The organism is Klebsiella sp. KE9456 (assembly GCF_043832615.1).
In the GTDB taxonomy this organism is placed as follows: Bacteria; Pseudomonadota; Gammaproteobacteria; order Enterobacterales; family Enterobacteriaceae; genus Klebsiella; species Klebsiella indica.
In genome coordinates this window covers 173,014-230,684 of record NZ_JBDYQK010000005.1, presented here as the reverse complement: position 1 = coordinate 230,684, position 57,671 = coordinate 173,014, and the positions used below count along the sequence as shown (strand labels likewise).

At 52.6% G+C, this 57,671-nt stretch carries 53 protein-coding genes, 7 tRNA genes and 1 pseudogene (2 of these 61 only partly in view); 14 read left to right on the top strand and 47 right to left on the bottom strand.

What is annotated here, in order from left to right; translation table 11 throughout:
- A protein-coding gene (locus ABK821_RS07435) for an NAD(P)-dependent alcohol dehydrogenase (RefSeq protein WP_138360727.1) crosses the window boundary here: on the top strand, nt 1-749 show its 3' portion. It extends 301 nt beyond the left edge of the window; only the last 749 of its 1,050 coding nucleotides appear in the window; its start codon lies off the left edge, out of view; the stop codon is at nt 747-749.
- Nucleotides 750-1,022: 273 nt separating this feature from the next.
- Nucleotides 1,023-1,634 (top strand): methylthioribulose 1-phosphate dehydratase, encoded by a 612-nt coding sequence (locus ABK821_RS07430; protein WP_138360726.1) that lies wholly within the window; start codon nt 1,023-1,025, stop codon nt 1,632-1,634.
- Nucleotides 1,635-1,685: 51 nt separating this feature from the next.
- Here ABK821_RS07430 and ABK821_RS07425 read toward each other — a convergent pair whose 3' ends face one another.
- Together ABK821_RS07425 and mtnC are read right to left on the bottom strand one after the other, a co-directional pair.
- Nucleotides 1,686-2,228, bottom strand: coding sequence for an acireductone dioxygenase (locus ABK821_RS07425; RefSeq protein ID WP_343177915.1), 543 nt, complete (start codon nt 2,226-2,228; stop codon nt 1,686-1,688).
- Nucleotides 2,225-2,914: an acireductone synthase gene (mtnC, locus tag ABK821_RS07420; RefSeq protein WP_138360724.1), complete on the bottom strand. Its 690-nt coding sequence runs from the start codon at nt 2,912-2,914 to the stop codon at nt 2,225-2,227. The genes ABK821_RS07425 and mtnC overlap by 4 nt, the downstream gene beginning before the upstream one ends.
- 192 nt (nt 2,915-3,106) lie before the next feature.
- Here mtnC and ABK821_RS07415 point away from each other — a divergent pair, with 192 nt between their 5' ends.
- Nucleotides 3,107-4,252, top strand: coding sequence for a pyridoxal phosphate-dependent aminotransferase (locus ABK821_RS07415; protein ID WP_171034862.1), 1,146 nt, complete (start codon nt 3,107-3,109; stop codon nt 4,250-4,252).
- A 214-nt stretch (nt 4,253-4,466) separates the two neighbouring features.
- On the opposite strand, the gene ABK821_RS07410 is transcribed toward ABK821_RS07415, so the two are convergent.
- Complete coding sequence (locus ABK821_RS07410; RefSeq protein WP_138360722.1) at nt 4,467-5,378, bottom strand: LysR family transcriptional regulator; 912 nt, start codon at nt 5,376-5,378, stop codon at nt 4,467-4,469.
- A gap of 362 nt (nt 5,379-5,740) precedes the next feature.
- Nucleotides 5,741-6,487 carry a thiol:disulfide interchange protein DsbG gene (gene dsbG / locus ABK821_RS07405; protein ID WP_142501681.1) on the bottom strand — a complete coding sequence of 249 codons (747 nt, stop codon included), beginning with the start codon at nt 6,485-6,487 and terminating at the stop codon, nt 5,741-5,743.
- A gap of 405 nt (nt 6,488-6,892) precedes the next feature.
- On the opposite strand from dsbG, the gene ahpC reads away from it, so the two are divergent.
- On the top strand, nt 6,893-7,456 hold the full coding sequence (ahpC, locus tag ABK821_RS07400) for an alkyl hydroperoxide reductase subunit C (protein WP_138360720.1): 564 nt from the start codon (nt 6,893-6,895) through the stop codon (nt 7,454-7,456).
- 241 nt (nt 7,457-7,697) lie between these two features.
- Nucleotides 7,698-9,263 (top strand): alkyl hydroperoxide reductase subunit F, encoded by a 1,566-nt coding sequence (gene ahpF / locus ABK821_RS07395; RefSeq protein WP_142501680.1) that lies wholly within the window; start codon nt 7,698-7,700, stop codon nt 9,261-9,263.
- A gap of 72 nt (nt 9,264-9,335) precedes the next feature.
- On the opposite strand, the gene uspG is transcribed toward ahpF, so the two are convergent.
- From uspG to dcuC, 4 genes are all read right to left on the bottom strand, one after another.
- Nucleotides 9,336-9,764: a universal stress protein UspG gene (gene uspG, locus ABK821_RS07390; RefSeq protein ID WP_138360743.1), complete on the bottom strand. Its 429-nt coding sequence runs from the start codon at nt 9,762-9,764 to the stop codon at nt 9,336-9,338.
- Nucleotides 9,765-10,145: 381 nt separating this feature from the next.
- Nucleotides 10,146-10,556, bottom strand: a complete 411-nt coding sequence (gene rnk / locus ABK821_RS07385) for a nucleoside diphosphate kinase regulator (protein WP_138360718.1) — start codon at nt 10,554-10,556, stop codon at nt 10,146-10,148.
- Nucleotides 10,557-10,748: 192 nt separating this feature from the next.
- On the bottom strand, nt 10,749-11,546 hold the full coding sequence (rna, locus tag ABK821_RS07380; RefSeq protein ID WP_138360717.1) for a ribonuclease I: 798 nt from the start codon (nt 11,544-11,546) through the stop codon (nt 10,749-10,751).
- 92 nt (nt 11,547-11,638) lie between these two features.
- Nucleotides 11,639-13,012, bottom strand: a complete 1,374-nt coding sequence (gene dcuC / locus ABK821_RS07375) for an anaerobic C4-dicarboxylate transporter DcuC (protein WP_343177914.1) — start codon at nt 13,010-13,012, stop codon at nt 11,639-11,641.
- A 285-nt stretch (nt 13,013-13,297) separates the two neighbouring features.
- Between dcuC and pagP the strand changes: the two genes are divergently transcribed.
- Complete coding sequence (gene pagP, locus ABK821_RS07370; protein ID WP_171034861.1) at nt 13,298-13,873, top strand: lipid IV(A) palmitoyltransferase PagP; 576 nt, start codon at nt 13,298-13,300, stop codon at nt 13,871-13,873.
- A gap of 194 nt (nt 13,874-14,067) precedes the next feature.
- Nucleotides 14,068-14,277, top strand: coding sequence for a transcription antiterminator/RNA stability regulator CspE (gene cspE, locus ABK821_RS07365; RefSeq protein WP_004100146.1), 210 nt, complete (start codon nt 14,068-14,070; stop codon nt 14,275-14,277).
- Between the two features lie 241 nt (nt 14,278-14,518).
- On the opposite strand, the gene crcB is transcribed toward cspE, so the two are convergent.
- Nucleotides 14,519-14,902, bottom strand: coding sequence for a fluoride efflux transporter CrcB (gene crcB, locus ABK821_RS07360; protein ID WP_138360715.1), 384 nt, complete (start codon nt 14,900-14,902; stop codon nt 14,519-14,521).
- Between the two features lie 91 nt (nt 14,903-14,993).
- On the opposite strand from crcB, the gene ABK821_RS07355 reads away from it, so the two are divergent.
- Nucleotides 14,994-15,782: a deaminated glutathione amidase gene (locus ABK821_RS07355; RefSeq protein WP_138360742.1), complete on the top strand. Its 789-nt coding sequence runs from the start codon at nt 14,994-14,996 to the stop codon at nt 15,780-15,782.
- A 127-nt stretch (nt 15,783-15,909) separates the two neighbouring features.
- The gene (gene tatE, locus ABK821_RS07350) at nt 15,910-16,116 is read left to right on the top strand and encodes a twin-arginine translocase subunit TatE (RefSeq protein ID WP_138360714.1); all 207 of its coding nucleotides are present in this window, start codon (nt 15,910-15,912) and stop codon (nt 16,114-16,116) included.
- A gap of 153 nt (nt 16,117-16,269) precedes the next feature.
- Here tatE and lipA read toward each other — a convergent pair whose 3' ends face one another.
- From lipA to leuS, 14 genes are all read right to left on the bottom strand, one after another.
- On the bottom strand, nt 16,270-17,235 hold the full coding sequence (gene lipA, locus ABK821_RS07345) for a lipoyl synthase (RefSeq protein ID WP_138360713.1): 966 nt from the start codon (nt 17,233-17,235) through the stop codon (nt 16,270-16,272).
- A gap of 286 nt (nt 17,236-17,521) precedes the next feature.
- Nucleotides 17,522-18,166, bottom strand: a complete 645-nt coding sequence (gene lipB, locus ABK821_RS07340) for a lipoyl(octanoyl) transferase LipB (RefSeq protein WP_138360712.1) — start codon at nt 18,164-18,166, stop codon at nt 17,522-17,524.
- Nucleotides 18,167-18,264: 98 nt separating this feature from the next.
- Nucleotides 18,265-18,528 carry a DUF493 family protein YbeD gene (ybeD, locus tag ABK821_RS07335; protein WP_000850547.1) on the bottom strand — a complete coding sequence of 88 codons (264 nt, stop codon included), beginning with the start codon at nt 18,526-18,528 and terminating at the stop codon, nt 18,265-18,267.
- A 109-nt stretch (nt 18,529-18,637) separates the two neighbouring features.
- Nucleotides 18,638-19,837: a D-alanyl-D-alanine carboxypeptidase DacA gene (gene dacA, locus ABK821_RS07330; protein WP_138360711.1), complete on the bottom strand. Its 1,200-nt coding sequence runs from the start codon at nt 19,835-19,837 to the stop codon at nt 18,638-18,640.
- A 142-nt stretch (nt 19,838-19,979) separates the two neighbouring features.
- Entirely contained in the window at nt 19,980-21,077 is a 1,098-nt protein-coding gene (gene rlpA, locus ABK821_RS07325) for an endolytic peptidoglycan transglycosylase RlpA (RefSeq protein ID WP_138360710.1), read from the bottom strand.
- A gap of 10 nt (nt 21,078-21,087) precedes the next feature.
- Nucleotides 21,088-22,200, bottom strand: coding sequence for a peptidoglycan glycosyltransferase MrdB (gene mrdB / locus ABK821_RS07320; RefSeq protein ID WP_138360709.1), 1,113 nt, complete (start codon nt 22,198-22,200; stop codon nt 21,088-21,090).
- On the bottom strand, nt 22,200-24,101 hold the full coding sequence (gene mrdA / locus ABK821_RS07315; protein WP_142501676.1) for a peptidoglycan DD-transpeptidase MrdA: 1,902 nt from the start codon (nt 24,099-24,101) through the stop codon (nt 22,200-22,202). Before mrdA ends, mrdB begins: the two co-directional genes overlap by 1 nt.
- Nucleotides 24,102-24,128: 27 nt before the next feature.
- Nucleotides 24,129-24,596 (bottom strand): 23S rRNA (pseudouridine(1915)-N(3))-methyltransferase RlmH, encoded by a 468-nt coding sequence (rlmH, locus tag ABK821_RS07310; protein ID WP_015367732.1) that lies wholly within the window; start codon nt 24,594-24,596, stop codon nt 24,129-24,131.
- Between the two features lie 3 nt (nt 24,597-24,599).
- Nucleotides 24,600-24,917: a ribosome silencing factor gene (rsfS, locus tag ABK821_RS07305; RefSeq protein ID WP_138360706.1), complete on the bottom strand. Its 318-nt coding sequence runs from the start codon at nt 24,915-24,917 to the stop codon at nt 24,600-24,602.
- Nucleotides 24,918-25,297: 380 nt separating this feature from the next.
- Nucleotides 25,298-25,927: an adenosylcobalamin/alpha-ribazole phosphatase gene (locus ABK821_RS07300; RefSeq protein WP_138360705.1), complete on the bottom strand. Its 630-nt coding sequence runs from the start codon at nt 25,925-25,927 to the stop codon at nt 25,298-25,300.
- Between the two features lie 46 nt (nt 25,928-25,973).
- The gene (gene nadD, locus ABK821_RS07295) at nt 25,974-26,624 is read right to left on the bottom strand and encodes a nicotinate-nucleotide adenylyltransferase (protein ID WP_171034860.1); all 651 of its coding nucleotides are present in this window, start codon (nt 26,622-26,624) and stop codon (nt 25,974-25,976) included.
- The gene (gene holA, locus ABK821_RS07290) at nt 26,617-27,648 is read right to left on the bottom strand and encodes a DNA polymerase III subunit delta (protein WP_343177913.1); all 1,032 of its coding nucleotides are present in this window, start codon (nt 27,646-27,648) and stop codon (nt 26,617-26,619) included. The genes nadD and holA overlap by 8 nt, the downstream gene beginning before the upstream one ends.
- Nucleotides 27,648-28,238: an LPS assembly lipoprotein LptE gene (lptE, locus tag ABK821_RS07285; protein ID WP_138360702.1), complete on the bottom strand. Its 591-nt coding sequence runs from the start codon at nt 28,236-28,238 to the stop codon at nt 27,648-27,650. The genes holA and lptE overlap by 1 nt, the downstream gene beginning before the upstream one ends.
- 14 nt (nt 28,239-28,252) lie before the next feature.
- Nucleotides 28,253-30,835: a leucine--tRNA ligase gene (leuS, locus tag ABK821_RS07280; RefSeq protein ID WP_138360701.1), complete on the bottom strand. Its 2,583-nt coding sequence runs from the start codon at nt 30,833-30,835 to the stop codon at nt 28,253-28,255.
- 227 nt (nt 30,836-31,062) lie between these two features.
- On the opposite strand from leuS, the gene ABK821_RS07275 reads away from it, so the two are divergent.
- Nucleotides 31,063-31,545 (top strand): zinc ribbon-containing protein, encoded by a 483-nt coding sequence (locus tag ABK821_RS07275; protein ID WP_138360700.1) that lies wholly within the window; start codon nt 31,063-31,065, stop codon nt 31,543-31,545.
- 94 nt (nt 31,546-31,639) lie between these two features.
- On the opposite strand, the gene ABK821_RS07270 is transcribed toward ABK821_RS07275, so the two are convergent.
- The 9 genes from ABK821_RS07270 to miaB all read right to left on the bottom strand — a co-directional run bounded on the left by ABK821_RS07270 (nt 31,640) and on the right by miaB (nt 40,847).
- Nucleotides 31,640-32,365 (bottom strand): amino acid ABC transporter ATP-binding protein, encoded by a 726-nt coding sequence (locus ABK821_RS07270; RefSeq protein WP_138360699.1) that lies wholly within the window; start codon nt 32,363-32,365, stop codon nt 31,640-31,642.
- Nucleotides 32,365-33,039, bottom strand: coding sequence for a glutamate/aspartate ABC transporter permease GltK (gene gltK, locus ABK821_RS07265; protein WP_138360698.1), 675 nt, complete (start codon nt 33,037-33,039; stop codon nt 32,365-32,367). Before gltK ends, ABK821_RS07270 begins: the two co-directional genes overlap by 1 nt.
- Nucleotides 33,039-33,779 carry an amino acid ABC transporter permease gene (locus tag ABK821_RS07260; protein WP_138360697.1) on the bottom strand — a complete coding sequence of 247 codons (741 nt, stop codon included), beginning with the start codon at nt 33,777-33,779 and terminating at the stop codon, nt 33,039-33,041. Before ABK821_RS07260 ends, gltK begins: the two co-directional genes overlap by 1 nt.
- Before the next feature lie 163 nt (nt 33,780-33,942).
- Nucleotides 33,943-34,854: an amino acid ABC transporter substrate-binding protein gene (locus tag ABK821_RS07255; RefSeq protein ID WP_138360696.1), complete on the bottom strand. Its 912-nt coding sequence runs from the start codon at nt 34,852-34,854 to the stop codon at nt 33,943-33,945.
- A 367-nt stretch (nt 34,855-35,221) separates the two neighbouring features.
- Nucleotides 35,222-36,760, bottom strand: coding sequence for an apolipoprotein N-acyltransferase (gene lnt / locus ABK821_RS07250; protein ID WP_343177912.1), 1,539 nt, complete (start codon nt 36,758-36,760; stop codon nt 35,222-35,224).
- A gap of 22 nt (nt 36,761-36,782) precedes the next feature.
- On the bottom strand, nt 36,783-37,661 hold the full coding sequence (gene corC / locus ABK821_RS07245; RefSeq protein WP_004130445.1) for a CNNM family magnesium/cobalt transport protein CorC: 879 nt from the start codon (nt 37,659-37,661) through the stop codon (nt 36,783-36,785).
- Nucleotides 37,662-37,759: 98 nt separating this feature from the next.
- Nucleotides 37,760-38,227: an rRNA maturation RNase YbeY gene (gene ybeY / locus ABK821_RS07240; RefSeq protein ID WP_138360694.1), complete on the bottom strand. Its 468-nt coding sequence runs from the start codon at nt 38,225-38,227 to the stop codon at nt 37,760-37,762.
- The gene (locus ABK821_RS07235) at nt 38,224-39,270 is read right to left on the bottom strand and encodes a PhoH family protein (protein ID WP_138360693.1); all 1,047 of its coding nucleotides are present in this window, start codon (nt 39,268-39,270) and stop codon (nt 38,224-38,226) included. Before ABK821_RS07235 ends, ybeY begins: the two co-directional genes overlap by 4 nt.
- Before the next feature lie 152 nt (nt 39,271-39,422).
- Entirely contained in the window at nt 39,423-40,847 is a 1,425-nt protein-coding gene (gene miaB, locus ABK821_RS07230; protein ID WP_138360692.1) for a tRNA (N6-isopentenyl adenosine(37)-C2)-methylthiotransferase MiaB, read from the bottom strand.
- 208 nt (nt 40,848-41,055) lie between these two features.
- Between miaB and ubiF the strand changes: the two genes are divergently transcribed.
- Nucleotides 41,056-42,231 carry a 3-demethoxyubiquinol 3-hydroxylase gene (gene ubiF, locus ABK821_RS07225; protein WP_343177910.1) on the top strand — a complete coding sequence of 392 codons (1,176 nt, stop codon included), beginning with the start codon at nt 41,056-41,058 and terminating at the stop codon, nt 42,229-42,231.
- A gap of 210 nt (nt 42,232-42,441) precedes the next feature.
- On the opposite strand, the gene ABK821_RS07220 is transcribed toward ubiF, so the two are convergent.
- The 12 genes from ABK821_RS07220 to nagB all read right to left on the bottom strand — a co-directional run bounded on the left by ABK821_RS07220 (nt 42,442) and on the right by nagB (nt 49,417).
- Nucleotides 42,442-42,516, bottom strand: a tRNA-Gln gene (locus tag ABK821_RS07220).
- 83 nt (nt 42,517-42,599) lie between these two features.
- Nucleotides 42,600-42,674, bottom strand: a tRNA-Gln gene (locus ABK821_RS07215).
- A gap of 45 nt (nt 42,675-42,719) precedes the next feature.
- Nucleotides 42,720-42,796, bottom strand: a tRNA-Met gene (locus ABK821_RS07210).
- Between the two features lie 22 nt (nt 42,797-42,818).
- A tRNA-Gln gene (locus ABK821_RS07205) sits at nt 42,819-42,893 on the bottom strand.
- A 36-nt stretch (nt 42,894-42,929) separates the two neighbouring features.
- Nucleotides 42,930-43,004: transfer RNA gene (locus ABK821_RS07200), tRNA-Gln, on the bottom strand.
- 35 nt (nt 43,005-43,039) lie between these two features.
- Nucleotides 43,040-43,124 (bottom strand) — tRNA-Leu (locus ABK821_RS07195).
- An 8-nt stretch (nt 43,125-43,132) separates the two neighbouring features.
- Nucleotides 43,133-43,209, bottom strand: a tRNA-Met gene (locus tag ABK821_RS07190).
- A 230-nt stretch (nt 43,210-43,439) separates the two neighbouring features.
- On the bottom strand, nt 43,440-45,101 hold the full coding sequence (asnB, locus tag ABK821_RS07185) for an asparagine synthase B (protein WP_138360690.1): 1,662 nt from the start codon (nt 45,099-45,101) through the stop codon (nt 43,440-43,442).
- A gap of 279 nt (nt 45,102-45,380) precedes the next feature.
- A complete protein-coding gene (locus ABK821_RS07180) occupies nt 45,381-46,133 on the bottom strand; it encodes an HAD-IIA family hydrolase (RefSeq protein WP_138360689.1) in 753 nt (250 codons plus the stop codon).
- A 45-nt stretch (nt 46,134-46,178) separates the two neighbouring features.
- Nucleotides 46,179-47,399, bottom strand: a complete 1,221-nt coding sequence (locus ABK821_RS07175) for an N-acetylglucosamine repressor (protein WP_138360688.1) — start codon at nt 47,397-47,399, stop codon at nt 46,179-46,181.
- Between the two features lie 8 nt (nt 47,400-47,407).
- A complete protein-coding gene (nagA, locus tag ABK821_RS07170) occupies nt 47,408-48,556 on the bottom strand; it encodes an N-acetylglucosamine-6-phosphate deacetylase (RefSeq protein WP_308560908.1) in 1,149 nt (382 codons plus the stop codon).
- Nucleotides 48,557-48,616: 60 nt separating this feature from the next.
- Nucleotides 48,617-49,417: a glucosamine-6-phosphate deaminase gene (gene nagB / locus ABK821_RS07165; RefSeq protein WP_138360686.1), complete on the bottom strand. Its 801-nt coding sequence runs from the start codon at nt 49,415-49,417 to the stop codon at nt 48,617-48,619.
- A 313-nt stretch (nt 49,418-49,730) separates the two neighbouring features.
- Between nagB and nagE the strand changes: the two genes are divergently transcribed.
- Both nagE and glnS read left to right on the top strand, forming a co-directional pair.
- Complete coding sequence (nagE, locus tag ABK821_RS07160; protein ID WP_138360685.1) at nt 49,731-51,683, top strand: PTS N-acetyl glucosamine transporter subunit IIABC; 1,953 nt, start codon at nt 49,731-49,733, stop codon at nt 51,681-51,683.
- Between the two features lie 175 nt (nt 51,684-51,858).
- The gene (glnS, locus tag ABK821_RS07155; protein WP_138360684.1) at nt 51,859-53,526 is read left to right on the top strand and encodes a glutamine--tRNA ligase; all 1,668 of its coding nucleotides are present in this window, start codon (nt 51,859-51,861) and stop codon (nt 53,524-53,526) included.
- A 229-nt stretch (nt 53,527-53,755) separates the two neighbouring features.
- On the opposite strand, the pseudogene ABK821_RS07150 reads toward glnS, so the two are convergent.
- Nucleotides 53,756-53,857: pseudogene (locus ABK821_RS07150) on the bottom strand (methionine synthase); the annotation flags it as partial.
- Between the two features lie 104 nt (nt 53,858-53,961).
- Between ABK821_RS07150 and chiP the strand changes: the two are divergent.
- The gene (gene chiP / locus ABK821_RS07145) at nt 53,962-55,365 is read left to right on the top strand and encodes a chitoporin (protein ID WP_138360683.1); all 1,404 of its coding nucleotides are present in this window, start codon (nt 53,962-53,964) and stop codon (nt 55,363-55,365) included.
- A gap of 167 nt (nt 55,366-55,532) precedes the next feature.
- Here chiP and ABK821_RS07140 read toward each other — a convergent pair whose 3' ends face one another.
- Both ABK821_RS07140 and tcuB read right to left on the bottom strand, forming a co-directional pair.
- On the bottom strand, nt 55,533-56,828 hold the full coding sequence (locus ABK821_RS07140) for an MFS transporter (protein WP_142501668.1): 1,296 nt from the start codon (nt 56,826-56,828) through the stop codon (nt 55,533-55,535).
- Between the two features lie 55 nt (nt 56,829-56,883).
- A protein-coding gene (tcuB, locus tag ABK821_RS07135) for a tricarballylate utilization 4Fe-4S protein TcuB (protein ID WP_142501667.1) crosses the window boundary here: on the bottom strand, nt 56,884-57,671 show its 3' portion. Its footprint extends 352 nt past the window's final position; the window shows 788 of its 1,140 coding nt (coding positions 353-1,140); its start codon lies off the right edge, out of view — the gene reads right to left on this strand; the stop codon is at nt 56,884-56,886.

The following is a 57,671-nucleotide window of genomic DNA, read 5'->3' as shown; positions in this document are numbered from 1 at the left end:
AGCATGAAGAGCAGTATTGCGACGCGGGCTTTACGCCAACGTATAACGGTAAAGATCGCTATACGGGTGAGCTGACTCGCGGCGGCTACGCGCAGAATATCGTGGTTGACCAGCGCTTTGTGGTGCGCGTGCCGGAGAATCTCGATCTGCCTGGCGTCGCGCCGCTGCTGTGCGCGGGCGTTACCGTCTGGTCGCCGCTGCGCCACTTCGGTGTGAAGCCGGGGGACTGCGTCGGAGTAATTGGTCTTGGCGGGTTGGGGCATATGGCGGTTAAGTTGGCCAGCGCGCTGGGCGCGGAGGTGACGCTGTTTACGACCTCGCCGGAAAAAGGCGAAGACGCGCGGCGTCTGGGCGCGAGCAGGGTAGTGGTTTCCCGCGATAGCGAGCAGATGGCGGCCTGTGTTGCCAGCCTTGATATCATTCTTGACTGCGTCGCTGCGCCACATGACCTTGATCCGTATCTGGCGACCCTGAAAACCAACGGTCGTCTGGTGCTGGTGGGGATCCCCGATAGCCCGCATCCGTCGCCGGACGTGACGCCGCTGGTGTTCCGCCGTCTGAGCATCACCGGCACCTCAATCGGCAGCATTCAGGAGACTCAGGAGATGCTTGATTTCTGCGGCCAGCACAACATTACCGCCGACGTGGAGATGATTCGCGGCGAGGACGTCGAAGCGGCGTTCAGCCGGATGTTGAAGGGAGAGGTGAAATACCGCTTTGTGATTGATATGGCCGCGACGGCCCTGTAACCACTTATGCGCCCGGTTTCTGCGGGCGCATTTTGTGTCCTCTCCACCACATAATTTCCCGCTTTTTTACCTGTCTGCAGCCGGTAATATTGACGCCATGAAAATTCACGGTGACTTCACTGTGAAAAACAGTAATTTGATATGTGTTTTTGATATAACCATTATTAATGTGTGCTTTTTATGAAATATTGTTCCGTTGGTCCGGCGATGTTAGTATCGGATGAATAGCCATTTAGATGGCTAAATATAACATCGCTAAACTGAGGAACTGCTATGTGGCAAGAAAGAGTCGCGCAACTGGTCACCACCTGTCATTGGATCGGAGCGAAAGGCTGGGCACCGGCCACCGGCGGCAATATGTCGGCGCGTCAGGATGAGACCTGGTGCTGGCTCAGCGAGTCCGGGCGCGATAAAGGCAGCCTGACGTCGGCAGATTTCCTTCAGGTCGAGATCGCCAGCAATAAAGCCCCTTCCGGGCGAAAACCCTCCGCTGAAACGGGCCTGCATACGCTGGTCTACCGTTTGTTCCCGGAAGCTAATTTTGTGTTGCACGTTCATACCGTCAATGCGACCGTACTGTCGCGCATTGAAAAAAGCGCCACCCTGTCGCTACAGGGCTACGAAATGCAGAAAACCCTGACCGGTCAGCACAGTCATCTTGATACCGTACCGGTGGCGATTTTCGATAACGATCAGGATATCGACGCGCTGGCGGCGCGCATTGAAGACTATGCGCAAACCAACCCGTTGCGTTACGGCTTTCTGCTGCGCGGTCATGGTCTGACCTGCTGGGGAAAAGATATCAACGAGGCCCGTCGTCAACTGGAAGGACTGGAATTCCTGTTCGAGTGTGAGCTGATGCGCCGCCGCTATGTGGGTGAATAAGCCGGTATTGTTCTCCACCGGCGGAGTGATTCCGTCGGTGGAATCCCGGCGTTACGCCAGACGCGGGTAGGCGTTAGCGATGTCGTCGCCGGTAAACCGGGCGATCCAGCCTTCCGGGTTATCGAAGATGCGAATGGCGGTGAAGTTAGGCTCTGAACCCATATCAAACCAGTGCGGCGTGTGGGCGGGAACGGAAATTAAATCGTTCTTTTCGCACAGTACCTGGAAAACTTCATCGCCAATATGCAGGCAGAAGAGACCGGCTCCCTCAACGAAGAAACGCACTTCGTCTTCTCCATGGGTATGTTCATTCAGGAATTTTTCCCGTAGCGCCGCTTTCTGCGGGTTATCCGCCCGCAGGCTGATCACGTCCCAGCTTTGATAGCCTTTCTCGGCAACGAGTTTATCAATGGCGTGTTGGTAGGCGTCAATCACCGTTTCCGGGGTTGGCGCCGGGCCTAAATCGCGGTCAGCCTGCCAGCGCTCGAAACGTACGCCTTTGGCGTTGAGCTGCTGCTGGATCTCGGCGGCGTCGCTGCTGTGCCAGCGGTGGTTTTGCGGGTCTGTAACAGAAAAAATAGTTAATGCGCTCATGCTGGGATCTGCTCCGGATGAATGTCGTCAAAATGCTGAACCTGTGGGTGGTGGCTGGCTGGATCGCGGTCGCCCCGTACCAGTTGCAGGGTATGGAAACCAGCCTCTTCTGCGGCATCCAGTTCCTGATGGATATCGGACAGGAACAGAATGGCGCCAGGAGGATGTCCCAGCTGTTCAGCAATATTACGGTAGGACTGCACGTCACGTTTGGCGCCTACCCGGGTATCGAAATAGCCGTTGAATAAATGAGTCATATCACCTTCAGCGCTGTAGCCAAATAACAATTTCTGCGCAGCAACGGAGCCTGATGAATATATATATAAATCAATGCCCTGTGATTTCCACTTTTCCAGTGCCGGGAGAACGTCAGGATAAATGTGTCCGGTGAAGTCGCCATTGACATAGCCTTCGCGCCAGATAATGCCCTGCAGCGCCTTCAGGGCAGTGGATTTGCGATCTTCATCCATAAAAGCAAACAGGGTAGCAATAAGCCGTTCTGTCGTGGCGGCAGGTTCGGCGATCTCTTCGCGCAGGTTATCGAGAATGGTCTTTACCGGCTCGACAAACTGCTGAGCGGTGACGAAAGGGGCCAGGCGTTCGCGGGCGTACGGAAACAGGATGTTGTGGACGAAGCGAATGTCGCTGGTGGTGCCTTCAATATCGGTCACGATAGCGCGGATCATGAGTTCTCCAGAGTGAGCGGTGTGTCGTGCTGACGATGGTGTTGTGATGATAGTTGTTTTTCAATCATTCATTAGTGAAATAACATTATCATTTAGACGTCTAAGCGTCTTGATTGCCAAATATTAACACCGTGTTATAGTGGCTTCAACAACAGCATCACAGACGGTACACAAAGAATGAGCAATAAACCACTGATTCCTGAGAGTAAACTCCCTTCGCTCGGCACGACTATTTTTACCCAAATGAGTGCCCTGGCGCAGCAGCACCAGGCGATTAACCTGTCGCAGGGGTTCCCCGATTTTGACGGTCCACGCTATTTGCAGGAGCGACTGGCTTACCATGTCGCACAGGGCGCGAACCAGTATGCGCCGATGACCGGTGTTGTCGCATTACGTGAAGCGATTGTCGATAAAACCGAAGAGCTATACGGCTATCGTCCCGATGCCAACAGCGATGTAACTGTGACCGCAGGAGCGACAGAAGCGCTGTATGCGGCGATCACCGCGCTGGTGCGTACCGGCGACGAAGTTGTCTGCTTCGACCCTAGTTATGATAGCTATGCCCCGGCGGTTGAACTGTCTGGCGGCGTGCTGAAGCGCATTGCTCTTCAGCCACCCCATTTTCGCGTGGACTGGCAGCAGTTCGCCGCGACGCTTAGCGACAAAACCCGGCTGGTGATCCTCAATACTCCGCATAACCCGTCCGCGACCGTGTGGCGGCGTGAAGATTTCGCCGCCCTGTGGCAGGCAATTGCCGACCGGGAAATTTATGTGATTAGCGATGAAGTCTACGAACATATCTGTTTTGCCGCTGACGGGCATGCCAGCGTGCTGGCTCATCCGCAGCTACGTGAGCGCGCGGTCGCGGTGTCTTCGTTCGGTAAAACTTTTCATATGACCGGCTGGAAGGTGGGTTATTGCGTGGCGCCTGCCGCCATTAGCGCCGAACTGCGTAAAGTCCACCAGTACCTGACTTTTTCGGTGAATACGCCAGCTCAACTGGCGATTGCCGATATGCTGCGTCGCGAACCGGATCACTATCGCCAGTTGCCGGCGTTTTACCGCGAGCGCCGGGATCTGTTTGTTGATGCGCTGCGCGACAGTCGTCTGAACGTTCTGGCCTGTGAAGGGACTTATTTTTTGCTGGCGGATTATAGTGCTATTTCGGATCTGGATGATGTGAGTTTTTGCCGCTGGTTGACTACCGAAATCGGCGTTGCGGCGATCCCGCTGTCGGTGTTCTGCGCTGGACCATTCCCACATAAGTTAATACGTCTGTGCTTCGCGAAGCAGCCAGCCACGCTGCTGGCTGCGGCGGAACGCCTGTGCCGCCTGTAGTGGGTCTGCACATCGCGCCTGAGCGCATTAGCGGTCGTCGGATTTTCTCCGAGGACCGCTGATTTGCTCGGGCGTAATGCTTCCAGGCGTTCAGACTTAATGCGTTGCCGCTTGTCTGTGTTTGCTGGCATTGCGAATGATCTGTGTATCAGTCATATTCTTTTCCCTGCCAGAAGAGAAGTTATTACGTGTTCGATGAATGACATTATGTTTGTTATAAGTAAATATGCTTTGTTTCGCAGTCATTGATAAACGTTGAAAAAATAGGTTCATTAAGCTTAATTCGGTTGTAGATCATATAAATAGTGAGGTCAGGGATACTGAACGTGCTCTTGATGATGTTAAATTTATTCTTAAAGTTTATTTGTTGTAAAATACAGGTTGGTACAAAACCAATGAGTTCGGTTTGTTGAATAACATTAAGGATGGCGATGTATGAATCGCTGCTAAAAGATACTGTTATATCAGAATGTATCCCCGTCGCCAGACGCTGAAAAAATTTACTTTCATTACCATTTGCCAGGTGATGCGTGAAGCCTTCCCGACATATGGCTGTTGTTGTGGTTAATGATGCCAGTCGGGGATGATTTTTGCTACACACGAGAGCCGTTTCCAGCGTCTGAATGGGCTTGCATACTATTGCGCGAGAAGAGACTGGCACGGGGCTAAATATCAGGTCGGCTTTTCGATGGGCTAACAGATTTTCCACGGATTCTTCGGATGTCAACAGATCGTGATGCTCCAGACACAGTTTTGATTCACGTAATAACATCTGAATCAGATTTGTTATTTTTTGCGTAATAAAAAGTTGCGGTGTATAAACAACCAGCCGTTTTTTTAACTGCAGCTGATGGGTGATATTGATGGTGTGTTCAATCTGGTTAAGATTTTTTTCCAGATGATGGTGCAGATTAATACCGACCGCTGTAGGAATAATGCCTTTGCCAGAGCGAACAAACAGCGGATCGTTGAGCTGAGTGCGTAAGCGCTGAAGCGACTGGCTGACTGCCGATGGCGTAATAAATAGCATTTCAGCTGCTTTACTGATACTTAAATGCTGATAAATGCATTCAAAAATCACCAGAAGATTAAGATCGAATTTTTTAAGTGCGTAGAGATTAGCCATTGTCAACATCCTGTTAAGCTGGCGAAAATAAAAGAGAAATATAATATCGCAGATTGCTGATAAAGTGCGTTCTTTTGGAATTGCCTGTTGGCGTTTCGCTTGCGCGGAATACCTGATTTGATGATATGGCTGATTTTTCCGGTCGGGTAAGACGTGAGCCGCTACACCACAAGAAAACGATACACTGTCTGATTCCGGATTGCCATTCATCTTAGACAGTTATATATCATAATCATGTATGACATGCATGGCCGGGGCAGGAAATTAAGTGGAATTCAAGGGCTGAAACAGGAACCTGTCCGGTGAAGAACCTTGAGTGAACAAACGGTAACATCCGGCAGATGACGCGAGGGTAGCCATTTTTACTTTTCACCCATCATTATTTGCAGCTTTTGTTTATCAGGTAGTCCGATAGCTTGCTGAAGCGCATTTTCATTATTCATGTAGTAAATAGCGGGAGTGACGTCAGCGCCGAGTTCATCCATTAATTGCTGATTGGATTTAAGTATTTTCATCTGTTCTGGCTGGATGGCGGTCGGGACGGATATTTGTGTTTTTCCGTTGGCGAGTTCGTAGTCATTCCAGTTTTTTGCCGGATCCTGACTGGCGAGTATGGCCGCGGCCATTGTCAGGCTTTCTGGTTTGATCACGCCGACCAATAAGGTACGTAACTGAACCTTGCCTGATTCTACCCACGGGCGCGCCTGTTGCCAGAACTGTTTGCAGTAGGGGCAAAAGGGATCGGCAAAGACATACAGGACGATGGGCGCCTCTTTTTTACCATCAAGTAGCCAGTCTGCTGCGCCCAGTTTTTTCCACATTTGCTGGCCTGCTGGCGTGTACAGCTCTTTTTGAAATAACTGTTCGCTAAGATTGTTTCCCTTCTCATCATACATATAGCCAGAAATCGCATGCTTGCCGTCGGGCGTCAGGTAGATAGCGACACCCATGTCCTGATATTTGCCTAACCAGCCTTTCATTCCGCCCGGCGCTTCGAAAGGTTTGATGATGGTTATGCCCTGCTGTTCTATGGCTTTTACCGGCGCGGGAAGATCCTCGGCATAGCCGAAAAACGGTATAAAACTCAGCAAAATCAGACGTTTTAGCATTGCTATTCCTTATATGGATTGATGAAAAAGTCAGTATAGCGGTGAAACCTATTACAATCATAGGCAAGACCTGCGACGGAGTGGATTGTCCTTTGATTCTGTGGGTGATGTAATCCTTAAGCTGTTACATTAAGGTGTAGAGCGCAACACGTAGCCAGTTAGCTGGCGCTGAACCTACCCGCGGGTGTTTCAGGTAACGGGGCCACCTGAAAGGGTGGCCTTTTTACGTTTCAGCGACTTATAACGCGAAAATGCGCGGAAGGCCGCTGCGGCGTTAACGGGTTCACAAGGTTGTCTTGTTCCGGTTGTTAGATAACGCTTATTGATTTGATAATGCAAACGCATTGGTCGGGTCAGTAAAAATTCGTTAACGTAGACCTCAACGAAAACACGGAGGAAGTATAGATGTCCTTAATTAATACCAAAATCAAACCTTTTAAAAACCAGGCGTTCAAAAACGGTGAATTTATTGAAGTTACCGAGAAAGATACTGAAGGCCGCTGGAGCGTCTTCTTCTTCTACCCGGCTGACTTCACCTTCGTTTGCCCGACTGAACTGGGTGATGTGGCAGACCATTACGAAGAGCTGCAGAAGCTGGGCGTAGACGTTTACTCCGTCTCTACCGATACTCACTTTACCCACAAAGCATGGCACAGCAGCTCCGAAACCATCGCTAAAATCAAATATGCGATGATCGGCGACCCGACTGGCGCCCTGACCCGTAACTTTGACAATATGCGTGAAGGTGAAGGCCTGGCTGACCGCGCAACTTTCGTTGTCGACCCGCAGGGTATTATCCAGGCAATCGAAGTTACCGCTGAAGGTATCGGCCGTGATGCCTCTGACCTGCTGCGTAAAATCAAAGCCGCGCAGTATGTCGCTTCTCACCCAGGCGAAGTATGCCCGGCAAAATGGAAAGAAGGTGACGCAACTCTGGCGCCGTCTCTGGACCTGGTCGGCAAAATCTAAAATTCGCGACGCTGTTCGCGCGACAGGTGTGTTGGCGACGCTTACTCACCCCGGTTGCTTACGGATGTAAGCTTCCGGGGATTCATAAGATTTCGCCTTCCTGTAACGAGAAATACCGGCGAATTAATCCTCAAGGCGGGTGCACCGCACCCGTTTTATTCCAGCATCATGATGCAAGCGCATCCAGGCAGCCTGAACGAGGCCGCTTGCATGATGAGGTTTTAAGCCCAGGAGATTAAAAATGCTCGACACTACGATGAAAACTCAGCTCAAGGCTTATCTTGAGAAACTGACCAAACCCGTTGAGCTGATTGCCACGCTGGATGACAGCGCTAAATCGGCAGAAATCAGGGAACTGCTGGCTGAAATTGCTGAACTGTCAGATAAGGTCACGTTCAAAGAAGAGAATAGCCTGCCAGTACGCAAGCCTTCGTTTCTGATTACCAATCCTGGTTCACAACAGGGGCCACGCTTTGCCGGTTCTCCGCTGGGCCATGAATTCACCTCTTTAGTTCTGGCACTGTTGTGGACCGGTGGTCATCCATCAAAAGAAGCACAGACGCTGCTGGAACAGATCCGCGAAATTGATGGCGATTTCACGTTTGAAACCTATTATTCGCTCTCCTGCCATAATTGTCCGGATGTTGTTCAGGCGCTGAACCTGATGGCGATCCTTAATCCGCGTATTAAGCATACGGCGATTGACGGCGGGACTTTCCAGAATGAAATCACCGACCGTAACATCATGGGCGTACCGGCGGTATTTTTGAACGGTCAGGAATTTGGTCAGGGTCGTATGACGCTGTCTGAGATTGTCGCCAAAGTGGATACCGGTGCGGAAAAACGTGCGGCGGAAGAGCTGAATAAACGTGACGCTTACGATGTGCTGATTGTCGGTTCTGGCCCTTCTGGCGCCGCTGCGGCAGTTTACTCCGCGCGTAAAGGTATTCGTACCGGCCTGATGGGGGAGCGCTTTGGCGGCCAGGTGCTGGATACGGTCGATATTGAAAACTATATCTCAGTACCGAAAACCGAAGGTCAGAAGCTGGCCGGGGCGTTGAAAGCCCACGTCAGTGAATATGATGTGGATGTGATTGACGCCCAGAGCGCGTCAAAACTGATCCCGGCATCGGTGGAAGGCGGCCTGCATCACATTGAAACGGCTTCCGGGGCGGTACTGAAAGCGCGTAGCGTGATCATTGCGACTGGCGCAAAATGGCGCAACATGAACGTGCCGGGCGAAGATCAGTATCGCACAAAAGGCGTAACCTACTGCCCGCATTGTGACGGCCCGCTGTTTAAAGGCAAGCGTGTGGCGGTTATCGGCGGCGGTAACTCCGGCGTGGAAGCGGCGATCGATCTTGCCGGCGTGGTTGAACACGTTACTTTGCTTGAGTTTGCCCCGGAACTGAAGGCCGACCAGGTACTGCAGGATAAAGTGCGTAGCCTGAAGAACGTCGACATCATTGTTAACGCGCAAACCACGGAAGTGGTCGGCGATGGCAGTAAAGTCACAGGACTGCAGTACCGCGATCGTGTGAGCGGCGATGAACACCATGTCGCTCTGGCTGGGATCTTTGTTCAGATAGGGCTGCTGCCAAACACTAACTGGCTGGAAGGCACGATTGAGCGTAATCGTATGGGTGAAATCATCGTCGACGCCAAGTGTGAAACCAGCGTGAGGGGGGTGTTCGCGGCGGGAGACTGTACTACCGTACCGTACAAACAGATTATTATCGCCACGGGCGAAGGTGCAAAAGCCTCCCTGAGCGCGTTCGATTATCTGATTCGCACGAAAACGGCATAATTCAGAAGCAAGTCAGAGCTCATCTGCGTCATAAAGAGGCTACCCGCGAGTAGCCTCTTTTTACTCAGGAGATTATCTCACCACCATGACTGGAATATGAGCATGACGGATCACGCTGGAGGCATTGGAACCGAGCAGGTGAGTGCTGATTGACGGATTGCGTGAGCCAATTACCACAACATCTGCTTCAATTTCGTTTGCCAGTTCATTCACCATATCGCGTACGTTGCCAAAACGAACATGTATTTTGATACGCGAGGGATCAATACTGAAATGCCCGACCATTGTCTGAAGACGGCTCTCCGCTTCATGCTGTAAATGCTCTTCAAAACGGCGCAGATCAGCGGTGAAACGGCTCATTGTGAAGCTTGAGGAACCGGGGAGTACGTGAAGAAGATGGATAATTCCGTCCTGCTGGGCTAAAAATTCCGCATGGCGGACCGCTTTATCGCTTAGCTCCATCTCAAAAACATCAACGGGCATAATGATTGTTTTATACATATGCATTCCTCCTTGTACATCTGCTTCGATAGACTTCATTTTTGTCACGGCTTCTTCGCTGGCCACGAATTGACTGGCTCCATTCCTGAGCCTTACTGTTACGGAGCGTCAGGCGGCGTTTACCTCTGTTGCTGACCCGGTAGTCGTATGGCCTGCGTAAACGCGGAACCCCTCTCCGTTGCCGCATCAATGTATTCCGAATGATTTATATATATCAGCATATTATAAGAAAATATTGTGCCATTCAGGTCGCAAAACTGTCAGAACGGGTTAAGGATGAGCTAAAACGTTGTCAAAAGAAGCAGATAGCCTGATACAGGCAGAAAGAGGATGTGAATACATCCTCTGATAAAGCGTAAAACGCCTCAGGCTGCAGAGTGATTAACGATGGAGATCGCCCGCGGCTTCCGGTTGGTATAGCAGCTCAAGGACTTCAAGGTGCGTTGAGGTGCCGCCCGGTAATTCCCAGTGAATGACGCTCCCGACTTTGAGACCCAGCAGGGCTGCGCCGACCGGCGCCATGACCGAAAGTTGAGTGCTGCTGTCCGTGACCTGAGCCGGGAAAACCAGTGTCCGAATACGTTCTTCACCGGTTGTTAAATCACGAAATCGCACCCGGCTGTTCATACTGACAACATCATGCGGCATGGCTTCCGGAGACAGCATTTGCGCGCGGTCGAGCTCGTCGTTCAGCGTATCCGCCACCGGTGAATTGGCGAAAGCAGGTTGTTCAAGCAACCTGTCGATGCGTTCTGCATCAAGTTCATTAATGATGATTGCGGGTCTGGTCATCGCATACTCCGTGTTATCCAGGAACCTGTCCGTAAAAGAAAACCCTCGCCGGAAAGGGCAAGGGTTAATCTTCTGCCATCATACTGAGACTTGTTAGCCGTTTGAAGTGATTAAACGCACATTCATCGATGATGACGCGTCAAATGACACCTCATTTGCTGCCTTTACGGGAATAACGCAGTGGAGATATCGTTAGCTCCCCGCTTTATCCAGTACAAATTGCTTACCGCAGTTGCCTGGATGTGGTTGAGGTAAGAATGAATCAACCGCCAGCGGGGTATTGATTGACGCGGCCTTGATGGAAATTTGCATCTCGGTCAGATAGGCGGGGTTACCATGGCAGGTTAATTTGAATGCCTTCACATTCTGTTTACCATAGGCCTGCGCCACCGCCGCATCAAAATCATCACGGCTAACGGTTTGCCCATAGTGCTTTGCGAGGAACGTCCCCACAGGGCTGTGTTTGACCTCGCCATTCAGGCGAACCATGGCAGCGAAATAGTCGTCGGGGTTAAAACCAAAGCAAACGCCGTGCTTGGCATATTCATAGCGTTCGAGACAGGAACTTCCCCCGGCGCCTGGCATCACATCGTTGAGCTTATTCGCCATTTCCAGCGACAGCCCGGTTTCTGCGGCCTGGCATTTTCTCCCGGCCTGCGCTTCAGGCATGTTGGGAATGGGGCGTGTCGCGCAACCAAAGCGCATCCATCGGCGTTGATCCACGCCGCGGGCGGCGATAGATTTAGGCAGCCCTGGCCACAGGCCGTGTACGGTCAAAAAATCCGCTTTATTGTCGCGCTCTTGTTGTAAACGACACTCTTCCGGTTCGTTACGTTTTCTGTCATGCATGCTTTGGCAGAATCCTGTTTGCCAGGAGAGCGCGAGCACGTAGCGGTCGAAATCGCCATATTGTGTTGCGACCAGCGGTTCCGCGCTGACCTGGCTTGCGCTCAGCAAGAGCGCAATGGCGATGAAATCCTTCCTGAACATTTTTATTCCTGATGACAAATGATCTTTAATAATATTGCGTAATTAAAGCATAAAAAGGCGCCTGCAGGCACCTTTTCACGGGGGGAACGGCGTTAGTGGATTACGCTAACCGGGACCAGCACTTCAGTGGCAATGATAACGACTAACAGACCGACTAACACAGGAACGGAAGTCCGTTTAACGACCTCGAACGGTGAGATTTTTGCCATCCCTGCGACAGCGACCACAACGCCCGAAACCGGAGAAATGGTGCGACCAAGGTTAGAGGCCTGTAACATCGGGATAGAGAGGTACGCGGGGTTGATGCCGGAAGAGTGCGCCAGCTTCGGGATCATCTCCACAAAGGCGTAGAATGGCGCATTACCGGAACCGGTGGTCATCGCCGCCAGCATCGTCAGAATAACCAGTACCAGCATCAGAATAATACTGGCGGAGCCGAACGAGGTGGCGATAGAGATCAGGCTGCTGATAAAGCCAATTGTGCTCAGTCCTTGCGCAAAGACGCCAGCGGCGACCAACAGCATGACGACGCCGGCAAATGCGTCAGCCATGCCGCGATATGCCGTCTCCAGCCCGGTGAACACATTTTGGGTATTGAAACCGCGACAGAATTCCAGTATTGCCGTAATCAGCATGCAGAGAACGAGAATCGCGATAATATGCAGTTCCGGCCCCCATTTGCCGTCAAAAATGAGTACGCCAATGATTGGCGTAAACGGCAGGATGGCATAAAAAGCAGGGGCGGTAGTGATGATTTCGTTCACATCGAGCATCTCGTGGGCGACATTTTCTTTTTTGTCCAGATAGCGTTGCCAGAAAAAGTGGGCGACGGCCATGCTGATAATAGCCACGATGGAGATAGGTAACGTGGTTTTAAAGGCAAAGTCAATCAGCGGCATTTCGGCTGCTTCGGCGGCCAGCACCACATCACCAGAGGTAGGGGAAAGAATGATCGCCGCGGGAGAGGCGCAAATCGCCGCGGCTGCGCCACGGCTGATACCCACGTTAACCATTATCGGGAACAGGGTTGCCATGAGCAGTACCCCGAGACCGGTTGCAGAAGAAACCGCCAGCGACATCAGGCAGGCAACGAAATAAGCAGCGATCATCAGCAGGTACGGGGAATTAATGTAGCGTAACGGTTTTGAGGCCAGTTTCACCACCATATCGTTGGCGCCGATATGGGTCATGTAAGTTGCGAAACCGCACAGCATCATAATCATCATGCCGAGGTCGCCGCCGCGGCTCATCAGCAGAATTTTCACGTATTCGACGATATCCGTCGCGGAGTAACCCGTACTCTTTGCACTGTCCGGAAGGATCTTATGCCCCATTAGCGCGCTGGCGATAAGCAATACTAAACCGCCGAGGAACAGTACCCCGGTGGCGGAATAGCCTTTAATGATATAGCGAGCGACGCCCACAATGACCACTATACCAATCAGGATCTCAACTAACGTAAGCATTCTTTTTACTCCTGACCAAAATAATCTGCTAATGAATGCAGATGAGGAAAAATTTAGTGAGCGAATGTGCCTAAAAAATGGACGAAGATTTCTGATTTAAATCAATGAATAGATTGATAATATCGATAAGAGATGCGGAAGAGATAGGCAGCAAAAATGCGCCAGGTGGCGACTTTCAGAGTTTTGTACCGGAGAAATCAAGAGCTTGCCGTGCTTCGTTAAGGTAATATTAAGATTATCTTTGCTATCTTGTTTCGCTTTAATCATGGTACTGGTAATAGAGAAGTGTTAATGCTACGTCGATTTACATGTTTTTTTCTTGGATGTCTCAGCCTGTTAGTGGCATCCACTTCTGCTAACGCATCGTTTAGTTCCACGCTTCGTGATGGTTATAACACGCTAAGTGATAATGTCGCTCAGACATGGAATGCGCCTGAGCACTACGATCTGTACATTCCGGCGATAACCTGGCATGCCCGCTTCGCCTATGACAAAGAAAAAACAGATAAGTATAACGAGCGCCCGTGGGGGGCTGGTTTCGGCGTTTCCCGCTGGGACGCGCAGGGGAACTGGCACGGTATTTATCTGATGGCCTTTAAAGACTCTTTTAACAAGTGGGAACCTATTGGCGGTTATGGCTGGGAGAAAACCTGGCGTCCTTTGGCTGACGATAATTTCCATCTTGGCCTGGGGTATACTCTTGGCGTGACCGCGCGTGATAACTGGAACTATATCCCGATTCCGGTAGTGCTGCCTCTGGCTTCTATTGGCTACGGTCCCGCAACGTTCCAGATGACCTATATACCAGGTACGTATAACAACGGTAACGTTTACTTTGCCTGGGCGCGTATCCAGTTTTAATTCGCGATGGTATAGCAATAAAAGAGATAAGCAGTCTGTCCTGTGGAAAAACAACAACTAAACGGACTCTGTAGAAAAATATAGAGACTTTTATCACTTTTTAGAAAAGTTGCGCTGGACAAAAGGTACCACAATTGGTGTACTGGTAAGCGACACAGTATTAGTGTCCATTTTTTCATATAAAGGTAATTTTGATGTCTAAGATTAAAGGTAACGTTAAGTGGTTTAATGAATCCAAAGGATTCGGTTTCATTACTCCGGAAGATGGCAGCAAAGATGTATTCGTACACTTCTCTGCAATCCAGTCCAACGGTTTCAAAACTCTGGCTGAAGGACAGCGTGTAGAGTTCGAAATCACTAACGGTGCCAAAGGCCCTTCTGCTGCAAACGTAATGCCTATCTAAGCCACGCGTCAGCAGAATATAAAAACCCGCGCTTAGCGGGTTTTTTTGTTTCAGAACGGATGACAAATCGGTATCAGCGATTATGTCCGTATTTCTGCCATATGACGGCTATGCCTGCCTTTCTTGTCGTGGAAAACCAAAATATCAGTATGCTCTGCATTTTACCTTATCCTGCGTAAGTGAAGCGCAGCCGGAAAGGCTCGGAAGAACCCACGGTGTCAGCAACCTTAACAACCGGTTTTTAGCGACTGGCGGCATGAGAAAACAGCCAGAACGCGGCGGCCGTCATGGCGAATGAGCCCAGTAAGTTGACGAGAACGTTCAGCAATGCCCAGCTAAAACGCCCCTGTTGTAGCAGAAAGACAACTTCAGAGGAAAATGTGGAGAAGGTCGTCAGTCCGCCGCAAAAGCCGGTGGTGATGAGCAGTTTCCACATCGGGTCAATCGCCGTCAGGCGGTTAAACCAGGCCAGTCCGGCACCGATGATAAAAGCGCCTAGCAGGTTAGCGGTGAGCGTGCCAAGGGGAATAGCATGGTGCATGGGGTTAAGCTTCATACTCAACAACCAGCGCAGAACGCTGCCAGTGCCGCCGCCAATAAATACAGCCAAAAGAAGTTGCAACACGATCGTTCTCTGTTTATTGATTAATACTGATTTTCAAGTGTAGCGCGTGAAATACCATATTGGCTATGGATTACTGGATGGGAGAGATAAGATGCTTGTTGCTGCCGGACAATTTGCCGTTACGCCGGACTGGATGGTCAATGCGCGGACCTGCGTCGGCATGATGCGTCAGGCTGCCGGACGAGGGGCTGCGCTGCTGGTTCTCCCGGAAGCGTTACTGGCGCGGGATGATAATGATGCGGATTTATCGGTTAAATCGGCCCAGCCTCTGGATGGCGGCTTTTTACAGTTGCTGCTGACGGAGAGCGAAAATAACGCGTTGACCACGTTGTTGACCCTCCATGTGCCCTCTGGCGAGGGCCGGGCAACGAATACGCTGGTGGCTTTACGACAAGGGAAGATTATTGCGCAATATCAAAAGCTACATTTGTATGATGCGTTCAATATTCAGGAGTCCCGGCTGGTTGATGCCGGAAGACAGATCCCGCCGCTCATTGAGGTCGATGGTATGCGCGTCGGGCTGATGACCTGTTACGATTTACGCTTTCCTGAACTGGCGTTGTCGCTGGCGCTCAGCGGGGCTGAAATACTGGCGCTCCCTGTTGCATGGGTAAGAGGGGCAATGAAGGAACAGCATTGGGCAACGTTGTTATCAGCGCGCGCACTGGATACAACCTGTTATATTATTGCTGCAGGAGAGTGCGGAACGCGTAATATTGGTCAGAGCCGTATTGTTGATCCCATGGGAACGACTCTTGCCGGAGCTGCCGTGCAGCCGCAGTTGATTTTTGCCGAGCTTTCGGTTGATTATCTTCAGCAGGTACGAAAAAGCTTGCCGGTGTTACAGAACCGTCGTTTTGCGCCACCGCAACTATTATGATGTTTTTTTAAACAAAGCTTGATTCACCTTGTTACAGATTGCTATTGTGTCCGCGCGTCAAATAGCCGTTAATTGTATCCGTGTATGATGGCGTATTCGCAGCTTGTATTATAGAAGAAGGTTAGCTATGGGTGAGATTAGTATTACCAAACTGCTGGTAGTCGCAGCACTGATTATCTTAGTGTTTGGTACCAAAAAATTACGCACGCTGGGTGGAGACCTGGGCTCGGCTATCAAGGGCTTTAAAAAAGCCATGAACGATGACGATGATAGTGTGAAGAAGACCAGCGCAGATGAAGAAGCACCTGCACAGAAGCTTTCTCATAAAGAGTAATTAATGGTGCGTTCCCCGTTACGGGGGGCGCATTGTCGGGCGGTACAACCGGTCGACAAAGAGGCCGCTACGTTGAACGTTGCGGCCTCTTTTTGTCATTAATGTGCGCGATACCAGAAAAGATGCAACCAACTGTTACCGCGCAGGGCAGAATTATTTCACTTCCATGCCTTTGGCCTGCAGGTCAGCGTGATAAGAGGAGCGGACAAAGGGCCCGCAAGCTGCATGGGTAAAGCCCATCGCCATCGCTTCGGCTTTCATCTCTTCGAACTCATCCGGGCTGACGTAGCGTTTTACCGGCAGGTGGTGACGGCTTGGCTGCAAGTACTGGCCTAGCGTCAACATGGTGACGCCGTGACGGCGAAGATCGCGCATGACTTCAATGATTTCGGCATTTGTTTCGCCTAAACCGACCATCAAACCTGATTTCGTTGGGATCTCGGGATGCGCTTCTTTAAAACGTTCCAGCAGCTTGAGCGACCAGTTGTAGTCAGCTCCCGGACGCACCTGACGATACAGACGCGGTACGTTTTCCAGGTTATGGTTAAAGACATCCGGCGGCGTCGCCTGAAGAATTTCCAGCGCCCGATCCATACGACCACGGAAATCTGGCACCAGCGTTTCAATTTTAATGGCCGGGCTCTTCTCACGAATCGCTTTGATGCAGTCAGCGAAATGTTGCGCGCCGCCATCACGCAGGTCGTCGCGATCGACGGAGGTTACGACGACATAGCGCAACGCCATATCGGCAATGGTTTGCGCCAGTTTTTGCGGCTCGCTGGCATCGGGTGTGACCGGACGACCGTGCGCCACATCGCAAAACGGGCAACGACGGGTACAGATAGCGCCCAGGATCATAAAGGTTGCCGTTCCGTGGTTAAAGCATTCCGCGAGGTTAGGGCAAGAGGCTTCTTCGCACACGGAGTGCAGGCCATTCTTACGCATCGCTGCCTTGATCCCCTGAATACGGGATGAGTCAGCCGGAAGTTTGATTTTCATCCATTCCGGTTTTCTGAGCAGAGCTTCCCGCTCAGTTACCACGTTTTTCACCGGGATAAGGGCCATTTTATCGGCATCGCGGTATTTAACACCGCGTTCCATCACAATGGGTTTACTCATAGCGTGCGTGTTCCAGTTGCGAGTGACGAAGACGTGCGCGTTAATTCAAGTAAATGTTGTATTTATCAACTATTTTTGAATTAAGCGCAGGCAGTATATCATTGATACGGGGCATAAATCAGCCTGCTTGCCGGGCAAATTGTAAAATAGTTGTTGTTTTATGCTTTTTTGCGCCTGATTTATCTCCCGTGAACAAAACCGTTCAGGATCTACCGTGCAGACAACAATGCGGCCGTTTACTGATGGCGAGCAAGATACGACGCCCCGCAGCAACGGGACGCGATCGCTAGCGAGCAGAAATATACTCAGAAGGCGGATTATTCAGCAATGCCAGCAGATTGGCCACCAGCCGCGGGGCAACGTTGTCCGGGCGGACATCCGGCAGCCACTTACGCATTTGCGTCATTTCCATACCGGCATAACCGCATGGATTAATTCTCAGAAAGGGTGACAGATCCATATCAATATTCAGCGCCAGACCGTGGAATGAACAGCCTTTGCGGATACGCAGACCCAGAGAACAGATTTTTTGATCGCCGACGTAAACACCGGGCGCATCGGCGCGCGGGTGTGATTCAATAGCGTATTCCGCCAGCGTATTCACCACGGTTTGTTCCAGAAGCGTAACCAACTCACGTACGCCGAGTTTACGGCGTTTAAGGTTCAGCAGAACGTACATCACCTGTTGTCCGGGGCCGTGATAGGTCACCTGACCGCCGCGATCGCTTTGAATGACCGGAATATCGCCGGGAACAAGGACATGTTCAGCTTTTCCCGCCTGACCCTGAGTAAACACCGGGTGATGCTCTACCAGCCAGATTTCATCCAATGTCGCGCTATCGCGGGTGTCGGTAAACTCATGCATTGCCTGCGAGACAGGTTCGTAAGGCTGCAGGCCAAGCTGGCGGATGAGAATTTTATTGTGCTGCAAAACAACATCTCCGCGGAGAAAATGACTTGAGTAGGGGGAGTATATCACAGCGAAATAAAGAGATTGACCCGGCACGGAGGCCGGGTCGGGGAAAAGATTTACAGCACCATTCGTACGATGTCGATATTACCCAGTTCTTCGTACAGGGTTTCTACCTGTTCAATATGCGTGGCGTTAATAGTAATCGACACTGAGTGGTAGTTGCCTTTACTGCTGGGTTTTACCGTCGGAGAGTAATCACCTGGTGCATGGCGCTGTACCACTTCAACCACCTGGTCAACCAGCTCCGGCAACGCCTGCCCCATGACTTTGTAAGTAAAAGGCGTAGGGAATTCAAGCAGTTCGTTAAGTTTGGTTTTCATGTCAGCTCCGGTGTTACGACAAAAAATAATAACTCCCACGATGTCATGTGGGAGTTATCAGGATTCTTAGTATATGGCGACGAAAATCACACTTTCAAGTGTTCGATTTTTAACCAAACCAGTGGTGGAACATTAATTTAATGTAATCAATGATTTTACTGAAGAAATTCCCTTCCGGAATTTCCTGCAGTACCACCAGCGGACGCTGATCGATAGTTTTGCCATCTAACTGGAAATTAATGGTGCCGACCACCTGATTTTTCTGTAGTGGGGCGTGTAGTTCGGCATTATTCAGGACGTAGCTCGCTTTCAGGTCCTTCATTCGACCACGCGGGATTGTCAGGTAAACATCTTTATCCACGCCGAGAGAGGCACGATCGCTATCGCCAAACCAGGCGGGTTCGGAGGCGAATTCTTTACCGGCCTTAAGTGGATTAACGGTTTCGAAGAAGCGGAAACCCCAGGTCAGCAGTTTTTTGCTTTCGGATTCGCGCCCCTTGTAGGTACGCCCACCCATGACCGCAGAGATCAGGCGCATCTGGCCTTCGGTTGCGGAAGCAACGAGGTTATAGCCCGCTCTGTCCGTATGACCGGTCTTGATACCGTCAACATTGAGGCTGTTATCCCACAGCAGGCCGTTACGGTTGAGCTGGCGAATGCCATTGAAAGTAAACTCTTTTTCTTTGTAGATGGCGTATTCGTTTGGCACATCACGGATCAAGGCCTGGCCGATAAGCGCCATATCGCGTGCCGAGCTGTACTGGCCATCCGCATCAAGGCCATGAACGGTCTGGAAGTGGGTATTTTTCAGGCCCAGAGCGTTAACGTAGTTGTTCATCAGGTTAACGAAGGCATCCTGGCTACCGGCGACATAATCGGCCATTGCGACACAGGCGTCGTTGCCTGACTGCAGGTTGATACCGCGAATCAACTGGGAAACCGGTACCTGCATGCCAGGCTTAAGAAACATCAGCGAGGAACCTTTAAAGACCGGGTTTCCGGTCGCCCACGCATCGTTTCCGATGGTGACCAGATCGGACTCTTTAAACTTACCCGCCTTCATGGCCTGACCAATAACGTAGCTGGTCATCATTTTGGTCAGACTTGCGGGATCGCGACGGGCATCGGCGTTGTTTTCCGCCAGTACCTTGCCTGAGTTGTAATCGATAAGGATCCAGGATGCGGCATCAATCTGCGGGGCGCCTGGGATCATGGTTTTAATATTCAGATCATCGGCGCGGGCGACTGAGGACAGCGCTGCCACGGAGAGCGCGGTAACAAGTAAACGAGCGGTAAAAGAGGTCTTCATGGTTTGTACAACGGTATCCGTGATGAAGTTAAAAAAGTGCCTTACTATAGCAAATGCATTGCGGGGCAACACCCGACATTACGCATGACTTTGTTAATGACTTTTTCATGCGCAATGAAGAGGATAGCTATCGCCGGCGCATTTAGTTGGCGCGAGTAATAAATGATTGCAGTTGCGCCTCGCTTTGCAGGCGCTGTTGAATGGCGCTGGCCTGTGCTTTGCTGCTGAATGGGCCTAGCTGAATACGCCATATCGCGCCGTTTTGCGTAACGCGTCCTGGAACGGAGAACTGCTGACTCAAGCGCTGCTGATATTGCAGCGCCCGGGTCTGATCGCTGACGGCGCCAACCTGTACGACGACATCGCCGCTGGTGCTTGTCGCTGTCGGCGTCACTGCGGCGGTGGCCGCCGCTGCAGGCGCTACGCTGCCTTGTACTGAACCCGGTGCGGTAATCGGCGCAGTTTGTATGGCCGGTTCACTGCTTTCCAGCACGCCACTATTTAGCGGCGTTGGCGCGCCAAGAAATCCGCCGCTGTTGACGGGGGCGCCAGTCGTGTCGACTGGCTTCAGCGTCGCATTGCTGATGGCGTGAACATCCGTTTGCGCAGGCGGGTTACTCACCGCGCTGCCGTCGCCATCAAGATTAGGACGGGCGGGCAGGGCGTAAGTCTGTTTGGCGACGGTGGTACAAGCCGTACCCGGACCGGAAAGCGTGCCGTCTGGCGCGACGACGATCGGGTCGATACGCACTTTGGTGTTATTCGAGGTATTCAGCCGATCGGCGGCTGCACGTGAAAGCGAAATGACGCGATCGGTACCGTAAGGCCCGCGATCGTTGATACGAACCACAAGCATCCGCCCGTTCGCCAGGTTGGTGATCCGCGCGTAGCTTGGGATCGGCAGCGTGGGATGGGCGGCAGTGAGCTGGGTAGGATCAAAAACCTCGCCGGATGAGGTCAGATTGCTGTTGGGCTCGGCGTCATAGATCGCTGCGAAACCGGCCTGGGTAAAGTTAGACGGATCCCGGACGATGGTATAGCGTTTACCATCGCGTTCATAATCCTGATTCGCCGTTGCATTGGGCGTTTCATACTGCGGCTCGACACCGCCGATTTCCACCGTTGGGCCATTGCAAACGGCCGGCTGCGGAGTGCTGACCGTTTTCTGTTGAACGTCTTCACCCGAACATGCCGCCAGCAGCCCTGCTGCTATGCAGATCCCCAGCCATTGCTTACGCATCGCGAACCCCTTAAACGCTTTTCGACAACATTTTTCTGTGAGTATGGATCGACATGACGATACCAAACCCGGCCATCAATACGATTAGGGCAGAGCCCCCGTAGCTCACCAGCGGCAAAGGTACCCCCACCACGGGTAAAATACCACTCACCATACCAATATTTACGAAGACATAAACGAATAAAATCAACATTAAACCACCGGCCATGACCCGGCCAAAGGTGGTTTGCGCCTGGGCGGCAATCCATAAACCGCGCATAATAAGCAAAATATACAATGCCAGCAGAACCAGCACGCCGATCAACCCCAGTTCTTCCGCCAGGACGGCAAAGATAAAATCCGTATGACGTTCTGGCAAGAACTCCAGCTGCGACTGAGTGCCATGTAACCAGCCTTTACCGCGCAGTCCACCGGAACCAATAGCGATTTTCGACTGAATAATGTGGTAGCCGGCGCCGAGTGGATCGGTTTCCGGATCGAGTAACATCATCACCCGCTGTCGCTGATAATCATGCATCAGGAAGAACCACAGGATCGGAATAAAGGCAGCCACCAGCACGACGGCAATTCCGATCAGACGCCAGCTCAGACCGGCCAGGAACAGCACGAAGAGGCCGGACAGCGCAATCAGAATGGAGGTCCCGAGATCGGGCTGGGCAGCCACCAGCAGCGTCGGCAGGAAAATCAGCACCAGTGCGATGGCGGTATTCTTTAACGACGGCGGACAAATATCGCGGTTAATAAAGCGTGCAACCATCAGGGGGACGGCAATTTTAGCGATTTCCGAGGGCTGGAAACGGACAATCCCCAGATCGAGCCATCGTTGCGCCCCTTTGGAGATAGCGCCGAAGGCATCAACCGCCACCAGAAGGATAATGCATAAAATATAAAGGTAGGGTGCCCAACCTTCATAGACTCGCGGCGGAATTTGCGCCATGACGATCAGGATAACGATACCCATGGCAATCTGGCCGATTTTACGCTCCATCATACCGATATCCTGACCGCTGGCGCTCCAGATGACCAGTGCGCTGTAGGTCAGCAGCGCCAGCAGAATAAGCAGCATAGTGGGATCGATATGAATTTTATCCCAGAGCGATTTTTTGTTCGGACTATCGGTCATTATTGATCCTCTCCAGCCGTCACTGCCGGATTTTCATTCGGCAGATTGGTGTTGTTATCGCCGAGCATAATATGATCGAGAATCTGGCGCATTATGGTCCCCACTGCCGGGCCCGCGCCGCCGTTCTCAAGAATAATGGCAACGGCAACCTGGGGATTGTTATAAGGCGCGAACGCGGTCATCAGTTTATGGTCGCGCAGGCGTTCGGCGATTCTGTGCGCGTTATAGGTTTCATTGGCTTTCAGGCCAAAGACCTGAGCGGTGCCCGATTTGGCGGCAATTTTATATGGCGCGCTGGCGAAATATTTATGCGCGGTCCCGTTGTTACGGTTGGCTACGCCAAACATTCCGTCTTTAGCGATTTCCCAAAAACCAGAATGAATATCGCCCACCGGCGGTTCATGTGGCTGCACCCAGGGAACGGGGTTGCCGTTTTCTATCGTGCTTTGCAGCAGGTGCGGTACTTTAACAACGCCATCGTTAATCAGAATCATCAGCGCTTTGTTCATCTGAATGGGGGTGGCGGTCCAGTAGCCCTGACCGATGCCGACAGGGATGGTATCGCCCTGATACCAGGGCTTTTTAAAGCGCTTGAGCTTCCATTCCCGGGTTGGCATATTGCCGGAACGCTCTTCTGCCAGATCAACGCCGGTATAGTGACCATAGCCGAATTTGCTCATCCATTCCGACAGACGATCGATACCCATATCATAGGCGACCTGATAGAAGTAGGTATCGGCGGACTCTTCCAGCGCTTTAGTGACGTTCAGGTGACCGTGGCCCCATTTTTTCCAGTCGCGATAGCGTTTTTCCGAGCCGGGGAGCTGCCACCAGCCGGGGTCGAACAGGCTGGTATTGCGGGTAATGACGCCGGCGCTGAGCGCCGACACGGCGACGTATGGCTTAACCGTCGATGCGGGCGGGTAAACCCCTTGCGTGGCGCGGTTGACCAGCGGCGTGTTTGGATCGTTAAGTAACCCGGAATAGTCCTTGCTGGAGATGCCATCAACGAACAGATTGGGATCGTAACTGGGCGTCGAGACCAGCGCGAGGATGGCGCCGGTACGCGGGTCCGTCACGACCACGGCCGCGCGGCTACCGGCGAGCAGCGTTTCGATATATTGCTGTAGTTTCAGGTCGAGCGTTAAATAGATATCGCGCCCCGCCTGCGGAGGAACCTCTTTGAGCTGGCGAATCACGCGACCGCGGTTGTTAACCTCGACCTCTTCATAACCTGTCTGACCATGCAGGATATCTTCGTAATAGCGCTCAATCCCCAGCTTTCCGATGTCGTGCGTTGAGGCGTAGTTAGCCAGCTTTCCCTCTTTGTCCAGACGATCGACGTCTTTATCGTTAATTTTCGAGACGTAGCCGATAACGTGGGTCAGGGCGGAGTTATAGGGATAGTAGCGACGTTTATAACCTTTGACTTCAACGCCGGGAAACCGGTACTGGTTAACCGCGAAACGGGCAACCTGAACCTCGTTAAGGTTGACTTTTACTGGAATAGAGGTAAAGCGATGGGCGCGCGCGCGCTCTTTTTTAAAGTTTGCCACATCGTCATCGGTCAGATCGATAACGTCACGGAGCGCATCCAGCGTTTGCTGAACGTTGTCGACCTTTTCCGGCATCATCTCCAGTTGGTAAATGGTACGATTAATTGCCAGCGGCGTGCCGTTGCGGTCATAGATAATGCCGCGGGTCGGCGGAATAGGCACCAGCTTGATGCGGTTTTCATTTGAGCGTGTTTGATAGTCGGTATAACGTACAATTTGCACGTTATAGAGGTTGGCGATCAGCACGCCGGTAAGCAGTAAAATCCCCAAAAAAGCGACCAGCGCCCGGCGCATGAACAGCGAGGATTCAGCCGTATAATCGCGGAAAGAATTCTGTAATTTCATTCGCTGCTTAGTCTGCCATGGTCATCATTACTCACGGTGGTATGGGTGGTTGGTGGTAATGCTCCACGCCCGATAGAGACTCTCAGCCACCAGTACGCGAACCAGCGGATGAGGCAACGTGAGCGTTGAGAGCGACCAACTTTGTTCCGCCGCTGCTTTGCAGGCGGGTGAAAGACCTTCCGGGCCGCCGATAAGCAGGCTGACATCGCGACCATCCTGTTTCCAGCGTTCCAGTTCACGCGCCAGTTGCGGCGTATCCCACGGTTTCCCAGGGATATCCAGGGTGACGATGCGATTTTTGCCTGCGGCCGCCAGCATCATTTCGCCTTCTTTTTCAAGAATGCGCTTGATATCGGCATTTTTGCCGCGTTTGCCGGCGGGGATTTCCACCAGTTCGAACGGCATATCTTTTGGAAAACGGCGCAGATATTCGCTAAAGCCGGTCTGAACCCAATCCGGCATTTTGGTGCCAACGGCCACCAGCTGCAGCTTCACGCATTAACTCCAGAGTTTTTCCAGCTCGTACAGACGACGGCTCTCTTCCTGCATGACGTGAACCATAACGTCGCCAAGATCCACAACAATCCAGTCCGCAGAGGCTTCGCCTTCAACGCCCAGCGGTAGCATACCGGCGGCGCGCGACTCCTGGACAACGTGATCGGCGATGGACATCACGTGGCGCGTGGATGTGCCGGTGCAGATAACCATGCAATCTGTAATGCTGGATTTGCCATGTACGTCAATGGCAACGATGTCCTGACCTTTCAGGTCATCAATTTTGTCGATAACAAAATCCTGGAGTGCTTTACCCTGCAAGAGTTCCCCCTGGGTGTGTGAAGAGTGATAACAATAAACAATTCGCTAGTATACCCGAACGGGTGGCAACGTCGGGATATAACCATCATATTTCATGCAGCATGGGCGCTGGTTGCGGTGACCCGGGACATTCCCGAACCTTGTCTTAATCGGCTGCTGCAGGCTGCGTTCAAATCCGTTCCAGGCGCATTTTTCGTTCTGTCGCCGCCTTTATGCAACACGAATGTTTCCGGGGCTAAATGGCGGTAAACAGGCGGTGAAGGCGGCTATCATCCCATCCATCACCGATGATTGCATCGCCATTTTTGTAAAACAATTTCTGCAACGTTCAAATGGCTGATGCAGCCTGGCTGCGGAGAATAACAGCCTGCTTTGCTCTGTCAATGGTCTGCGCGCAATTCTTCTTCCGCCAGCCAGACGGCCTGGCTATTTAGTACGCGCAGCGTAGCGAAATCAGGCTGCAGATCGACAAGGCTCCATGCGCCTTGTTCAACAGGGAAGTGCCACATAGCCGCCGACGGCATGTCGAGCAACAGGGCAATTAACAGGCTAAGAACCCCCTGATGACCGACTATCAGCAGATGCTCAAGTTGCCGATATTGTGCAAGGGTAGCGGTAAAACCGGAAACTCGCCGGGCAAATGCCTGAAAACTCTCGCCATTGGTTGGTGCCGCATGCTGCCAGTCTGCACACCATGCAGCGTAATTTTCCGCATCTTCACGTTGTAAATCACGATGATGACGCATTTCCCAGTCGCCAAAGAACATCTCATTGAGTTCAGGAAAAGCCTGACAGGGGATATCTCGCTCGCCAAGTAGCAGGCTGGCCGTATGCTGAGTACGCTCAAGTTCACTGTAGAACACGTGCTGAAAAGGAACGTCCTGTAGCCGCTGCCCCAGCGTTCTGGCCTGACTGATACCACGTTTGGTTAACGATGTGGGCGCATGTCCGCTATAGAGGCCCGCGACGTTAGCCTCGGTTTCTCCATGACGAACCAACCACAATTTCATGATGACCTCCCTGACAGGAGTCTGAACGACGTCTCCTGTTTCCGGGTTAGCAATAGAGTTTTTGCTCACGGATATAGTCAAGTACGGCTTCCGGCAGCATATCTGAGCAGGATTCACCGTTCTCAAGGCGCTGGCGAATAATGGTCGCCGAAATATCAAACCACGGCGTTTCAGCCAGGTAGATAACGCCCGCCGGGCGGTTATGCAGCCTTTCGACGTCATAGGTGAGATGCTTATCCAGCCAGCGCTGATCCTGCGCGTTCGCCATGGTTAACGGGTAACCAGGGCGACGACAAACGATCAAATGAACATGATCAAGAATGCTGCTGTAGTCATGCCAGGTGGTAAAGGTAAGCAGCGAATCCTGACCAATAATAAAAGCCAGCGGCCGCTTCGGCCCCTGTTCCTGACGCCATTCGCGCAGAGTTTGCGCGGAGTATGACGGCGTATCGCGCTCAAGTTCGCGCTCGTCCAGAATAAACAGCGGTTTGTCGGCAATAGCCAGCGCCAGCATACGTAGACGTTGTTCGCTGGTGGCTTCGGGCTGCGGACGGTGTGGCGGCACATTATTCGGCACAATGATGACTTTATTGAGGCCGATTTGGTTGGCCAGAATTTCTACCGGTTTAAGGTGACCGTAATGCACCGGATCGAAGGTGCCACCGTACATCGCCTGTAATTGATTCATATCAACCATCAATAAAAACGTCTGCCAGCGCCTTGTGGCAGAGCAACAAAGAGAGACTTTCCAGTTCGGGCCAGACGGCGTGCCCGTAATCCTGCTTGAAGGTGAGTTCCGCACGGGTCAATAAAGTGACGGCCTGGCGTAGCTGGTCGGCGCTGAGGCGGCTGAGCGCGTCGCTGACCAGCGGTCGCCGGTTTTGCCATACCCGATGCTTATCAAACAGCGCGCGCAGTGGCGTATGGGCCGATTGTCGTTTCAACTGTACCAGCAGTAGCAGTTCACGCTGCAGGGTCCGTAGCAGAATGGCCGGTTCGCAGCCTTCTAAACGCAACTGTTGCAGTATGTGCAGGACGCGCTTACTTTTGCCCGCCAGCAGCGCATCGACCCAGTGGTAGGGCGTGAAATGCGCCGCATCGTTCACTGCCTGCTCAACGCGGGGTAAGGTGAGTTTCCCGTCCGGCCACAGTAGCGACAGACGCTCCAGCGCCTGTGCCAGGGCCAGCAGATTACCTTCATAGCAGTAGCACAGAAGCTGGCTGGCGGCGTCATCAAGCTGCAGATCATGACGCTGCGCGCGCGCGGCGAGCCAGCGCGGCAGTTGGGCATACTCCGGCGTCTGACAGCTGACCTGCACCGCCCGGCTGGTAAGTGCTGTCGCCCATGCGGCATTTTCCTGCGCTTTTGTCAGTTTATTGCCGCGAACGATCAGCAATAAATCCTCATGCAGCATACCCACAAGCGTAGCCAGCTGTTCGTTCATGGCCGCATTGAGACCGTTTTCCGGTAATATCAGCAGCAGCGTTTGACGGCTTGAAAACAGGCTCATTGCCTGACTGAGCGAGAAAAGGGCAGACCAGTCGGTACTGGCATCAAGCGTGGCGGTATGGTGTTCGATAAAGCCCTGAGCGGTAGCGGCTTCGCGTATAGCGTCCTGGCTTTCCTGCAACAGCAGCGGGTCGTTGCCAAGCAGCAAATAGGCCGCGCGCAGCCCTTCAGTGAGCTGCGCGCGGAGCTGTTCCGGGTACAACCGAATCATCAGTTACCCGACGGGGTGGAGAGACGGTTGCCGGAGGCAGAGGATGTTGAGGTCGCCTTGACCGGTTTCGCATCCGCTTTTGTGGCTTCGCTATCCGCAACCTGTACGCTCGGCAGCTTACGGATCAACTGCTCTGCCGCTTTGTCGTACATTTCCTTAATAATCATGCTCTGCTCAGCATCTTTCGCTAACGCCGCCTGCGGGTTATCGAAAAACGAACGGTAGACGGTAGTGGTAATGGGATAGATATCATGGCCCGGGATCAGCACGCTGGCTTTTACCGTCATCACCATCTGATATTCCGCAGTACGACCATCCTGGAAAATAGACGCCGTATCTTTCTGAATAGACGATGACTCCAGACGCAGGGAGGGAACATCCTGGCGTAGCGTGCTGGCATCGAGCAGCTCGACGCCATTCAAACGCAACTGATTCCGGACCGCGCGACTGAGTGGACCATTTGGATCGCTAGACTGGAAGATCATGGTTTGCATGGCACTCGGCACCTGCGTAGTGCTACGCAGATGCCAGCCGCAACCCGCAGTGATAAACACCGCCAGAGATAACAACAATGTTGTCAGATATCGCACGCTTCCTCCCGCGCTTAGCCAACGACCAGATTGAGCAGTTTACCCGGAACGTAAATCACTTTACGCACGGTCACACCGTCGAGATATTTCGCCACCAGATGTTCCTGGGCTGCACGCTCACGCACCTGCTCTTCGCTTGCATCCACCGCAACGGTAATTTTACCACGTACTTTACCATTGACCTGGACCACGACCAGCGTGGTGTCCTCAACCATCGCGCTTTCATCCGCGACCGGCCACGGCGCGTTGTCGATATCGCCTTCACCGCCCAGCTCCTGCCACAGGGTAAAGCTGGCATGCGGCGTGAACGGGTTGAGCATTCGCACCACGGCAAGCAGGGCTTCCCGCATCAGCGCACGATCCTGTTCGTTTTCCTGCGGCGCTTTCGCCAGTTTGTTCATCAGCTCCATAATTGCCGCAATCGCGGTATTGAAGGTCTGACGGCGACCAATATCATCGGTCACTTTGGCGATGGTTTTGTGTACGTCGCGACGCAGCGCTTTTTGATCTTCGCTCAATGCGTTTGCATCAAGCGCAACGACATCGCCTGTGGCAAGGTGTTCATAGATCAGTTTCCATACGCGTTTCAGGAAGCGGTTGGCCCCTTCCACGCCGGACTCCTGCCACTCCAGCGTCATATCCGCCGGCGAGGCGAACATCATAAACAGACGAACGGTGTCCGCGCCGTAACGTTCAACCATCTCCTGCGGATCGATACCGTTATTTTTCGACTTGGACATCTTGCTCATGCCGGTATACACCAGCTCATGGCCTGCGGCGTCTTTGGCTTTCACGATCCGGCCTTTCTCGTCGCGCTCAACGAGCGCGTCTTTCGGTGAAACCCAGTTACGCTCGCCGTTTTCTCCGACGTAGTAGAAGGAATCCGCCAGTACCATCCCCTGGCACAGCAGCTGTTTAGCCGGTTCGTCGGAGTTAACCATACCGGCATCGCGCATCAGTTTGTGGAAGAAGCGGAAGTAGAGCAGGTGCATAATGGCGTGCTCAATACCGCCAATGTAAATGTCGACCGGCAGCCAGTAGTTCGCCGCTTTCGGGTCCAGCATTCCCTGATCATACTGCGGGCAGGTGTAGCGCGCGTAGTACCAGGACGATTCCATAAAGGTATCGAAGGTGTCGGTTTCGCGCAGCGCAGGCTGGCCGTTAACGGTGGTTTTCGCCCACTCAGGATCGGCTTTAATTGGGCTGGTGATACCGTCCATCACGACATCTTCCGGCAAAATCACCGGCAGTTGATCTTCTGGCGTCGGCAGCACGGTACCGTCTTCCAGCGTGACCATCGGGATCGGTGCGCCCCAGTAGCGCTGACGGGAAACGCCCCAGTCGCGCAGGCGGTAATTGACTTTACGTTTACCCACCCCGAGGGAAGCCAGCTTATCCGCGATGGCGTTGAAACCTGCTTCATGATCCAGACCGCTGAACTCGCCAGAGTTAAACAGTACGCCTTTATCGGTCATCGCCTGAGCGGAGAGATCCGGTTCGCTACCGTCAGCGGCAAGGATAACCGGCTTGATGTTCAGTCCGTACTTGCTGGCAAACTCATAGTCGCGCTGATCGTGGCCCGGAACAGCCATTACCGCACCGGTACCGTACTCCATCAGGACGAAGTTCGCCGCCCACACCGGGATGGTTTCGCCCGTCAGCGGATGAATCGCTTTGTAGCCGGTATCAATGCCTTTTTTCTCCATCGTCGCCATATCCGCTTCGGCTACTTTGGTATTTTTGCATTCGTCGATAAACGCCGCCAGCGCGGGGTTCCCGGCAGCCGCCTGCTGCGCCAGCGGGTGGCCCGCCGCCACGGCCAGGTAGGTGCAACCCATGAAGGTGTCCGGGCGGGTGGTGTATACGGTCAGCTTGTCGGCATATTCGTTGACATCGAAGGAGATCTCTACCCCTTCGGAACGACCGATCCAGTTGCGCTGCATGGTTTTAACGGTATCAGGCCAGTGATCCAGATTATCCAGATCGTTCAGCAGTTCGTCTGCATAGGCGGTGATTTTGATAAACCACTGCGGGATCTCTTTGCGCTCAACTTTGGTATCGCAGCGCCAGCAGCAGCCGTCGATAACCTGCTCATTCGCCAGAACGGTCTGATCGTTCGGACACCAGTTCACCGCGGAGGTCTTTTTATACACCAGACCTTTTTTATACAGCTCAGTGAAGAACTTCTGCTCCCAGCGATAGTATTCCGGGGTGCAGGTCGCCACTTCCCGGCTCCAGTCATAGCCGAAACCCAGCTTTTTCAGCTGATTTTTCATGTAGGCGATGTTGTCATAGGTCCACGGAGCAGGGGCGGTGTTGTTCTTCACCGCCGCGCCTTCCGCAGGCAGACCAAACGCATCCCAGCCGATAGGCTGCAGCACGTTTTTACCCAGCATACGCTGGTAACGGGAAATAACGTCGCCGATGGTGTAGTTGCGCACGTGGCCCATGTGTAGTCGGCCAGAAGGATATGGAAGCATCGACAGGCAGTAATACTTCTCTTTGCTCTCGTCTTCGGTGACTTCAAATGTACGATTTTCGTCCCAGTGAAGCTGGACTTTCGATTCTATCTCTTCCGGGCGGTATTGCTCTTGCATGGCAGCCAGTGGTCCTGTTTTCAATAACAGCTACAAAATGTAGCCAATGGATGTGTTATTTCAGATCGGCATAGCATAGCCCAAACGCCAACGTCAAAACAGCCTTTCACACACTTACATGGAGGAAAGCGGCGGAGAATATTTCACGAGTCTGTGGCGTGACTTGCAGAGCCGCATGTGGATAACGTCTATTCTTAGAAGAAGTTAACCACACCGGAGGCGAAAAGATGAACAAGGTTGCTCAATTTTACCGAGAGCTGGTGTCAACGCTCAGTGAGCGGTTACGCAATGGAGAACGGGATATCGACGCGCTGGTGGAACAGGCCAGGGCAAAAATCAGTCAGTCCGGCGAGTTAACGCAGAGTGAAATCGAGAATGTTATTCGCGCCGTCAGGCGGGATCTGGAGGAGTTCGCGCTCAGTTATGAGGAGGGTCAGGAAGCGCTCAGCGACAGCGTTTTTATGCGCGTGATTAAAGAGAGCCTGTGGCAGGAGCTGGCGGATATTACGGATAAAACGCAGCTTGAGTGGCGTGAGGTATTTCAGGATCTCAGTCACCACGGCGTTTATCACAGCGGCGAAGTGGTGGGGCTGGGGAACCTGGTGTGTGAGAAGTGCCACTATCATCTGCCGATTTATACGCCGGATGTGCTGCCCCGCTGCCCAAAATGCGGCCACGATCAGTTTCAGCGTCGGCCATTTGAGCCTTAAACAGGCGGGCATTGAAGCGCCAGCATTGATCCGGGCAGGCGATACGACAAATTCGTGGTATCGCCTGTTTATTGCTTAGACGCGCGTCGCGATCTTAATGCAGAATTTTGGCGAGGAAGTCTTTCGCGCGTTCAGATTGAGGGTTAGCGAAAAACGCTTCTTTATCGGCGTCTTCGACAATTTTCCCTTCATCCATAAAGATCACCCGGTTGGCCACTTTGCGCGCGAAGCCCATTTCATGAGTGACCACCATCATGGTCATCCCTTCATTAGCCAGCTCGACCATCACGTCCAGCACTTCGTTGATCATCTCAGGATCCAGTGCTGAGGTCGGTTCATCGAACAGCATGGCGATCGGGTCCATACAGAGCGCACGAGCAATCGCGACGCGCTGCTGCTGGCCGCCGGATAGCTGTGCGGGATATTTACTGGCATGGGCAGACAGTCCTACCCGCTCCAGCAGTTTTAACCCTTTTGCGCGCGAAGAGGCTTTATCGCGATTGAGCACTTTGACCTGGGCCAGCGTCAGGTTGTCGATAATAGACAGATGCGGGAACAGCTCGAAGTGCTGGAACACCATACCAACGTGGGAGCGAAGTTTAGCAAGGTTGGTCTTTTTGTCGTTAACGGTGGTGCCGTCAACGATGATGTCACCTTGCTGTATTGGTTCCAGACCGTTAACGGTTTTAATCAGCGTGGATTTACCGGAGCCTGAAGGCCCGCAGACCACCACCACTTCGCCTTTTTTCACTTCCGTGGAGCAGTCGGTCAGCACCTGAAAGTGACCATACCATTTTGAAACGTTTTTCAGGGTAATCATTACACAGTCCTTTTCTTCAACCAGCTGACCAACAGCGATGCGCTGAGACTAATAACAAAATAAACGGCACCTGCGAACAGGATCATTTCTACCTGGGTTCCGTCACGTTCGCCAATGGTGGTGGCGGTGCGGAAGAAGTCAGCCAGGCTTAAAACGTAAACCAGCGACGTATCCTGGAACAGTACGATGCCCTGCGTCAGCAGCAGCGGCACCATGGCGCGAAACGCTTGCGGCAGAATCACCAGTTTCATGGACTGCCAGTGGGTCATGCCCAGTGCCAGCGCCGCGCTGGACTGACCGCGAGAGATACTCTGAATGCCGGCGCGAATAATCTCTGAATAGTATGCGGCTTCAAACATGGAGAAGGCGACCATCGCCGAAATCAGGCGAATGTCGGTCTTCGGCGACAGGCCCAGTACGTTTTGCAAAAAGCCGGGCACAATCAGATAAAACCACAGCAGTACCATGACCAGAGGGATGGAACGGAAGACGTTGACATAGGTTTTGGCAAACCACGCCAGCGGCAGGAAGCTCGACAGGCGCATAACCGCCAGAATCGTCCCCCAGACAATGCCGATAATAATCGCCGTCACGGTGATTTTTAGGGTGATAACCAGCCCTGCCAGCAGGTATGGCATTGAGGGAATAATGGAACTCCAGTCAAAATCGTACATTATTTGCCCCCCATATTGCCCGGCAGGCGGACCTTACGTTCGACCACATACATAGCCAGCATAATTACGGCGTTGATAAAAACGTAGGCCAGGGTGATCGCGGTAAACGACTCCCAGGCATGGGCCGAGTAATCCAGCAGTTTACCGGCCTGCGCGGCCATATCAGCAAGCCCTATCGTGGATGCGATGGCCGAGTTTTTCACCAGGTTCATCATTTCAGAAGTCATCGGCGGGACGATAACCCGGTAGGCGTTGGGCAGCAGGACGTAGCGATAGGTTTGCGGCAGCGTCAGTCCCATTGCCAGACCGGCATTTTTTTGTCCGCGCGGCAGCGATTGGATACCAGAGCGGACCTGTTCGCAGACGCGTGCCGCGGTAAATAACCCCAGGCACAGCATGGAAGAGACGAAGAATTGAATATTCGGGTCCAGCTCGGCCTTAAACCACATACCAATGTTTTCCGGCAGCAGTTCCGGGACGACCAGATACCAGGTAAAGAACTGTACGATAAGCGGGACATTACGAAAGAACTCAACGTAACAGGTACCGATCATCGATAGCAGGCGATTAGGGACGGTGCGTAAAATACCGAATAACGAACCGACGAAGAAGGCGATAATCCAGGCCGTTATCGACAGTGCGACGGTAACCTGAAAGCCACTCCAGAGCCAGCCTAAATAGGTTGTGTTGCCGAATGGGGCCTGTTGCAGGAATATTCCCCAGTTCCAGTCTATTGACATAAATAACTCCTGGAAAAAAAGGGTAGCAGCGCTACCCTCGAAGATCATTGCTCAGCTTGTTTCGGTATTCGCGGCGGCTGGGGAACGACCAGCCGCCGTATAGTCTGTCCGTACTGTAACAACGATCGGGAGGGCAGGATTTTCCCGCCCCTTGTTTTTGTAATTAGTTAAGAGCTTTATCGTTAGGTGATTTGAACAGCGCTTTCATATCTGAAGAGAGTTCGAAGTTCATGTTCAGGTTCTTCGGCGGAATGGGGTTTTTGAACCACTTATCGAACCATTTCTCGGCTTCGCCAGAGGTCTGGGCGTGGGCAACGGTCTCGTCAACCAGCGCTTTGAACTGCGGATCGTCTTTACGCAGCATACAGCCGTAAGCTTCCTGAGACTGTGGTGTGCCGACAATCTCCCAGTTATCCGGCTTTTTCGCCTTCGCGCGTTCGCCGGCCAGCAGAGCATCATCCATCATAAAAGCCACCGCGCGACCGCTTTCGAGGGTTCGGAAGGAGTCACCGTGATCTTTTGCACTGATAATGCGCATGTTCATTTTTTTCTCGTCATTCAGCTTGTGCAGCAGAATTTCAGATGTGGTGCCCGACGTTACGACGACAGCTTTACCTTTCAGGTCGGCGAAGTCTTTAATCGGCCCGCCTTTTTTCACCAACAGGCGCGTGCCGACGACGAAAATCGTGTCGGAGAAGGCGACTTGTTTTTGCCGTTCCAGGTTATTGGTGGTGGAGCCGCATTCGAAATCGTAGGTGCCGTTTTGCAGCAGCGGGATGCGGTTTTGCGAGGTGATGGGGATCAGTTTCACATCAAGGTCAGGCTTGTTCAGCTTCTTCTTGATGGCATCAACAATCGCATTGGAGTAGTCCTGCGAGTAGCCTACGACCTGCTGCTTGTTGTCATAGTAAGAGAACGGAACGGATGATTCACGATGACCGACGACGACAACGCCGTTTTTGGCAATTTTATCCAGAGTACTCTGACCTGCTGCTGGCGCAGTATCTTCTGCATGTGCCGCACTGGCGGTCAGACCCATGACCAGCATTGCTGCGGCCAGTTTACGTAATTGCATATCGGACTCCTTATCCTTAGCGTCACCGGACGCTATTGATACCCATTGTGAATGTGTGTGCTGTTATCGCTGCCGTCTTTGCGTGCAGCATTTGTATGTGTTTGTTAGCATTTAGTTTGGCTTAATGTAAAGATTTTGCTCTTATATTGTTGATTTTTGCGAAGTGCGCCGCACCATTTAAAGGCAAAAAAGCTTCACTGCACCAAACTTGAGCATGTCATTGCCTCTTGATGGTGCAACCGGGTTGTACCACCGGGGATCACGTTGCTACATAGATTTATTAAGCAATGTCCATGCCAATAAAGCAGGGAAGACGGGAGGAACCGCAGCGACACAGGCCGCTGCGGTGGCAGAGAACAAGGGGGAATTATTGACGGCGCTGGCGCAGGCTCATTAGCAGCGCGCCGAATCCAAACAGGACAGTGAGCGCCCACAGCGGCCAGTTTCCGGTTCGGGCGTATGGCGTCAGGCCGGAAGTGGGCGTCACTTTGGTCGTCAAGACGGCGCGGGTAAACTGGGGGAGCATATCCTGAATTTCGCCGCGCGGGCCGATGACCGCGGTAATGCCGTTATTTGTGCTGCGCAACAGCGGGCGGGCCAGCTCCAGCGCGCGCATCCGCGCCATCTGGAAGTGCTGCCACGGGCCGATAGATTTCCCGAACCAGGCATCGTTGGAGATGGTCAACAGAAAATCAGTATCCGGGCGGAAGTTATCCCGTACCTGCTCGCCAAGAATAATTTCATAGCAGATCGCCGCCGTCAGACGCAAATTGTGCGCCACCAACTGAGGCTGCAGGTAAGGCCCGCGGCTGAAGGAGGACATTGGCAGGTCAAAGAACGGGGCCAGCGGACGCAGAATAGATTCCAGCGGCACAAATTCGCCAAACGGCACCAGATGGTTCTTATTGTAGCGATCCTTTGAGTCGTAGCTGTAGGGGTTATCTTTACCCAGCGTGATGATGGTGTTGTAGGTATCGTAGCGATTGTGCTGATTCAGGCGCGAATCGACGATACCGGTGATCAGCGAACTGTTTTTCGCGCGCATCAGGTCGTCCATCATGCTCAGAAAACGCTGCTGATTGATTTCCAGATCGGGAATAGCGGATTCCGGCCAGATGATTAACTGTGATTTACCCATATGCGGCTGGGTGAGATCCAGATAGGTTTTCAGCGTATTGATTAACTGATCCGGATCCCATTTCATCGCCTGTGGAATATCGCCCTGTACCAGCGAAACTTCGGTTGCCCGTGCCGGCAGCAACTGATACCACTGAATGTAGCGCAGCGGGAAGGGCAGCGCGAACAGCACCGCGGCGGTAATCAGCGCTTTCACGTTACGCTGCACGATAGCCAGCGCCAGCAGGCCGCTGACCACCATCAGCAGGAAGCTAATTGCCTCGACGCCCATCACCGGGGCGAGACCTTTTAGCGGGCCGTCAATCTGGCTATAGCCAAACTGCAGCCACGGAAAACCGGTTAATACCCAGCCACGCAGGAATTCGCTAATTTGCCATACCACCGGCGCGGCGACAGCGACGCGTATCCAGCTGGTTTTCGGCCACAGGCGCGAAAGGATCCCGGCGAATAACCCGGTATAAAGTGAAAGATACGCGGCCAGCAGAACCACCAGGAAAACGTTGACCGGCCCCGGCATCCCGCCGAACTGCGCAATACTGACGTAGACCCAGTGAATACCGGAACCAAACAGCCCCAGTCCCCAGAAATAACCGATCCAGGCGCTTTGCAGCGGACGACGATTAAGGGTTAAACCTTGTAGGCCCATTAGCGAAATAATCGCCGCGGGCCAGACGTCATAAGGTGAAAAAGCCAGCGTTCCGCTGGCTCCGAATAACAGCGCCAGCAACAGACGTATGCGCTGGCGTTCAAGAAGAGAGGCAAATACCATTTAGGTTAATCGTCCCGGTGGTTTAGTCTTCCAGTTTCGGCTGTGGCGCATCATCAGGAAGCTTTACATGTACCTGAATAATACGTCGACTGTCAGCCATTGCGACCTTGAATTGGTAACCATCAATGTCGATAGATTCGCCGCGGGCGGGCAGATGACCAAACGCCTGCATCACGAGGCCGCCGATGGTATCAACTTCTTCATCGCTAAAGTGGGTGCCGTAGGCTTCGTTGAAGTCTTCGATGGAGGCCAGCGCCCGCACCGTCCAGGTATGGCGGCTCAACTGACGAAAATCGATATCTTCTTCTTCGTCGTATTCGTCTTCTATTTCGCCGACGATCAGCTCAAGGATGTCTTCAATGGTTACCAGGCCTGAGACGCCGCCGAACTCATCGATAACGATAGCCATATGATAACGCTGGGAGCGGAACTCTTTCAGCATGCGGTCAACCCGCTTGCTTTCAGGCACGACAACCGCCGGACGCAACACTTTTTCCATGCTGAAGGCTTCGGCATCGCTGCGCATAAACGGCAGCAGATCTTTGGCCATCAAAATCCCTTCAATGTGATCTTTATCTTCGCTGATCACCGGGAAACGCGAGTGCGCGGATTCGATGATCACATCGAGGCATTCGTCAAGCGTCTGATTGCGTTTCAGGGTGATCATCTGTGAGCGGGGGATCATAATATCGCGGACGCGCTGGTCGGCAATGTCCATTACCCCTTCGAGCATATCGCGCGTATCTTCGTCGATAAGATCGTTTTGCCCGGAATCACGGATCAGCGCCAGCAGTTCATCACGATTCTTGGGTTCACCGTGAAAAAGCTGGCTGAGTAAGAGGGAGAAAAATCCCTTTTTGCTGTTTACTGTGTCGCTACTGTGTGAATTGTCGTCGCTCATGGCGTCGTATGGGTTCTCATGTTAGTTAAATCGTCGCTCGTCACGCGTATACTCAGCGCCCGGCATAGCGGCCAGTCGCCGGCAAAGCCGGCGGCAGGTTATTCCTTCTCGGCAATGTACGGATCCTCATAGCCCAGAGCAAGCATTATCTCTGTTTCGAGGGATTCCATCTCTTCTGCTTCTTCGTCAACAATGTGGTCATAGCCCAAAAGGTGCAGGCTACCGTGGACAACCATATGCGCCCAGTGGGCCTCCAGCGGTTTGCCTTGCTCTTTTGCTTCCTGTTCGACGACCTGACGGCAGATAACCAGATCGCCAAGCAGCGGCATTTCAATGCCGGGGGGCGCTTCAAACGGGAAAGAGAGCACATTCGTCGGTTTATCCTTCCCACGATAAGTCAGGTTCAGCTCATGGCTTTCCGCTTCGTCAACCAGGCGAATCGTGACTTCCGATTCTTCCTGGAACTGCGGGATGACGGCATCAACCCAGCGTTGAAACTGAGCTTCATCCGGCATTCCGCTGTTATCTTCGCAAGCCAGCTGTAAATCGAGAATGACCTGACTCATTTTTGCTCCTGTTGCTGGGCTTCGCGTTTGCGCTCGGCGGCCAGTTCTGCTTTGCGTTTTTGGTCTGCTTCTTCCCATGCTTCATAGGCGTTAACGATACGGGCGACAACCGGGTGGCGCACCACATCTTCGCTATGGAAGAAGTTGAAGCTAATTTCATCGACCTCCGCCAGCACTTCAATCGCGTGGCGCAGGCCGGATTTGGTGCTACGCGGCAGGTCAATCTGGGTGATATCGCCGGTAATGACCGCTTTAGAGTTAAAGCCGATACGGGTCAGGAACATTTTCATCTGTTCGATGGTGGTGTTCTGGCTCTCATCAAGGATGATAAACGCATCGTTCAGCGTACGACCGCGCATATAGGCCAGCGGCGCAACCTCAATAACATTGCGCTCAATAAGCTTTTCGACCTTCTCAAAACCGAGCATCTCGAACAGCGCATCGTACAGCGGCCGCAGGTACGGGTCGACTTTCTGGCTCAGATCGCCTGGCAGGAAGCCCAGCTTCTCTCCCGCTTCCACCGCCGGGCGGGTCAGCAGAATACGGCGAATTTCCTGACGCTCCAGAGCATCCACCGCCGCGGCGACCGCCAGATAGGTTTTCCCGGTTCCGGCAGGGCCGACGCCGAAGGTAATATCGTGATCAAGAATATTGGCGATGTACTGTGCCTGATTCGGCGTACGTGGCTTGATGACGCCGCGCCGGGTTTTGATATTGATGGCCTTACCGTAGTCCGGTACGCTTTCGGCGCTCTGTTCCAGCACGCGGGCTTCTTTGATCGCCAGATGGATCTGTTCCGGTTCAATATCCTGAATCTCGCCGCGCATCGGGGCGGTATCGACGTACAGACTACGCAGAATATCGGCGGCGGCATTAACGCATATTGCACGCCCGGTCAGTTTAAAGCGATTATCGCGGCGATTGATCTCGATACCCAGTCGCCGTTCGAGCTGTTTGATGTTGTCGTCAAACGGGCCGCACAGCCCCAACAGGCGTGCGTTATCCGCGGGTTCCAGGGTAATTTCACGGGTTTCTATGTTCAAACTGTTCCTCTTATACGCGTTTGCCGGGCGGCAAAATTCACCGGGCAGTAAGGAAATTATTCACGTCATCGGAATAGGGTGCAAGCATCGCTGTAGATATTGGGGCCCGGAGAGGAAATACAAGGCCCACCGGCGCGGTGGACCTGAACGGGTTAAGGCTGATAGAAACCGACGCCAGTCTCGTTTTCTTTACGGGTACGGGCAATCACTGATTCCGGTGTTTCCGCGATGCGTAACCCCATTTCGTCTTCGGTACGCACCACTTTGCCGCGCAGGGAGTTGGTCCAGACGTCGGTAATTTCCACATCGACAAACTTGCCGATCATTTGCGGCGAGCCTTCAAAGTTCACCACGCGGTTATTTTCGGTACGGCCGGAAAGCTCCATAATGCTTTTGCGGGAGGTTCCTTCCACCAGAATACGCTGCACGGTGCCGAGCATACGGCGGCTCCAGGCCGTCGCCTGCTGGTTGATACGCTCCTGCAGGATATACAGGCGCTGCTTTTTATCTTCTTCCGGCACGTCATCAACCATATCCGCCGCCGGGGTGCCCGGACGCGCGGAAAAGATAAAGCTGTAGCTCATATCGAAATTGACATCGGCAATCAGCTTCATGGTTTTTTCAAAATCATCGGTGGTTTCGCCAGGGAAGCCGACAATGAAATCAGAGCTAATCTGAATATCCGGGCGCGCCGCGCGCAGTTTGCGGATAATCGCTTTATATTCCAGAGCGGTATGGGTGCGGCCCATCAGATTCAACACCCGGTCAGAACCGCTCTGTACTGGCAGATGCAGGAAGCTGACCAGTTCGGGCGTATCGCGATAAACCTCAATGATATCATCGGTGAACTCGATCGGATGGCTGGTGGTAAAGCGAATGCGGTCGATACCGTCAATGGCGGCGACCAGGCGCAGCAGATCGGCGAAGCTACCGGTGGTGCCATCGTAGTTTTCCCCGCGCCATGCGTTGACGTTCTGCCCGAGCAGGTTGACTTCACGTACGCCCTGGGCCGCCAGTTGGGCGATTTCAAACAGGATATCGTCGCTCGGGCGGCTGACTTCCTCACCGCGGGTGTAAGGCACGACACAGTAGGTGCAGTACTTGTTGCAGCCTTCCATGATAGACACAAACGCAGAAGGACCTTCAGCGCGTGGTTCCGGCAGGCGATCGAATTTCTCGATTTCCGGGAAACTGATATCGACGACCGGGCTGCGGTTACCGCGAACGGAGTTGATCATTTCCGGAAGGCGATGCAGGGTTTGCGGGCCAAAAATGATATCGACGTAATGGGCGCGCTGGCGAATGTGGTCGCCTTCCTGCGAGGCCACGCAGCCACCGACGCCGATGATCAGATCGGGATTTTTCTCTTTCAGCAGCTTCCAGCGTCCTAGCTGATGGAACACTTTTTCCTGAGCCTTCTCACGGATTGAGCAGGTGTTGAGCAGCAGCACATCTGCCTCTTCCGCCACTTCAGTGAGTTGATACCCGTGCGTGGCATCCAGCAGATCGGCCATCTTTGATGAATCGTATTCGTTCATCTGACAGCCCCAGGTTTTAATATGGAGTTTTTTGGTCATCGACTTGCTCATGCTTAATTAGGTATACCCAATGTCATTTTCTTCACCGGACGTTACGCTGCAATGTGAAGCGTGACGGGTATAAAGCCAGGATTGCAGGGCGCGTATTGTAATGCTTTGACCGCGCCCTGACCAGTACGACCGTAATCACCACAAGGCGAATAAAAATCCGGTAAACTCAGGTGATTCGAATTTAAGGATAATAGCCATGACAATTCATGCAACAGATGTCGTTATCGTCGGCGGTGGAATGGTTGGCGGCGCCCTGGCGCTTGGGCTGGCGCAGCACGGTTTTACGGTAACGGTGATTGAAAAAAATGCGCCGCCTGTTTTTGACGCGTCTTCGACGCCTGACATACGTATTTCAGCAATCAGCGCGGCATCGGTGGGATTGCTGAAAAGCCTGGGCGTCTGGGATGCGGTACAGGGGATGCGCGCGCATGCGTATCGTCAACTGGAGACCTGGGAGTGGGAAAGCGCGCATGTCGTTTTTAATGCCAGCGAACTGAAGCTGCCTGAACTGGGCTATATGGTGGAAAATAATGTCCTGCAGGGCGCTTTGTGGCAGGCGCTGGCGGCGCATAATCAAGTCTCTCTGCTGGTGGGGGTGTCACTGCAGGAGATGCAGCGTGGGGAGACGCAGGCATCGTTAACGCTAACCGACGGCAGCCAGCATGAAGCACGGCTGGTGATTGGGGCTGATGGCGCTAATTCACAGGTACGGCAACTGGCGGGTATCGGCGTTCATGCATGGCAGTATCAACAGGCCTGCATGTTGATTAGCGTACAGTGCGCGGACGCCCCCGGCGATAGCACCTGGCAGCAGTTTACCCCTGAAGGACCGCGCGCGTTTTTACCGCTGTTTGACCATTGGGCTTCACTGGTATGGTACGACACGCCTGCCAGAGTTCGCCAGTTACAGGGAATGAGCATGGTCCAGTTACAGCAAGAGATTACCCGCCACTTTCCGTCACGGCTGGGAGAGGTGACGCCGCTAAGCGCGGGCGCATTCCCGTTGATCCGCCGCCATGCGTTGCAATATGTGAAGCCGGGGCTGGCGCTGGTCGGTGATGCGGCGCATACCATTCACCCGCTGGCTGGGCAGGGGGTGAATCTGGGCTATCGGGATGCTGACGCCTTGCTGGGTATTTTGAGCAGCGCGCGAGCGCACGGTGAAGAGTGGGCCAGCCTGCCGGTGCTTAAGCGTTACCAGACGCGACGCAGAGCGGATAATTTTCTTATGCAGTCAGGAATGGATCTGTTTTACGCTGGATTTAGCAACGATCTGCCGCCGGTGCGCATGTTGCGCAATATTGGCCTGATGGCGGCTGAGCGCGCTGGCGAACTGAAACGGCAGGCCCTGAAATACGCATTGGGATTGTAACCGTGACTTTCCCGGTTGATGAAATATCAGGTCGGGTTACAGAAGAGGGGATACCGGTTATCTTTCAGATCGCGGACGGATTCGCGACTGTTTTCTGGTGTATTCCTGGGGCGGGGCTTTGCGGGCCAGAGCAGAACCGGTTTAAACTTCTCTGACGTGTTAAATGACAGAAAGCAAAAAGCTCGCCTGAGCGAGCTTTTTGCTTTCTGTTGGCTGGGGTACGAGGATTCGAACCTCGGAATGCCGGAATCAGAATCCGGTGCCTTACCGCTTGGCGATACCCCAATTGTCTGTTGGTGAATATTTCCCCGCATTTACTTCGGCGATTCAGCCAACGACGCGCTTATGTATAAAGCGACTTTTAAAATTGGCTGGGGTACGAGGATTCGAACCTCGGAATGCCGGAATCAGAATCCGGTGCCTTACCGCTTGGCGATACCCCAACAATTTTTCTGGATTTATCGAAGCTAATCAATAATTCCTTTATATGGTGGCTACGACGGGATTTGAACCTGTGACCCCATCATTATGAGTGATGTGCTCTAACCAGCTGAGCTACGTAGCCAGATTTTACTGCTTTACTTCGATGGCTGGGGTACCTGGATTCGAACCAGGGAATGCCGGTATCAAAAACCGGTGCCTTACCGCTTGGCGATACCCCAATATCGTCGCGGTTAACCGCAAACATCAAAGGAATGTGGCTGGGGTACCTGGATTCGAACCAGGGAATGCCGGTATCAAAAACCGGTGCCTTACCGCTTGGCGATACCCCAATAACCATCTTTTACTTACAACGCCAACGAGTAAATGGTGCGGGAGGCGAGACTTGAACTCGCACACCTTGCGGCGCCAGAACCTAAATCTGGTGCGTCTACCAATTTCGCCACTCCCGCAAAAAAGATGGTGGCTACGACGGGATTTGAACCTGTGACCCCATCATTATGAGTGATGTGCTCTAACCAGCTGAGCTACGTAGCCATCTTTTTTTGCGCTACCTTATCGGCGTTGCGGGGCGCATTATGCGTATTGAGCCCTGAAGCGTCAACCCCTTTTTCATCGAAAATGGATTGAATGTAACTGTTTGGTTAGGTTGCGAACAGCGTGGCGCAATAATCAGCAATTATTGGTTATTTATCGTTTTTAATGGCTTGAATAAGGCACAAAAATAAAAACGGACCCCGAAGAGCCCGTTTGAAAAAACGCCTTAATCAGTAGGCAGACTGGTGTACGCCTACAGCGCGTCCCGATGGATCGTTCATTTTTTTGAATGATTCATCCCATTCGATGGCTTTCGCGGAAGAACAGGCAACTGACGGACCGCCAGGTACGCATTCCGCAGCGCTGGGAACCGGGAACAGTTCTTCGAAGATCTCGCGGTACAGATACGCTTCTTTAGACGATGGCGTGTTGTACGGGAAGCGGAAGCTCGCCGTTTCCAGCTGTTGATCGGAGATCTGTTGTGCGGCAACGTCTTTTAACGTATCGATCCAGCTGTAACCTACCCCATCAGAGAACTGCTCTTTCTGGCGCCAGGCGACGCTTGCTGGCAGGTAAGATTCGAAACATTCACGCAGGATATGTTTTTCCATTTTACCGTTGCCGCACATTTTATCCTGCGGGTTGATACGCATTGCCACATCAAGGAATTTCTTATCCAGGAACGGCACGCGTGCTTCCACGCCCCATGCGGACATCGCTTTGTTGGCACGCGCGCAGTCAAACATGTGCAGCGCCTGCAGCTTGCGCACGGTCTCTTCGTGCAGCTCTTTGGCGTTTGGCGCTTTATGGAAATAGAGGTAACCGCCAAACACTTCGTCAGAACCTTCTCCGGACAGCACCATTTTGATGCCCATCGCTTTGATTTTCCTCGACATCAAATACATCGGCGTAGACGCGCGAATGGTGGTGACATCGTAGGTTTCGATGTGATAAATAACATCGCGAATCGCGTCCAGGCCTTCCTGTACCGTAAAGTGGATTTCGTGATGCACGGTACCTAAATGGTTAGCGACTTCTTGCGCCGCTTTCAGATCGGGCGCACCTTCCAGGCCCACGGCGAAGGAGTGTAGCTGAGGCCACCAGGCTTCTGATTTTTCCTGATCTTCGACGCGGCGCGCGGCAAATTTTTTGGTGATGGCGGAAATAATCGATGAATCCAGGCCGCCGGACAACAGAACCCCGTATGGAACATCGGACATCAGGTGGCTTTTCACCGACTCTTCCAGCGCCTGACGCAGTTCGTTTTTGTCGGTGACGTTGTCTTTAACCGCATCATACTCGAACCAGTCGCGCTGATAATACTGGCGGATCTCGCCGTCTTTGCTCCACAGGTAGCTGCCCGCCGGGAACTCTTTAATGGTGCGGCATACCGGAACCAGCGCCTTCATTTCTGAAGCAACGTAGAAGTTGCCGTGTTCGTCATGCCCCATATACAGTGGGATAATTCCGATGTGGTCACGGCCAATCAGATAAGCATCTTTTTCGCTATCGTAGAGAGCGAAGGCAAACATTCCTTGCAGATCGTCCAGAAACTCCGGGCCTTTCTCCTGGTACAGCGCCAGGATCACTTCGCAGTCGGAACCGGTCTGGAAAGCGTAGCGGTCACCATATTCCGCGCGCAGTGCCTGGTGGTTGTAGATTTCACCGTTGACGGCGAGGGCGTGAGTTTTTTGCGCGTTATACAGCGGCTGCGCGCCGGCGTTCACGTCGACGATAGAGAGGCGTTCATGCGCCAGAATCGCTTTATCACAAGCATAGATGCCGGACCAGTCCGGACCACGGTGGCGCATCAGACGGGAAAGTTCCAGCGCCTTTTTACGCAGCTCGCCCGCATCAGTTTTAATATCCAGTACGCCAAAAATCGAACACATAGCCTTCTCCGTTACCCTGTCTTGTTTGATGTTGTGCTGGCTTCATTTTGCCGCGAAGCCTCAATGCATGCTTAAGAAAATGCCGCAAAGGGACTGAGGGCGCAAGGGTTTTACGGCCGAAAAAGAAAATAATGCAATGGTGATTATTGAATAGTAAAAAAAGAGTATATTTTGAGCGCTTTCATTGAGGAATGTTCAATGCTGGTGCATTTTTTTTAGATGAAATGCTGTCAGGAAGACCAGAAAAATAAGAAACCACGTCCGGGGACGTGGTTTTGCTCAGAAAATATCAATTTCTGCAACGGAGGGATAAATCCACGACGGTCGGAACGGCATGCCGTCGATATCATCGAGCGTGGCGACGCCGGAAAGAACCAGAATGGTTTCCAGCCCGGCCTGGAAGCCTGCCAGAATATCCGTGCGCAGATTATCGCCGACGATGACGGTTTGCTCAGAATGCGCCTGCATTTTATTGAGTGCGGAACGGATGATCCACGGACTTGGTTTACCGACGTAGAATGGTTTACGGCCAGAGATTTTCTCAATACCAGCGCATAAGGCACCGCAGGCCGGATAATAGCCGCGACCGTGAGTATCCGGGTTAGTAGCGATAAAACGCGCGCCGTTGGCGACAAAAAAAGCCGCCTTATGCATCATCTCCCAGTTAAAAGAGCGGGTTTCACCGACGATAACAAAATCAGGGTTGACGTCAGTGATAGTAAACCCGGCTTTGTACAGTTCGTGAATCAGTGCGCCTTCGCCAACGACGTAGGCTTTCTTACCTTCCTGGCGGCGCAGGAAATCCGCGGTGGCCATTGCGGAGGTATAAAAGGCGGTATCGGGTACATCTATTCCCGCAGTCGCAAAGCGGTTCGCCAGATCCTGGCCGGTTTGTGAAGGGTAGTTGGTCAGCATCACCAGCGGCATCTCTTTTTCGAGAATACGCTTGATGAACTCAGCGGCGCCCGGCACAGCCACATTGTCGTGCATCAGCACGCCGTCGATATCACAAATTATATTTTGAATGGTCATGGGCAGTCCGACATCTTTAAAGAAAGGCGAAACTATAAAGCGGCTTTAGCTTTCCAGCAAATGCTGAAGCAGGATCCCATTGAGCATGGCACGCTTCACCAGCGCAAAAGCACCGATTGCCGAACGATGATCGAGGGTGGACCGTACCACAGGCAGATTTTTACGGAATGCCTTCAGCACCTGGGTATTAATGCAGGCTTCAATCGCTGGCAGCAGCACTTTTTCCGCTTCAACAATTTCCCCGGCAATCACCACTTTTTGCGGATTAAACAGGTTAATAGCAATGGCGATGGTTTTGCCAAGATGGCGGCCGACATGCCCGATGACCTCGCAGGCCAGCGCATCGCCCTTGTTTGCCGCTTTGCAGATAGCTTTTATCGTGCAGTCATTGAGGGTGAGCTTGCTTTGATACCCCTGCTCCAGCAGGTGGCGAACGCGGTGTTCTATGGCGGCATTAGCGGCGATGGTTTCCAGACAGCCAAAGTTGCCGCAGTGGCAGCGTTCGCCTAAAGGGTCTACCTGGATATGGCCAATTTCGCCGACATTGCCATTGCGGCCAATAAAAATTCGCCCGTTGGAGATGATACCGGCACCGGTCCCGCGGTGTACACGTACCAGAATCGAGTCTGCACAGTCGTGGCTCGCGCCAAAATAGTGTTCCGCCAGCGCGAGGCTACGGATATCGTGACCCACAAAGCAGGTCACTTTAAACCGTTTTTCCAGCGCGTCCACCAGCCCCCAGTTTTCAACCTGAATGTGCGGCATATAGCGAATCACGCCGCTTTCTGGATCGACAAGGCCAGGAAGGATAACCGAGATGGCGATCAGCTCACGGATTTTGCGCTGGCAGCGTTCCATAAAGTCGGCAATGATATTGAGCAGCGCATGCTCCAGCGTTTCCTGGGTTCTTTCCGGCAGGGGATAATGTTCTTCTTCGAGGGTTTTACTGCTTAAATCGTACAGCGTCAGGGTTGCGTCATAGCGGCCAAGACGTACGCCGATGGCGTGGAAGTTACGGGTTTCGGCAACAATGGAAATGGCGCGTCGGCCCCCGGTGGAGGCCTGCTGATCGACTTCTTTGATCAGGCCGCGTTCAATAAGTTGACGCGTAATTTTGGTTACGCTGGCAGGGGCAAGCTGGCTTTGTTCCGCGACCTGTATACGCGAAATCGGGCCATGTTGATCGATGAGCCGATAGACGGCTGCGCTGTTTAGCTGTTTTACCAGATCGACATTACCAATTTGAGCTTGTCCGCCAGCTGTCATACTTTTATTTACTCAGTGACGACCTCGTTACCATTAACGATGGTCTTAGTGATTTTATAATCGCGGGTGAATGCAGTCAGGTTTGCGACCATCCCCGGCGCAATACAGCCCAACTGTTTACCTACGCCAATTGCGCGGGCAGGGTAGAGGGTTGCCATACGCAACGCTTCGTCCAGCGCGATGCCGCAATGTTCTACGAGGTTATGAACCCCTTCAATCATGGTCAACGACGATCCGCTAAGGGTACCGTTCTCATCAACACACAATCCGTTCCGGTAGTATATTGTTTTACCGGCAAAAATGAACTGCTCAATATTGGCACCTGCAGGGGCCGTTGCGTCGGTAACGAGACACAGTTTGTCGCCTTTCAGGCGTTTAGCGAGGCGGATATTAGCGTAATCAACATGTAAACCGTCGGCAATGATACCGCAGTAGACATCCGGTTCGTCGAAAATCGCCCCCGTGAGTCCTGGCTCCCGGCCGGTAATATAGGGCATTGCGTTAAACAGATGAGTAGCGAAAGTGATGCCGGCGCGGAAACCGACTTTCGCTTCTTTCAGCGTTGCGTTGGAATGACCTGCGGAGACAATGATACCGGCAGCCACCAGTTTGCGGATCACTTCCGGCTCGACGCACTCTGGTGCGAGCGTAATTTTGGTAATCACATCTGCGTTGTCACAAAGGAAATCGACCAGCGCGGCATCCGGTTTGCGCACGAACTTCGGATTATGCGTGCCTTTTTTGACTATATTCAGCCATGGACCTTCGAGATGCAGACCGAGCGCCTGGTTGGGATGCTTTTGCCGGTACTCGCGCATAACGCGCACGCCCTGTTTCATGAGATCATCGCTGGTGGTAATCAGCGTCGGTAAATAGCTGGTGCAGCCAGAACGTTGATTCGCCTTCTGCATAATTTCCAGCGTATCAACGGTGACTGCATCTGGCGTGTCATTGAACTGTACACCGCCACAGCCGTTAAGCTGAACATCAATAAAGCCGGGGGCAAGAATGGCGCCATCAACCGGGCGCGGTTCAACGCCTGCCGGCAGTTCAGCCTGCGGACAGAGACGTTCGATAAGGCCATTAGCGATAACAATCGCATGGTCATCCAGAATTTCATGACCGGTGTAAATCCGGCCCTGGGTTAATGCATACATTACGACCCCCGGTTGTCAAAAATGGTTGTCCCGCGGGGGCAACCGCGGAACGAAACTGCCTTACAAACCTTTGATGTTTTCAGCTTCCAGCTCTTTGAAATATTTCAGCGTTTTAACTTTTAACTCCATAGTAGACGGTTCATCGCAGACCATTACCGCTTTCGGATGCAACTGTAGACAGGTAATGGTCCACATGTGGTTAACGTTGCCTTCGACCGCCGCCTGCAGCGCCAGTGATTTCTGCTGCCCAAGTACCAGAATCATCACTTCTTCCGCATCAAGTAATGTCCCTACGCCAACGGTGAGCGCGTATTTAGGCACCTGGTTTACATCACCGTCGAAGAAGCGAGAGTTCGCTACGCGGGTTTCATGGGTCAGGGTTTTTATACGGGTGCGTGAAGCCAGAGAAGACGCCGGTTCATTAAAGGCGATGTGACCATCGTTACCCACGCCGCCCATAAACAGATTAATTTTGCCATAGGCGCGGATTTTTTCTTCATAGAGGCGACATTCTGCATCAATATCTGGTGCGTTACCATTCAACAGGTTAATGTTTTCCGCCGGAATATCAACGTGGTCAAAAAAGTTGCGGTGCATAAAACTATGATAGCTTTCCGGATGCTCTTTCGGCAGGCCAACGTATTCATCCATGTTGAATGTGACAACATGCTTAAAGCTGACCAGGCCTGCTTTGTGCATTTCAACCAATGCTTTGTAGGCGGTCAGAGGCGTGCCGCCGGTAGGCAGACCCAGAACAAAGGGGCGGTCCGCCGTGGGTTTGAACGCATTGATACGGTTAACGATGTGGCGGGCAGCCCATTTACCTACTTGTTCAGCTGTTACCAGGGGGATCAGTCTCATTGTTCACCTCTATAGTTAAATTAGAACCTGGCGAGTTGGCGTCAGCGCACCAGTATGAGTATTGCAGCAACGCCGTCGATCAGGAGGAATTGGTGTTGATTTTTTTAATCATAAAATAAGTTTTCGTTATTAGCCAGTATGAGGCGAAAGATAATACGATATATGGTGATTGATATCACAAAAAATACGCGTTTAATTTGCGATACAAATTAATTTCTCACACACTTTACAGGTAAAGGTAAAAGCTAACTGGTTTCACAATAATAAAGGTGGCTTTGAGCGAGCTATATCGGGGTTTTATAGGGGGAATAAGATGAATATTTTGGGTTTTTTTCAGCGGCTCGGTAGGGCGTTACAGCTCCCTATCGCCGTGCTGCCGGTCGCGGCGCTGCTGCTACGATTCGGGCAACCAGATCTGCTTAATATATCGTTTATCGCACAAGCGGGTGGCGCGATCTTTGACAACCTGGCGCTGATTTTCGCTATCGGTGTGGCATCCAGTTGGTCGAAAGACAGTGCAGGGGCCGCCGCGCTGGCGGGAGCTGTTGGGTATTTTGTTATGACTAAAGCCATGGTCACTATCAACCCGGCCATCAATATGGGTGTCCTGGCGGGGATCATCACCGGTTTAGTCGGTGGGGCCGTGTATAACCGCTGGGCGGGAATCAAGTTGCCTGACTTCCTGAGCTTCTTCGGTGGTAAACGTTTTGTTCCGATCGCAACCGGCTTCTTCTGCCTGGTGCTGGCCGCCATCTTTGGCTACGTCTGGCCACCTGTGCAGAACGCTATCCATTCCGGTGGTGAATGGATTGTATCAGCTGGCGCGCTGGGCTCCGGTATCTTCGGGTTCATCAACCGTCTGCTGATCCCAACCGGTTTGCATCAGGTACTGAATACTATCGCCTGGTTCCAGATCGGTGAATTTACTAATGCTGCCGGTGCGGTATTCCACGGTGACATCAACCGCTTCTATGCGGGTGACGGCACTGCAGGGATGTTTATGTCCGGTTTCTTCCCGATCATGATGTTCGGTTTGCCGGGCGCCGCGCTGGCAATGTATTTTGCCGCGCCGAAAGAACGTCGTCCGATGGTCGGCGGTATGCTGTTGTCGGTCGCTATTACCGCGTTCCTGACGGGGGTTACTGAGCCGCTGGAATTCCTGTTCATGTTCCTGGCTCCGCTGCTGTACCTGCTGCATGCTATCCTGACCGGTATCAGCCTGTTTGTCGCGACGGCGTTGGGTATCCACGCGGGTTTCTCGTTCTCAGCCGGTGCGATCGACTATGCTCTGATGTACAGCCTGCCGGCAGCCAGCAAAAACGTCTGGATGTTGCTGGTGATGGGCGTCGTGTTCTTCTTTATCTACTTCCTGCTGTTCAGCGTGATCATCCGCATGTTCAACCTGAAAACGCCTGGCCGTGAAGATAACGTTGATGACGTGGTGACGGAAGAGGCGAACAGTAATACCGAAGAGGGTTTAACCCAACTGGCGACTGGCTATATCGCCGCGATCGGCGGTACCGATAACCTGAAAGCGATTGATGCTTGCATTACCCGCCTGCGTTTGACCGTTGCGGATTCCGCACTGGTTAACGATGCCGCCTGTAAGCGTCTCGGCGCTTCTGGCGTGGTCAAGCTGAACAAACAGACCATTCAGGTTATTGTGGGGGCAAAAGCTGAATCCGTCGGCGATGAAATGAAGAAAGTGGTTGCTCGTGGCCCGGTTGCCGCAACGGCTGCTTCTACCCACGGCGCATCCGGCGCAGTTCCGGCTGCCAAACCACAGGCCGTCGCCAACGCGAAAACCGTTGCCGCGCTGGTTTCGCCGATTACCGGTGACGTTGTGGCGCTGGAACAAGTCCCGGATGAAGCCTTTGCCAGCAAAGCCGTTGGCGACGGCGTGGCGGTAAAGCCGACGGATAAGCTGGTTGTTGCGCCAGCGGCGGGTACGGTAGTGAAGATCTTCAATACCAACCATGCTTTCTGCCTGGAAACGGAAAATGGCGCGGAAATTGTTGTCCACATGGGGATTGATACCGTAGCGCTCAACGGCCAGGGCTTTAAACGGCTGGTGGAAGAGGGCGCAGAAGTGAAAGCGGGTCAGCCGATTCTGGAACTGGATCTGGCGTTTCTGAATGCCAACGCGCGTTCAATGATCAGCCCGGTGGTGTGCAGCAATAGTGACGACTACAGCGCACTGGTTATTCAGGCAACCGATAAGGTTGTGGCGGGCCAGACGCCGCTGTTTGAAATTAAAAGCAAGTAAGTCTCCAGATTAGCGTTTATACCTCAACGGCGGAGGAAAACTCCGCCGCTTTTTTTACCGCCAACACCCCATAATCGCCTTCAGATACGTATTTTACGTAACTAATAGTTGTCTCCACGCCCTGCTTGTAAGATCATGTGCCGTTATACGTTGTTTACGCTTTGAGGAACCCACGATGAGTGAGGCAGAAGCCCGCCCGACTAACTTTATTCGCCAGATCATTGATGAAGATCTGGCTACTGGTAAGCACACCACCGTTCATACCCGTTTTCCACCGGAACCGAACGGTTATCTGCACATTGGCCATGCGAAGTCTATTTGCCTGAACTTTGGCATCGCTCAGGATTACCACGGCCAATGTAATCTGCGTTTCGACGACACCAACCCGGTGAAGGAAGATATCGAATACGTTGAGTCGATTAAAAACGACGTGCAGTGGTTAGGTTTTCACTGGTCCGGGGACATTTGCTACTCATCTGATTATTTCGATCAACTGCATCAATATGCGGTTGAGCTGATTAATAAGGGTCTTGCTTACGTGGATGAGCTGTCGGCGGAAGAGATCCGGGAATATCGCGGCACCCTGAAAGAACCGGGTAAAAATAGTCCGTACCGCGATCGCAGCGTGGATGAAAACCTGGCCCTGTTTGAAAAAATGCGTAGTGGCGGTTTTGCCGAAGGTAAAGCCTGTCTGCGAGCAAAAATCGATATGGCCTCGCCGTTTATCGTCATGCGTGACCCGGTGCTATATCGTATTAAGTTTGCTGAACACCATCAGACCGGGAACAAGTGGTGCATCTACCCGATGTACGACTTTACCCACTGCATCAGCGATGCGCTGGAAGGGATTACCCACTCTCTGTGTACTCTGGAATTCCAGGATAACCGCCGCCTGTATGATTGGGTGCTGGATAACATCAGTATCCCCGTACACCCGCGTCAGTACGAATTCTCGCGTCTTAATCTCGAATATACCGTGATGTCCAAGCGTAAGCTGAACCAACTGGTAACCGAGAAACACGTTGAGGGCTGGGATGATCCACGTATGCCGACCATCTCCGGCCTGCGTCGCCGTGGCTATACGGCGGAATCTATCCGTGAATTTTGTAAACGTATCGGTGTGACCAAGCAGGATAACATTATCGAAATTGCTGCGCTGGAATCCTGTATTCGTGAGGATTTGAACGAGAACGCCCCGCGCGCGATGGCCGTTATTGACCCGGTTAAGCTGGTTATCGAAAACTATCCGCAGGGCGGCAGCGAAAGCGTGACCATGCCGAATCATCCGAACAAACCGGAGATGGGCAGCCGCGAAGTACCGTTCAGCGGCGAAATCTGGATCGACCGCGCCGACTTCCGTGAAGAAGCGAACAAACAGTACAAGCGTCTGGTACTGGGGAAAGAAGTTCGTCTGCGCAACGCTTACGTGATCAAAGCAGAGCGTGTAGAGAAAGATGCCGAAGGCAATATCACCACAATCTTCTGCACCTACGATGCGGATACCCTGAGCAAAGATCCGGCCGATGGGCGTAAAGTTAAAGGCGTTATTCACTGGGTAAGCGCGGCGCACGCGCTGCCGGTGGAAATCCGCCTGTACGATCGTCTGTTCAGTGTGCCGAATCCGGGAGCGGCGGAAGACTTCCTGTCGGCGATGAATCCTGAGTCGTTGGTGATCACGCAGGGCTTTGCGGAACCCTCGCTGAAGGACGCGGTTGCGGGTAAGGCCTTCCAGTTTGAACGCGAAGGATACTTTTGCCTTGATAGCCACCTTGCAACCCCGACCCATCTGGTGTTTAACCGTACCGTCGGGCTACGCGATACGTGGGCGAAAGTCGGCGTATAAGCGATCCCTGCCATGATTGAGAGCGCCGCGCATTGCGGCGTTTTTTTTATTTCGTGATCCGAGATGCCTTTCTGATATTTTCGTGATGAAAATTAACCTGATTGCATACTGTAATAAGATACCTTTTTAAGGTGTCCTGTTTGCCCGCATAAAAAAGTACCCATCCGTCGTTTCTATTGATTTTTTCTGTTTTTGTAAGCGCTTATACCCTTTCGACACGACATCTTTGATTGAAACATAAAGACACAAAATATGTGCGCTTTGTCATAATCTTTATCTTTGGTCTCTGAAAGAGATTGATAATTCGCGTCGCGAAAAATAGTCTATGCATAGTGATTGTGCAATTTTTCGCACACCGCTTTTTTGTGAACTTATTTATTTTTCGCGCGTTGCCCTGGGCCATCGCGCATTTAAAACGTCAAAGAGGATATGTATATGCGTACGTTTAGTGGCAAACGTAGTACGCTGGCGCTGGCTATTGCCGGTGTAACAGCGCTGTCAGGTTTTGCAATGGCGCCGGATGCAAAAGCTGAAGGATTTATTGACGACTCCACCTTAACCGGCGGTATCTATTACTGGCAGCGCGAGCGTGACCGTAAAGATGTGACCGACGGCGATAAGTATAAAACCAACCTTTCCCATGCAACCTGGAACGCTAATCTGGATTTCCAGTCCGGTTATGCCGCCGACATGTTTGGTATTGATGTCGCCGCATTTACCGCCATTGAAATGAACGAAAGTAACGGCAGCGGTCACCCGAACGAAATCGCTTTCTCTTCGCGTAATAAAACCTACGATGAAGACTATTCCGGCGATAAGAGCGGGATAAGCTTGTATAAAGCAGCTGCAAAATTTAAGTTCGGTCCGGCGTGGGCGCGCGCTGGCTATATTCAGCCAACCGGGCAAACCCTGCTGGCTCCGCACTGGAGCTTTATGCCTGGCACTTATCAGGGGGCAGAAGCGGGCGCTAACTTTGATTACGGCGATGAGGGGGCGCTGAGCTTCTCCTGGATGTGGACTAACGAATATAAAGCGCCCTGGCACATCGAAATGGATAAGTTTTACCAGAATGACAAGAAAACCAAAGTGGATTATCTCCACTCCCTTGGCGCTAAATACGATTTTAAAAATGACCTCGTACTGGAAGCGGCGTTTGGTCAGGCACAGGGATATATTGATCAGTACTTTGCTAAAGCCAGTTATAAATTTGACGTCGCAGGGACACCGTTAACCACCAGCTACCAGTTCTACGGCGCTCGCGATAAGGTCAGCAACAGTGGGGCAAATGATATCTATGATGGTACTGCCTGGCTGCAGGCATTAACCTTTGGTTATAAGGTTGCTGATGTTCTGGACCTGCGGCTGGAAGGAACCTGGGTAAAAGCTGACGGTCAGCAGGGCTATTTCCTGCAGCGTATGACGCCAACCTACGCCTCTTCTAACGGGCGTCTGGATATCTGGTGGGATAACCGTTCCGACTTTAACGCCAACGGGGAAAAAGCGTTGTTCTTCGGGGCGATGTATGACATGAAGAACTGGAACATGCCGGGCTGGGCCTTCGGCGCATCCTACGTTTACGCATGGGATGCTAAACCTGGGAAAATGTCCTCGCCTGACGCGTATTACAACCCGGATAAACGTCTGAAAGAGTCGGCGTATAGTCTGGATGCAATGTACACTGTGCAGGAAGGGCGCGCGAAGGGCACGCTGTTTAAACTCCACTTTACGCAATACGACAACCACTCCGATATCCCAAGCTGGAGCGGTGGTTATGGCAATATCTTCCAGGATGAGCGCGACGTGAAGTTCATGGTTATCGCTCCATTCACTATCTTCTGATGCCGATAACGACAGGTTGACCACCTGTCGTACTCGTTGAGAAAAACGAGCGGAAAAAAGAAAAACAGCGCGAGTAGTCTGTAGACCAGAAAAGTGTACGCATGCTGGATTCAGATGACACGGACCGGAAACAAACGGGCGGAGAGCATTCTCCGCCCGTTTGTACTTCAGAGCTTATTCTCCACCGGTTGATAACCACGGCTTAAACGGACAAACAGCATTGCGGTGGCGGCGAGTCCACAGAGCGCCGCACACATTAGCCACCATCCGGGGGCGCTTTTATCTCCGGTCCACTGGACCAGCGCAGTGGATATCGCGGGCGTCAGGCCGCCAAAAATTGCGGTTGCGAGACTGAAGGCCAGGGAAAAACCGACGGTTCGCACATACACCGGCATCACTTCGGTGAGCGCCGCCACCATTGCGCCGTTGTACATTCCAAAGAAGAACGAAAACCAGAGCAGCACCAGCGTCATCCGGGTGAAATCCGGCGCGGCGGTCAGCCAGTGCATCACCGGCCAGGTGGTGATCAACGCGAGCAGAGTAATCCCCATCAGCACCGGTCGACGGCCAATCCTGTCGGAAATCGCGCCGCCAATCGGTAACCAGATAAAGTTAGAAATGCCCACCAGCATGGTGACAATCAGGCTGTCCCGCGCGCTCAGGTTTAGTACCGCTCTGCCATAGGTCGGGGTATAGACAGTGATAAAGTAAAAGGTGGTGGTAGTCATCGCCACCAGTAGCGTGCCGGCGGTGATGAGACGCCAGTTTTTGACGATAGTGGTAAAAATTTCCCTGGTGTCGGGGCGGTGCTTACGTTGTAAAAATTCTTCGGTCTCCTGAAGAGAACGGCGCAGAACAAAAATCAGCGGAATAATCATGCAACCGATAAAGAACGGGATACGCCAGCCCCATGTGGAAATCTGCTCGTGGTCGAGCATGGCGTTCAGGCCGTAACCCATCAGCGCCGCGACAACAATCGCGACCTGCTGGCTGGCGGATTGCCAACTGGTATAGAAGCCTTTATTTCCCGGCGTGGCGATTTCAGAAAGATAGACGGAAACGCCGCCTAACTCTACGCCAGCAGAGAATCCCTGCAATAATCGCCCCAGTAATACCAGTACAGGTGCTAGCAGACCGATACTGTGATAACCAGGAACCAGGGCAATCAGCAGCGTACCGCAGCCCATAATCGCCAGGGTAACCATCAGCCCTTTACGGCGACCGATTCTGTCAATGTAGGCACCCAGCACAATCGCCCCGACAGGGCGCATTAAAAAGCCAGAGCCGAAAACGGCAAAGGTCAGCATTAATGAAGCGAACTCACTTTCCGCCGGGAAGAATGTCTTCGCGATATAGGTGGCGTAAAACCCGAACAGAAAAAAGTCGAACTGTTCGAGGAAGTTACCGCTGGTCACCCGGAGTATTGCGCCAAACGTGCTGGCGCGCGATAGTTGTTGAGTCATTGGGTTTGCTCTCCATTGTCTTTCTTTTGTTCTTATAGAGGTAAGAGTGTGTGGGTTAGTCGCCTGCGACCCCCGCCGGTTTTCCGCGCCGTTTCTCAATCGCCCACTTGAGTAAGGAAGCGCAGCGGTAAAATCCATGGGCAAATTTTCCGTAAGGAATAGTCAAAAACAACGCCATGACCACCCCAAGATGGATGGCCAGCAAAATGCCCATCCACGCGCTATCTCTGCCCGCCAGAAGTGCTAAGCCCGTCAGGCTGGTCAGCAGTAGCAATAAAATAAAACCGCGATCCAGCGGCTTTTGCCGCGCGTCGCCATGCAGCGGTGAGCGCCTGAGATTCAGCCACAACAATCCCGCCGGGCCAATGACCAGACCAGTTCCACCGAGTGTGCCGAGGATCACCGGCGCGCTAAAGAACGGATAAGGGGCCTCCAGGCCAGCGAAGTAGTGGTAGCCTGTCGCCACTACCGTTGCGGCGAAACAGAGCATAAAGCCGTAAAAAGTGAAGTGGTGGAAACGACGGCGCATCAGAGTAAAAGCGTCATCCGCTTCGTTGCAGCCCTTGCCGTGACCGCCGTCGAGATATTTCAGCGTCAGGGCATTACGCGAGGCTTCAGCAATTTCAGCGGAACGCGGCGTGCCGGGAGAGATCTCGCGCCAGAAGCGAATTACGCCCGCCATCAGTAAACCGATCGCCAGAATAAAAACGGAACCAAACATCCACGCCAGCAGGTTATGCGGGAAAATCTGGTAAAAATCACCGGCCAGCGGCGGGTGAAATAGCGAGCCTTTCAACCCTATCGCGAGGAGCAGAAAGAGGCTCAGACCAAAAACTAACGCCA

Bases quoted from the DNA above. Each gene is read 5' to 3' on its own strand.
- ABK821_RS07260 (WP_138360697.1), bottom strand. From the start codon at position 33,779: ATGTCAATAGACTGGAACTGGGGAATATTCCTGCAACAGGCCCCATTC.
- ABK821_RS07275 (WP_138360700.1), top strand. From the start codon at position 31,063: ATGAACAAGGTTGCTCAATTTTACCGAGAGCTGGTGTCAACGCTCAGT.
- ybeD (WP_000850547.1), bottom strand. From the start codon at position 18,528: ATGAAAACCAAACTTAACGAACTGCTTGAATTCCCTACGCCTTTTACT.
- miaB (WP_138360692.1), bottom strand. From the start codon at position 40,847: ATGACCAAAAAACTCCATATTAAAACCTGGGGCTGTCAGATGAACGAA.
- rlpA (WP_138360710.1), bottom strand. From the start codon at position 21,077: ATGCGTAAGCAATGGCTGGGGATCTGCATAGCAGCAGGGCTGCTGGCG.
- ybeY (WP_138360694.1), bottom strand. From the start codon at position 38,227: ATGAGTCAGGTCATTCTCGATTTACAGCTGGCTTGCGAAGATAACAGC.
- rnk (WP_138360718.1), bottom strand. From the start codon at position 10,556: ATGACCAGACCCGCAATCATCATTAATGAACTTGATGCAGAACGCATC.
- tatE (WP_138360714.1), top strand. From the start codon at position 15,910: ATGGGTGAGATTAGTATTACCAAACTGCTGGTAGTCGCAGCACTGATT.
- uspG (WP_138360743.1), bottom strand. From the start codon at position 9,764: ATGTATAAAACAATCATTATGCCCGTTGATGTTTTTGAGATGGAGCTA.
- lipA (WP_138360713.1), bottom strand. From the start codon at position 17,235: ATGAGTAAACCCATTGTGATGGAACGCGGTGTTAAATACCGCGATGCC.
- dacA (WP_138360711.1), bottom strand. From the start codon at position 19,837: ATGAAGACCTCTTTTACCGCTCGTTTACTTGTTACCGCGCTCTCCGTG.
- ABK821_RS07300 (WP_138360705.1), bottom strand. From the start codon at position 25,927: ATGAAATTGTGGTTGGTTCGTCATGGAGAAACCGAGGCTAACGTCGCG.
- chiP (WP_138360683.1), top strand. From the start codon at position 53,962: ATGCGTACGTTTAGTGGCAAACGTAGTACGCTGGCGCTGGCTATTGCC.
- dsbG (WP_142501681.1), bottom strand. From the start codon at position 6,487: ATGCTAAAACGTCTGATTTTGCTGAGTTTTATACCGTTTTTCGGCTAT.
- ABK821_RS07270 (WP_138360699.1), bottom strand. From the start codon at position 32,365: ATGATTACCCTGAAAAACGTTTCAAAATGGTATGGTCACTTTCAGGTG.
- lnt (WP_343177912.1), bottom strand. From the start codon at position 36,760: ATGGTATTTGCCTCTCTTCTTGAACGCCAGCGCATACGTCTGTTGCTG.
- corC (WP_004130445.1), bottom strand. From the start codon at position 37,661: ATGAGCGACGACAATTCACACAGTAGCGACACAGTAAACAGCAAAAAG.
- rna (WP_138360717.1), bottom strand. From the start codon at position 11,546: ATGTTCAGGAAGGATTTCATCGCCATTGCGCTCTTGCTGAGCGCAAGC.
- ABK821_RS07410 (WP_138360722.1), bottom strand. From the start codon at position 5,378: ATGGCTAATCTCTACGCACTTAAAAAATTCGATCTTAATCTTCTGGTG.
- mrdA (WP_142501676.1), bottom strand. From the start codon at position 24,101: ATGAAATTACAGAATTCTTTCCGCGATTATACGGCTGAATCCTCGCTG.
- mrdB (WP_138360709.1), bottom strand. From the start codon at position 22,200: ATGACCGATAGTCCGAACAAAAAATCGCTCTGGGATAAAATTCATATC.
- ABK821_RS07255 (WP_138360696.1), bottom strand. From the start codon at position 34,854: ATGCAATTACGTAAACTGGCCGCAGCAATGCTGGTCATGGGTCTGACC.
- ABK821_RS07175 (WP_138360688.1), bottom strand. From the start codon at position 47,399: ATGACAGCTGGCGGACAAGCTCAAATTGGTAATGTCGATCTGGTAAAA.
- nagE (WP_138360685.1), top strand. From the start codon at position 49,731: ATGAATATTTTGGGTTTTTTTCAGCGGCTCGGTAGGGCGTTACAGCTC.
- glnS (WP_138360684.1), top strand. From the start codon at position 51,859: ATGAGTGAGGCAGAAGCCCGCCCGACTAACTTTATTCGCCAGATCATT.
- ABK821_RS07140 (WP_142501668.1), bottom strand. From the start codon at position 56,828: ATGACTCAACAACTATCGCGCGCCAGCACGTTTGGCGCAATACTCCGG.
- ABK821_RS07430 (WP_138360726.1), top strand. From the start codon at position 1,023: ATGTGGCAAGAAAGAGTCGCGCAACTGGTCACCACCTGTCATTGGATC.
- dcuC (WP_343177914.1), bottom strand. From the start codon at position 13,012: ATGCTTACGTTAGTTGAGATCCTGATTGGTATAGTGGTCATTGTGGGC.
- asnB (WP_138360690.1), bottom strand. From the start codon at position 45,101: ATGTGTTCGATTTTTGGCGTACTGGATATTAAAACTGATGCGGGCGAG.
- ahpF (WP_142501680.1), top strand. From the start codon at position 7,698: ATGCTCGACACTACGATGAAAACTCAGCTCAAGGCTTATCTTGAGAAA.
- gltK (WP_138360698.1), bottom strand. From the start codon at position 33,039: ATGTACGATTTTGACTGGAGTTCCATTATTCCCTCAATGCCATACCTG.
- ABK821_RS07355 (WP_138360742.1), top strand. From the start codon at position 14,994: ATGCTTGTTGCTGCCGGACAATTTGCCGTTACGCCGGACTGGATGGTC.
- ubiF (WP_343177910.1), top strand. From the start codon at position 41,056: ATGACAATTCATGCAACAGATGTCGTTATCGTCGGCGGTGGAATGGTT.
- cspE (WP_004100146.1), top strand. From the start codon at position 14,068: ATGTCTAAGATTAAAGGTAACGTTAAGTGGTTTAATGAATCCAAAGGA.
- nagA (WP_308560908.1), bottom strand. From the start codon at position 48,556: ATGTATGCATTAACCCAGGGCCGGATTTACACCGGTCATGAAATTCTG.
- nagB (WP_138360686.1), bottom strand. From the start codon at position 49,417: ATGAGACTGATCCCCCTGGTAACAGCTGAACAAGTAGGTAAATGGGCT.
- ABK821_RS07180 (WP_138360689.1), bottom strand. From the start codon at position 46,133: ATGACCATTCAAAATATAATTTGTGATATCGACGGCGTGCTGATGCAC.
- mtnC (WP_138360724.1), bottom strand. From the start codon at position 2,914: ATGATCCGCGCTATCGTGACCGATATTGAAGGCACCACCAGCGACATT.
- leuS (WP_138360701.1), bottom strand. From the start codon at position 30,835: ATGCAAGAGCAATACCGCCCGGAAGAGATAGAATCGAAAGTCCAGCTT.
- nadD (WP_171034860.1), bottom strand. From the start codon at position 26,624: ATGGTTGATATGAATCAATTACAGGCGATGTACGGTGGCACCTTCGAT.
- ahpC (WP_138360720.1), top strand. From the start codon at position 6,893: ATGTCCTTAATTAATACCAAAATCAAACCTTTTAAAAACCAGGCGTTC.
- ABK821_RS07425 (WP_343177915.1), bottom strand. From the start codon at position 2,228: ATGAGCGCATTAACTATTTTTTCTGTTACAGACCCGCAAAACCACCGC.
- holA (WP_343177913.1), bottom strand. From the start codon at position 27,648: ATGATTCGGTTGTACCCGGAACAGCTCCGCGCGCAGCTCACTGAAGGG.